Source organism: Streptomyces sp. NPDC050448 (assembly GCF_040655295.1).
In the GTDB taxonomy this organism is placed as follows: Bacteria; Actinomycetota; Actinomycetes; order Streptomycetales; family Streptomycetaceae; genus Streptomyces.
In genome coordinates, this window is sequence record NZ_JBFAJR010000045.1 from 1 (window position 1) to 55283 (window position 55283).

Below are 55283 nucleotides of genomic sequence, written 5' to 3' on the forward strand. Positions count from 1 at the left end.
CCGCACCCGGACCTCCCACCTGGCAGCACTTCGCCCCGCCGAGCAACAACTCGACGGGGCGAAGTGACCCGGACCCCGGATTAACCAACGGCATCCCAAGATCGGTTGGGGGCCTTCGTGCTGGTGGGCGTGGACGGTTTCGAACCGCCGACATCTGCTTTGTAAGAGCAGCGCTCTACCCCTGAGCTACACACCCGTGGATGAGTGGACAGCCTACATGGCGGGCACACCCCCCACGCAAACCCGCATCCGTGGGAGAGAATGGACCGGGGCACGGCGGACGCGGCACGGGAGAGGGATTGTGACGACGGCATCCCGGCGGTGGTTCGGCGGGCGGGACGAGAGTCGACGGGCGGATGCGCAGGCGGCGAAGGATGCCGCCGCGGCCGCGTTCTACGAGCTGGATACCGCGCAGCGGGATCTGCGGATCTCCATGGAAACCATCGCGGCCGCCGACGGGTCGCCCGCGGCGCGGCAGGCCGAGGAGGGGTTCGCCGCGCTCGGGCAGCGGATCGACCAGGTCAGCCATGTGTACATCGAGGCCGTCGACGCGCATGACCTCGACCGGGTCGACCTCGAGGGGTCCGTCGCCGCGCGGGCGCGGGAGCAGCTGACGCGGGCGCGGGACGAGCTCGTACGGGTCAAGGGCGAGCTGGACCGGTTCGCGCAGGGGCTGCAGCCGCTGCTGGACAAGGCCGAGATGCAGCTGGCGCGGGTGGCGCCCGCCCGGGAGCGGGCCAGGGCCGCGCTGCTCGCCGCGAGCACGGCGCTGGACGACGTACGCGGCAAGGGCATGCGGGCCGACGAGTTCGCGGCGCGGCTGGCCGCGCTGGGGCCGGAGCTGACCTTGCTGAACCAGGGCGCCGCGCAGCACGGGGTGCAGGAGACCGTCCAGCGCGCGGACCGGATCCTGCGTGATGCGGAGGCGATACGGGCCGAGGTCGTGCGGCTCCCGGAGCGGGCTGCGGAGATCGACCGGCGGCTGGTGAGCCTGCGGACCCGCGCGCAGGCGCTGCGCAATCGGGCGGACCGGGTGGATCCGGTGCTCAGTGAGCTGCGCCGGCGGTTCAGTGCCGCGTGCTGGCAGGACCTGCAGCAGGTGCCCGACCAGGCCGTACGGGACGTGGCGCGGGCCGAGGAGCAGCTGAGGGAGGCCGCGCGGGCGCGGGATGAGCAGCGCTGGTCGGAGGTGGGGGCGCTGGTCGAGTCGGTCCGGGGTGCGCTGGATGCCACCGACGAGGCGGTGTCGGCCGCGCAGGACCGGCTGTCGCGGCTGGAGGCGGTGGCGCGGGATCCGCAGGCGGAGGTGCAGCGGACCCGGTTCGCGATCCGGGATGCGCAGCGGCTGGCGATGGAGGGCCGCAGTGTGCCCGATCCGCGGCATGCGGGGCCGCTGGACGAGTCGGTGGCGCGGGTGGAGCGGGCGCTCGCCGGGTTGGAGGGGCGGCATCCCGACTACTGGCATTTCCTTCAGGAGATGGAGCAGGTGCGTGCCGCCGCGGGGCGGGTCGTCTCCGATATCCGCGGGCGGCGCGGGGGCGGCTGAGGCCCGAGCTTGTCCCGGGAGGGGCATGGGCGGATGCTGGGAGGTGCACGGAACGGAGCATTGGAGGGCGGTATGTCTGCCCAGACTTCCCACAAGCGTCGCGCGTCGCAGGTAGCCCCTGTCACCGCACCGCATGCCGCCTACGGGTGCCACGAGCCCCATGAGCACTACGCGCCGTACGTGTCCCATGGGCAGCCGATTGAGCTTCCGGCACCGCACGTCCCCTTCCTGGTGCGGCGCGTCGCGCATCCCGTCAATGCCCGGCTCGACGAGCATCTGCCCTCCGATCACAAGCTCAGCCAGGTGTACCGGGTGGGCGCGGGCCTGACGGGGCTGCTGCTGGTCGTCTTCGGGATCCTCGGGCTCATCGACCGGATCGGTTTCTTCGACACCGGCGGCGCCAGGGTGCTCACGCTGAACACCAACGGCACGTTGAGCGTCCTGTCGATCTGTATCGGGCTGCTGCTCTTCGTCGGGATGCTGATCGGCGGGAACTTCGCCTCCACCCTCAACATCGTGCTGGGGCTGGCCTTCATCGCCAGCGGGTTCGTGAATCTGGCCCTGTTGGACACCAGCCTGAACTTCCTGGCCTTCGAGATCCAGAACGTGCTGTTCAGCTTCATCGTCGGCGTGATGCTGATGTGGTTCGGGATGTACGGGCGGGTGGGCAGCGCCCTGCCGCACGACAATCCGTACTGGCGTGCCCGCCATCCCGAGCAGGCCGCCCGCGAGGACCGGGCACGGGCGAGCGCGAACGCCGGGCGAGGGCGGTAACGGGCGCCGCCGCTCTGTAGCCTTGGGCCATGCCTCGTTACGAATTCCGCTGCCGGACCTGCGACGACACCTTTGAGGTCAGCCGGCCCATGGCCGAGTCGTCCGCTCCCGCCGACTGCCCGGCCGGGCACGCCGACACCGTCAAGCTGCTGTCCGCCGTGGCCGTGGGCGGGACCAGCAGTGCCCCCGCGCCTTCCGGCGGGGGCTGCTGCGGCGGAGGCGGTTGCTGCTAGCCCTGCCGGTGCCGGCCCTGCCCGTGTCGGCCCTGCCCTGCCCGTGCCGTCGGCGCCGGTGAAGGTGCTGGCGCCGGTGCTACCGGCGCTTGCGCGACAGGGTGAGGCCGTCCGAGATCGCCAGCAGGACCGACTCCATGCGGGGGTCGCCCGCGACGTGGTCGTTGTAGGCGCGGACGCCCGCCGCCGCGCCCGTGGCGGACTCGTCCAGGACCGTGCCGTGGAACAGCGTGTTGTCCGTGACGATCAGCCCGCCCGGGCGCAGCCGCGGAACGAGCTCCTCCCAGTACGCGATCTGGCTTTCCTTGTCCGCGTCCACGTACGCCATGTCGATGTGCGGTTCCTGCGGCATGGCGCGCAGGGTGTCCAGCGCCGGGGCGATCCGCAGGTCGATCCGGTCGGCGACGCCCGCCGCCTCCCAGGCCCGGCGGCCGTACGCCGTCCACTCCTCCGAGACGTCGCACGCGATCAGCACGCCGTCCGCCGGCAGCGCCTGCGCCATCGACAGGGTCGAGAAGCCGGTGAAGGTGCCGATCTCCACGATGTGGCGGGCGCCCGTCAGCCGGACCAGGAAGGCCAGCAGCGGGCCCTGCTCCTCCGCCGACTGCATGCCGGCCACGTCCGGGAACTTCTCGTACGTCGTCGCCACCAGCTCCCGCTGGATCGTGTCCAGCGGGGGATTGTGGTCGAGCATGTAGCGGTACAGCTCATCGGTGATCTTGGTGCTGTTTCCCTTGGTCATGCGCCCAGTGTGCCGACTTCACCCGCCGCCCGGGCGAATGCCCGCACGATTTCCTCGCCGGCCAGGACGCCCGCCGTGGCCAGGGGCGTGACCGTCGGCGCGGTCCAGCCCGCGTCGGCCAGTTCGCCGTGGCCCGGGCGCCAGGCCGCGTCCGCCGCCAGCAGCAGGTCCGCGTCCAGCAGGGAGTCGCCGGCGGCGAGGGTCGTGGACGCGCCCGTACGGCGGGCCACCTCGCGCATGGCCGCGCTCTTCGTCAGCGGGCGCGGCACGGCGTAGATCTTGCGGCCCTGGAGGGAGACCGTCCAGCCGCGGCCCTCGGCCCATTCCGTCAGCGCCTTGATCCACTCCTGCGGGACCAGGGCGCGTTCGACGACCAGGTACGCGAACAGGTCCTCCGCGACCCGCGCCTTGCGCAGCCACGCCGGGTCCGCCGTCGCCAGCAGGTGCCCGTGCACCTCCTCCAGCGGGGCGCACTCCTCGGCCAGCCGCGCCGCCACCTGACGCCGCCAGTCCCGGTCCGGGACGCCGTCCACCAGCAGCTGCCCCCCGTTGGCGCAGATCGCGTACGGCGCCGGGCGCCCGGGGAAGCGGATGCGCTGGTACTGCTTGCGGGTGCGGGTCGTGGTCGGGACGAAGACCACCGCGGGATCGGCGGTCAGCTCGGCCAGCAGCGCCGCCGCCTTCTCCGTCATGAACGACAGCGGCTTGCTCTCGTGCACCTCGACGCACAGCAGCCGCGGGACCTCCGGGTCGGGCATGGTCAGGCCGAGCGCGGCCGTCGAGTAGATGAGCGTGCGGTCGAGATCACTGGCTACCAGGACAGTCACTTGGAGGCCACAGCCTTTCCGTCGGCGCCCGTGGCGCCGCGCGTGAAGCGGGGGTGGATGAGTCCTACACACGTATAGGGCAGCCCGTCGACCTCTTCCACCGGCACGCCCCGCTGCTCGGCGAGCAGGCGGACGTGGTCCAGGTCGGCCCCGGCGCCGCGCTGGGCCAGGATCTTCCACGGCACGCGCCTCAGCAGTACCCGCGTGGTCTCGCCGACGCCGGGCTTGACCAGGTTCACGTCGTGGATGCCGTACTCCTCGCTGATCCGCTCCACGGCCGCCCAGCCCTCCCAGGTGGGCGTGCGGTCGGCGGCGAGGAGCTCCTTGACCTCGGCGTCGACGGCCTCGGCCACCTCGTCGAAGCGGGCGGCGACGGTGTCGACGAAGCCGGTGGAGACATCGGCTCCGGCGAGCTCGCGGTAGAACTTCGCGCCGTGGAAGTCGGCGGGCCCGACCAGGTCGGACCTGAGCACCGTACGCGATATCAGTCCGGAAACAGTGGAATTGAGACAGGCGGAGGGGATCAGGAAGTCCTCGCGGGTGCCGTACGTGGGGACGCAGGAGCCGGGGTCGGCGAGGACCACGATCTCCGGGTTGAAGCCCGGGAACTCCACGAGCGCGGCCGCCAGCTCGCGCGTGATGGCGCCCTTGCCGGTCCAGCCGTCCACGAAGACCACGTCGGCGGGGTCGTGGTGAGCGGCCAGCCAGCGCAGCGCGTTGGGGTCGATGCCGCGGCCGCGCACGATGGAGACGGCGTAGTGCGGCAGGTCCAGGCCGTGCCGCGCCTGGGCCCAGCGGCGCATCAGGACGCCTACGGGGGTGCCGGCGCGGGCCAGCGAGACGAGGACCGGGGTGGGGGACCGCTCGGCGAGGACCGTCTCGGTGACCGTGCCGACGGCCCGGGCCATGCGGGCGGCGGACGCGGCCAGCGCGCTGCGGTACAGCTCCTGGTACTGGGGGGACGGCTGGTACTCGACGGGCAGCGACTCGGCGTAGTGGGCGCCGCCCGCCTGGATGGCCTCCTCGCGCTCCTCGGTCGGGGCCTCGAGCGCCACGTCGGAGAGGTCCTGGAGCAGCCAGCCGACGTCCTCGGCGGCGTAGGAGGAGAAGGCGGGTCCGCGCAGGGGCTCGGGCAGGATCGGCTCGGGCCTGATCGGCTCCCGCCGGTCGCAGGGAACGTCGGGGGTGTACGAGGGGACCACCGCGAGCAGGACCCGGCCGGCGTGCGGGGCCAGGCGCGCGAGGAGCCCGTCGGGGGCGTGCAGCGCCCCGGTGTCCCCGTGGGTGTCGACGACGGCGACGACGGTGTCGAAGCCGGCGCCCGCGACGTTGTAGGCGTACCGGTCGCCGGGCCCGTCGGCGGTGGGGGTGCCCCCAGAGGTGGCTGGGGGAGTGTCGTGGGCGGGGAAGACGAGCCGGGTGCGGATGGCGTAGCCCGGGTCGTCGACGGCGAGCACGGGCGAGCGGGTGGTGGTGGAGAACCGGACCCCGGCCGCGGCCCCGGACTCCTCGAGGGCCCGCGCGAGGCGCAGCGGCGCGTACATCAGCTCCTCGTTGCCGAGTACGAGGACCCTCCCGGGCTCGGCGCCGAGCGCGTCGGCGAGCTGCCGGGCCAGCGCGGGCAGGGCCGCCTCGAGCCGGGTGCGGTGCTCGGGGGTGAACCCGTGCCGGCCGCCGTCGGGGACCCCGGCGGGCCAGTCCAGCACCACCCGCCCGACCGCGGCCGGAACGGCGGAAGCGGCCGGAGCGGTAACAGGGACGGCGGGACCCGAAGCCGGGCCGGCCGGAGCCGAAGCGGCCCGAGCCGGAGCCGAAGGGTCCAAAGCCGGGACGGCCGGAGCCGAAGCGGCACGGGCCGGAACGGCGGAAGCCGTGCCCGGGCCCTGCCGCTCGTACTCCTCGACCAGGGCCTGTCCCTTGGCCAGGACCCCCTCGGGGAGGTGCACCGTGCCGGAGGCCAGGGCGATCAGGTCGACGCGCGCGCCGAGCTCGGCGGCGAACGCGGTGAGCCGGTCGCGGTCGGCCGGGGAGCGCATGTCGACGAGGGCGACGACCACGTAGTGCGCGCGGGGGTGGCGGGCGTGCAGGTCCCGGATGGTGTTCAGGACCGTGTTGCCGGTGGAGAACTCGTCGTCGACGAGGACCAGCGGGCCGCTGCCGGCCAGCAGTTTCGGGTCCTCCGGCAGCAGCAGGTGCGAGGTGGCGTGCGAGTGGGCCTCCTCGAACCCGCCGGCGGGCTCCACGCCCGGCACGGGGCGGCGGGTGGAGTGCAGGTAGGGGGCCGCGCCGAGGCCGTCGGCCACGCAGTGGCCGAGGCCGGTCGCGGTCTCGGCGTACCCGAGGACCACCGCGGAGCCGGCATCGTCGCCCAGCAGGGTGCGGACCCGCTCGCCGAGCCCGTGTCCGGCGGCGTAGACGGCCTCCGGGGACTGCGGGACGTGCTTGCCGAGCACCTGCGAGACCAGCAGGTGGGCCCGCTTCGGGTTGCGCCGCAGCGCCAGCCCGAGCAGCTCGTCCAGCCGTGGCGATCCCGGGTCGCCGGCCTCCTCCAGGCGTACGCCCAGCCGGTCTGCGACCCACGTTCCCGACCACACCGCGTCGATCGTCCTGTCCCTCTCCGTGTTCACGTGCGGACTCACACCTGGAGCCCGGCGGTGAGCAGGTCGACGAAGCCGACCTGCTCCTTGGCCACACCGAAGACCTCGGCGCGCAGCATGGTGCGCTCGGCCCAGGCCCGGTGGGGCTTCACTTCGTTCATCTTGTTCGTGTAGGCGGAGCGCATGACTCCGCCGCCGCCCCGCTCGGGGCGCAGGATGTCCTGGGCGTCGCTGAACTCCTCGTGGGAGACCACCGACAGCGCGTGGACGGGGGTGACGTGGGCGGGGTGGATGCAGGTCTTGCCGAGGAGTCCGTTGGCCCGGTCGAGTTCGATCTCGCGCAGCAGCCCGTCGAGGTCGTGCTCGATGAGGGTGGTGCGCAGTTCCTCGGCGCCTTCCTGGAGGAAGGGGCTGCGGCGCAGCTGGGGCTTGAAGAGGCGCTGCTGGCTGCGGAAGTACTCCCACACCGGTCCGGTCACCGTGAAGCCGGTGCCGTCGGCGCGGCTGAGCACGTTCACCACGTCGGCGATCACTCCGGCGACGATCTGGACGTCGTAGGCGGTCATGTCCGGGGTGCGGCGCAGTCCGTAGACCGAGCAGAAGTCGGTGACGCCGAGGCGCAGGGCCAGGACGCGGTCGCGGTACCGGCCCACGGTGCGGGAGATGCCGGCGAGGGCCTCGACGCGGGTTTCGAGGTGGAGGAGGTCGGGGGTCTCCAGGACGGGCATCGCGTACAGCGGGTGCTGTCCGCTTTCCGCCTCCGCCTGGGCCACGGCGTCGAGGAAGGCGGTCCCGCGGCTCTCCGTGAACTTGGGGAGTACGAATCCGGCCAGTCTTCGTACGGAGCCGCCGAGGCGGTGCACGAGGTCGGGTATCTGCTCGGGGGTGCGGACCCGGATGAAGAGGAGCGGGAGCTCGCCGCCGTCGGCGTCGAGGGCGGCGAACTGCCGGACGAGGTTGTCCTCGGCGTCCGCGACTTCGGCGTCGCTGATGGAATCCTCCAGGCAGAGGACCATGGAGACGACTCCGCGGTCGGCCTGTTTGTGGACGTCACCGGCGAGGCTGGGGCGGGTGGCCGGGCTGTAGAGGGTGGCTCCGAGGGCGGCGGCGAGGATGCGGGCGGGCGAGGCAGCGGTGAACTCGGCCGGCTCCTGGTGGAAGAGGTCCTTACGGACGGTGGGCGATATATGCCCAAAGTGACGCATGTGCTTCCCCCGTACTGCCTCGGCGGCCCAACTGGCGTGGCCGGTAATAGTACGTACGAATGTGAGTCAAAAGTTCCTCAAGCACATGAAGTTCAGGTAACCCTCTTGCACCATGCCCAGGTCTTTCGTCCGCGACAAGGCCCTGCGGGGGGCCGCGTTGTTGCGCGCCGCCCCGGGAGGGCAGGATGACGGGCATGACGCACGCGATGCAGAAGGGCTCGAACATCCCGGTGACCGCCGTGGCGGTCCGGGTGGTGCTGCGCTGGACCGGCGGCCCCGAGGTGCCGGACGTCGACGCCTCGGCACTGCTCGTGGGCCCGGACGGGCGGGTGCGCTCGGACGAGGACTTCGTGTTCTACAACCAGCCCCGGCACCCCTCGGGGTCCGTCTGGCGGCTCGGCAAGAAGCAGGTCGGCGACGGGATCACCGATGCCGTGCAGGCTGACCTGCGGGCGGTGCCCCCGGTGGTGGACCGGATCCTGGTGGTGGCCTCCGCGGAGGACGTGCCCTTCCAGCGGGTCCAGGACCTGCGGATCCTGCTGTACGACGCCACGGCGACCGGCGGCTCCGAGCCGCTGGCCTACTTCGACGTGCGGCCCGAGACCGGCGCCGAGACGGCCCTGATCTGCGGGGAGCTGTACCGCCGCGGCGACGGGTGGAAGTTCCGCGCGCTGGGCGAGGGCTACTCGAACGGGCTGGTGGGGCTGGCGACCGACCACGGGATCTCCGTGGACGAGAACGCCGCCGAGGGCTCGTCCGGGGCCGCCCCCGCCGCCGGGCCGACCGCCGAGCAGACGGCCGCGATGCGCCCGCCGGTTCCGCCGACCCCGCAGGCACCGCTGACGCAGGCCCCGCCGGCCGCGCAGCCGGCGTACGGGTACCCGCAGCCGGTGTCCCCGGTGCCGGTGCCGGGTCAGGGCGGCGACCCGACGTTCCGGCTGCCGGTGCAGGGCCCGCAGTTCATCCGCCGCTGACGCCGGGGCGGGGCCGCCCGGGCTGCCGGAGCCGCCCCGGCGCCCGGCTGCCCGCGACGCCCCCGACGCTTCGGCCGCCGCTGCGCCTTGCCTGACCGGGCCCCCGCCGAGGGCCCGGTCAGGCCTTGGTGCTCTTGTAGCCCCGCCCCCACTGCAGGCCCCACCCGTACAGCCGGTCCAGCTCGGCCTGGAACCCGTACACGAACTTCACCTCGCGCCGCACGATCAGCTCGCCCTTGACGTGCTCCAGGGTGAGCACCGCGCAGGAGCGGGCCTGTGGGTGCCGCTCCTCCAGCGGGATCTCGATCCGCGGTCCGGTGATCGGGTAGAGGGTGATCATGGCGTGTGTCCGGTCGAACGCCGGGGTCTGGTCGTAGATGTAGACGAACACCAGCAGCCGCTTGATCTCGTCGGCATGGTCGAGGTTGACGAAGACCGTCTCCCCGGAGGGCGCCCCGAACCGGTCGTCGCCGCTGAGCTTCACGTACGGCGGGCTGTTGATGTCGCCGTGGAGGTTGCCCAGCGGCTGGACGACGCCCCGGGTGCCGTCGGCCAGCTCGTAGAGACAGCCCAGGTCGAGGTCGACGTTGACCATGCCCTGGGTGTGCGCCTGCACCATGTCGGGCTTGAACAGCTTGAACGGGTGGCGCAGGAGCCGGCCGCCCTCGCCGCCGCGGCCGCCGATGTCCGAGCTGCGCATGCGCCAGGACAGGTTGACCCGGAGGTTCCCGTGGACCGCCCCCTGTTTGGTGAGCGACACCGTCGGATGTCGCTTCGTCAGCTCGATCGCGTTCGACGAGGCGCTGCCCGAGTCGAACTGCAGGGCCCGGCTGCCCCTGATCCCGTCGAAGAATCCCATTCCCCTACCCCCCTTTTCTATGCGGACGGGGCGGCCCGGCAGTCCGCAGACCAGCCCGGCCGCCCCGCAATTGGAGCGTTCCGCATTACCGCCGTGATCATGCCTCGGCGGCGGAACCCTCCAGTTCCATCCGCTTGTTGCGGCGCACCGAGGACCAGAAGGACCAGGCGATGAGCAGCACGCCGACGAGGCCGGTGATGACCTCGTGGATCTCGTACTGGATGGTGACGAGCAGGATCATGGCGAGCGCGCCGATGGCGTAGTGCGCGCCGTGCTCCAGGTAGACGTAGTCGTCGAGGGTGCCCTGGCGGACCAGGTAGACCGTGAGCGACCGGACGTACATGGCACCGATGCCGAGGCCGAGGGCCATCAGCACGATGTCGTTGGTGATGGCGAAGGCGCCGATGACCCCGTCGAAGGAGAAGGAGGCGTCGAGGACTTCGAGGTAGAGGAACATGAAGAAGGCGGCCTTGCCGGCCATGGCGACGGCCGTGACGGGGCTGCCGCCCTTCTTGGCCGCTTCCTCGGCCTCGTGCTCGGCCTCTTCCTCTTCTTCGAGGCGGTTCTCGAAGTAGCCGGAGAGACCGCCGACGATCATGTAAGTGATCAGGCCGGCGATGCCGGAGACCAGGACGGTCTGCGCCTTGTCCACGTGGGCCCCGCCGTGCTGGTGGGCATGGGCGGCGAAGGTCATGGACGTGATGAGCAGGACGATCAGCGCGATGCACGCCGACAGCATGTCGATCTTGCCGAGCTTGGCGAGCGGGCGCTCCAGCCACGCGAGCCACTTGATGTCCCGGTCCTCGAAGATGAAGTCGAGGAAGATCATCAGCAGGAACATGCCGCCGAAGGCCGCGATCGCCGGGTGGGCGTCCGTGACCAGCTGCTGGTACATCTCCTTGTTGTTCAGCGCCAGGTTCACGGCCTCGATGGGACCGATCTTGGCGGTGATCGCGACGATCACGACGGGGAAGACCAGGCGCATGCCGAACACGGCGATGAGCACGCCGACCGTGAGGAAGATCTTCTGCCAGAAGGCGTTCATCTTCTTCAGGATTCCGGCGTTGACCACCGCGTTGTCGAAGGACAGCGAGATCTCAAGGATGGACAGGATCGCCACGATCCCGAATGCGGTCCACCCCCCGTAGAACACCGCTGCGACCAGACCGAGCGCAGTGACTGCGAACGACCAGCCGAAGGTTTTGAGAACCACTGGCACCCCATCGTCTTGTACGGCTTTACGAAACGTTGACCCCGAAGTCTAGAGCGATGCCCCGGAGCCCCGACGCGTACCCCTGCCCCACTGCGCGGAACTTCCATTCGCCGCCGTACCGGTAGACCTCGCCGAAGATCATCGCGGTCTCGCTGGAGGCGTCCTCGGTGAGGTCGTAGCGGGCCAGCTCCTGGCCGTCCGAGTCGTTCACGACGCGGATGAAGGCGTTGCTGACCTGGCCGAAGCTCTGTCGGCGGGCCTCCGCCTCGTGGATCGAGACCGGAAAGACGATCTTGTCGACCTCGACCGGCACCTTGGTCAGGTCGATGATGATCGATTCGTCGTCGCCCTCACCCTCGCCGGTGAGGTTGTCCCCCGTGTGTTCGACTGAGCCCTCGGGGCTCTTCAGGTTGTTGTAGAAGACGAAGTACGCGTCCCCCAGGACCCGGCCGTCGCGGCACAGCAGCGCGCTGGCGTCGAGGTCGAAATCGGCCCCTGTGGTCGAGCGCGCGTCCCAACCGAGACCGACCAGGACCCGGGTGAGGTTCGGTGCGGCCTTGGAGAGGGAGACGTTGCCCCCCTTGGCGAGTGTGACGCCCATGTTGTGGTCCTCCCCGGACGACGTGGTGATCGCGGCGCGCACGCGTGGCGGGCCGGCGGTGAATCGTTGCAAAGCACGTCCGGCGCCGTACACACAGTGCACGGCGCCGGACGGGTGACAGCTGGCAGGCTCAGACGTTGACGCCGAAGTCCTGGGCGATGCCGCGCAGGCCGGACGCGTAACCCTGGCCGATGGCGCGGAACTTCCACTCGGCGCCGTTGCGGTACAGCTCGCCGAAGACCATGGCGGTCTCGGTCGAGGCGTCCTCGGAGAGGTCGTAGCGGGCGAGCTCGGAGTTGTCGGCCTGGTTCACCACGCGGATGTACGCGTTGCGGACCTGGCCGAAGCTCTGCTGGCGGCTCTCGGCCTCGTAGATCGAGACGGGGAAGACGATCTTGGCGACATCGGCCGGGACACCGGCCAGGTTCACCTTGATCGCCTCGTCGTCGCCCTCGCCCTCACCGGTGGTGTTGTCACCGGTGTGCTCGACCGAGCCGTCCGGGCTCTTCAGGTTGTTGAAGAACACGAAGTTCGAGTCGCTGGCGACCTTGCCCTGGTCGTTGGTCAGGATCGCGCTGGCGTCGAGGTCGAAGTCGACGCCGGTGGTGGTGCGAGCGTCCCAGCCCAGACCGACGATGACCGCCGTCAGATTCGGCGCGGCCTTGGTCAGCGAGACGTTTCCGCCCTTGCTGAGGCTGACTCCCACGGGTCCTCCATTGGGTTCATGTGTGGGGCGGTGCCCCGTCGTGCGGTTTCTACCGGGATCAACGTTTCGATCCTAGTGACGGGTTCCCGCCTGCCGGCGTCTTTCCCGGTGAACTCTTCCCGGAACCCGCCCGAAGTGCATCAGGTACCCGAGGCCCCGACGGGCTCAGAGGCTGTCGAGGGCCTTGATGTACTCGTTCAGGTCGCGCGCGTCGGGCAGGCCGTTGACGACGGTCCAGCGCACGACGCCGTCCTTGTCGATGACGAAGGTGCCGCGGACCGCGCAGCCCTTCTCCTCGTCGAAGACGCCGTACGCGCGGGAGGTCTCGCCGTGCGGCCAGAAGTCCGACAGCAGCGGGTAGTCCAGGTTCTCCTGCTCGCCGAAGACCCGCAGGGTCGGCACGGAGTCGTTGGAGACCGCGAGGAGCTGGACGTCCTCGTTCTGGAACCGCGGCAGCTGGTCGCGCAGCTCGCACAGCTCGCCGGTGCAGACACCCGTGAAGGCGAACGGGTAGAAGAGCAGCACCACGGCCTTCTCCCCCCGGAAGTCGGAGAGCCGCACGGTGGCGCCGTGGTTGTCCTTGAGCTCGAAGTCCGGGGCCTTGCTGCCGACCTCGATCGCCATCTCTCGCATCCCTTCGTTCCTGCATCCCTGCATTGGGCTGTTCGGGTGCCCCAGCCTAGGGGGACCGGGTGCCCGGAACGCACGCACCCCGCCGACCGGGTTGGAATCCGGCCGACGGGGTGCGTGTCCGCTTGGCTGCGGGGCGCGGCTCAGCGCTTGGACTTGGCCACCTTGGGCGTGGCCAGCTTGGTGGCCGTCCACTCCTTGCCGATGGGGAGACCCTTGGCCAGCGAGAGGCCGGCGGTCGTGGCGGCCTCGCTGATGTCGCTGGCCTCGACGAAGCCGGTCTTGCCGGTCTTCGGGGTGACCAGCAGGATCAGGGCGTCGTCCTCGACGAGCTCGGTGGCATCGACCAAGGTGTCCGTCAGATCGCCGTCGTCCTCCCGGAACCACAGCAGCACCGCGTCGGCGACGTCGTCGTAGTCCTCGTCGACGAACTCCTCGACGAACTCCTCGACGACATCACGGAAATCCTGATCGACGTCGTCGTCGTAGCCGATCTCCTGGACCACCTGTTCGGACTGGAAACCCAGCCGGGCGGCCAGGTTCTCCGCGTGGTCCGCGGTCGCGCTCACGGGGTGCCTCCTGCTCATGTTCGGTGAATGTCTCTCGGCGGCGCGCGTACGCGCAGCATTGGGCGTAGTCCACACGGGCGCGGCGGATCGCGCAAGTACCCGGCCGTCGAGACCGTCGAAACGGTGACGATTACGGCCGTCTCGCCGCAACTTTCAGCCTTCCCGCGTGCACCTCTGGTGATTCATCCCACACCATTCCAGCTCATTCGGCATCATCGGCATCATCGGCGACGCTTCCCGGCTTTCCTACCTGTTTGAGGGACGAACGGCCTTACGGACCCGCTGATCGTCTTGGGCGTAAGGTTGCGGTTTGGCCGGACCCGCCGCCGACGGCGCCACGAACCGCCGCGGACTCCAGTGATTACCCAGTGGTACAGGTGACGATTCCGACCGAGCGTAAGACGATGGGAGGCGGCGAAACCCCATGGCACGACTCCCCTGACAGCGAAGGAACAGCGTGGCTTCCGCATCCGATCGCAATCCGATCATCATTGGCGGCCTGCCGAGCCAGGTCCCGGACTTCGATCCGGAGGAGACGCAGGAGTGGCTCGACTCCCTGGACGCCGCCGTCGACGAGCGGGGCCGTGAGCGCGCCCGCTATCTGATGCTGCGGCTGATCGAGCGGGCCCGCGAGAAGCGCGTGGCCGTGCCCGAGATGCGCAGCACGGACTACGTCAACACGATCGCCACCAAGGACGAGCCGTTCTTCCCCGGCAACGAGGAGATCGAGCGCAAGGTCCTGAACGCCACCCGGTGGAACGCGGCCGTCATGGTCTCGCGCGCCCAGCGCCCCGGTATCGGCGTGGGCGGCCACATCGCCACGTTCGCCTCCTCCGCATCCCTCTACGACGTGGGCTTCAACCACTTCTTCCGGGGCAAGGACGAGGGTGACGGCGGCGACCAGATCTTCTTCCAGGGCCACGCCTCCCCCGGCATCTACGCGCGCGCCTACCTCCTGGACCGGCTCTCCGAGCAGCAGCTCGACGCGTTCCGGCAGGAGAAGTCGAAGGCCCCGTACGGCCTGTCCAGCTACCCGCACCCGCGGCTGATGCCGGACTTCTGGGAGTTCCCGACCGTCTCGATGGGCCTCGGCCCGCTCGGCGCGATCTACCAGGCCCGGATGAACCGGTACATGGAGGCGCGCGGGATCGCGGACACCTCGAAGTCACACGTTTGGGCGTATCTCGGCGACGGCGAGATGGACGAGCCGGAGTCGCTCGGCCAGCTGTCGATCGCGGCGCGCGAGGGCCTGGACAACCTGACCTTCGTCGTGAACTGCAACCTGCAGCGGCTCGACGGCCCGGTGCGCGGCAACGGCAAGATCATCCAGGAGCTGGAGTCGCAGTTCCGCGGCGCCGGCTGGAACGTCATCAAGCTGATCTGGGACCGCTCCTGGGACCCGCTGCTGGCGCAGGACCGCGACGGCATCCTGGTCAACAAGATGAACTCGACGCCGGACGGACAGTTCCAGACGTACGCCACCGAGACGGGTGCGTACATCCGCGACCACTTCTTCGGCGACGACCAGCGGCTGCGGGCGATGGTCGAGAACATGAGCGACCAGCAGCTGCTGCACCTGGGCCGCGGCGGCCACGACCACAAGAAGATCTACGCGGCGTACGCGGCGGCCAAGGCCCACAAGGGCCAGCCGACGGTGATCCTGGCGCAGACGGTCAAGGGCTGGACGCTCGGCCCGAACTTCGAGGGCCGCAACGCGACGCACCAGATGAAGAAGCTGACGGTCGACGACCTCAAGCGCTTCCGCGACCGCCTGCACATCCCGATCACGGACGCGCAGCTGGAGGGCGGCGCCCCGCCGTACTACCACCCGGGCCCGGGCTCGCCGGAGATCCAGTACATGCACGACCGCCGCAGCTCGCTGGGCGGCTACGTGCCGACCCGCGTGGTGCGCGCGAAGCCGCTGCAGCTGCCGGACGACAAGGCGTACGCGGCGGCCAAGAAGGGCTCGGGCCAGCAGTCGATCGCCACGACCATGGCGTTCGTGCGCATCCTGAAGGACCTGATGCGGGACAAGGAGATCGGCAGGCGCTTCGTGCTGATCGCCCCGGACGAGTACCGCACGTTCGGCATGGACGCGTTCTTCCCGAGCGCCAAGATCTACAACCCGCTGGGCCAGCAGTACGAGGCGGTCGACCGCGACCTGCTGCTCGCGTACAAGGAGTCCCCGACCGGCCAGATGCTGCACGACGGCATCTCGGAGGCGGGCTGCACGGCCTCGCTGATCGCCGCGGGTTCGGCGTACGCGACGCACGGCGAGCCGCTGATCCCGGTCTACGTCTTCTATTCGATGTTCGGTTTCCAGCGTACGGGTGACCAGTTCTGGCAGATGGCCGACCAGCTGGCGCGCGGTTTCGTCCTCGGTGCGACCGCCGGCCGGACCACCCTGACGGGTGAGGGCCTGCAGCACGCCGACGGTCACTCCCAGCTGCTGGCGTCGACGAACCCGGGCTGTGTGGCGTACGACCCGGCGTACGGGTACGAGATCGCGCACATCGTCCAGGACGGTCTGCGCCGCATGTACGGGCCCGACGCGGAGGACGTCTTCTACTACCTGACCGTCTACAACGAGCCGATCCAGCACCCGGCCGAGCCGGCCGACGTCGACGTGGACGGCATCCTGAAGGGCGTCCACCGGGTGTCCACGGGCTCGGCGGGCTCCATCGGGGCGCAGATCCTGGCCTCGGGCGTGGCGGTGCCGTGGGCGCTGGAGGCCCAGCGGATCCTGGCCGACGAGTGGAACGTCCGGGCGGACGTCTGGTCGGCGACCTCCTGGAACGAGCTGCGCCGCGAGGCCGTCGAGGTGGAGGAGTACAACCTGCTCCACCCGGAGGAGGAGCAGCGCGTCCCGTACGTGACGCGGAAGCTGTCGGGTGCGGAGGGGCCGTTCGTGGCGGTCTCGGACTGGATGCGGGCCGTCCCGGACCAGATCTCGCGGTGGGTGCCCGGTGCGTACACCTCGCTGGGTGCGGACGGCTTCGGTTTCGCGGACACGCGCGGCGCGGCCCGGCGCTTCTTCCACATCGACGCGCAGTCGGTGGTGCTGTCGGTGCTGACCGAGCTGGCCAAGGAGGGCAAGATCGACCGTTCCGCGCTGAAGCAGGCCGTGGACCGGTACCGGCTGCTGGACGTGTCGGCGGCCGACCCGGGCGCGGCCGGCGGCGACGCGTAGCGCACTGCGGCGCGAATGGCCCGGACGGGCGAATGACGGCGGGCCCGGGGCTTCGGCCCCGGACCGCCGTCGAGGCGGGTCCTCGGCAGCACCGGGGGCCCGCTTCGTTTTACCTGTTCCTTACGATGCTGCGTATGAAGCAACCCTCCCGCCAGCTGCGGTGGGAGCGGCGGAGCCAGACCCCGCTGCTCGTGCTCGCCTTGGCCTTCACCGTCGCGTACGCCGTACCGATCGTCGTGCCCGACGCGGATGCGGACGTGCACCGGGCGTGCACGGTCACCGAGTGGGTGGTGTGGGCGGCGTTCGCCACGGATTACCTGATGCGTCTGGCCCTGTCGACGGCCAAGAGGGCGTTCGTCCGGACCCACTGGCTGGACCTGGGCGCGGTGCTGCTGCCGATGCTGCAGCCGCTGCGGCTGCTGCGGCTGGTGTCCACGCTGCTGCTGGTGGGCCGGCGGGCCCGGATGGCTCCGCAGATCCGGCTGACCACGTATGTGGCGGGGGCGGTGGTCGGGCTGCTGATGTTCGGCTCGCTCGCGGTGCTGAGCGTGGAGCGGGACGCCCCCCACGGCAACATCAAGAACCTGGGCGATGCCGTGTGGTGGAGCTTCACCACGATGACGACCGTCGGGTACGGGGACCACTCCCCCACCACCGGGCTCGGCCGGGTGCTCGCGGTGGGGCTGATGCTGTCGGGGATCGCGCTGCTGGGCGTGGTCACCGCCAACATCGCGGCCTGGTTCATCTCCCGCTTCGAGCTCGACGACCAGGTGGAGCGGGCGCAGACCGCCGCGATCGCCGAACTGGCCGCGGAGGTACGGGCGCTGCGCGCCGAGATCGGGCGGCTGGGCGGGGCGGGCGGGGCCGCCGCCCACGCCGCGGCCGGCGTGCCGGGCACCGCAGTCGCCCCGGGCGCGGGGGCCGACGTACTGGCCCAGGTGCCCGAAGCGGCCCCGACGGCGGGTGCCGCTAGCGGTCCCACACCTTGAAGGCCCTGACCAGGTAGGGCGATTCGGGCAGCCAGACCCCGTCGCCCGGGTAGGTCTGGAACTCGCCGGTCTCGGCGCACTCGGCCGACTGGTAGGTGGTCACCGGCCGCCCGGTGCGGTTGACCAGCGACTGGGCGCTGGTCCCGGCGGGCAGTGCCGTACAGCTGTTGATGTCCAGGGTGCTCAGCTCGTGGGCGTGGCGGGTGCCCCTGAACTCCGGCTTCGCCCACAGGCACAGCTGCCCGGTGGCGCAGGCGGGGGCCTTGCCCGGCGGCGGGCCGGCGGCGTGTGCGGCGCTTGCCGTGCTCGGGATGAGCACGGCGAGGGCCAGGACGGTGGCGGCCAGGGCGGTGGTGGACCGTGCGGGTGAACTCGTACGCATGACAGGTCAACTCCTTGTGGACCAGGGCGCCCCGGACCGGTTCCGCAGCGCCTCGAACCCCACGCTGACCTGCGAGGACGGCCGGGCGGAAGGGGCCGCGGGCCGGTCCACCCGGATAGGCGACAGCCCCGCCGGAACCGTCCGGCGGGGCTGTCGTACGGACGCGGTTGACGCCTGCGCGCCGAGCGGGGCGGCTGCACCCGCTCCCGGTTGTCCCCGAACGGGTTGCCGACCGGGGCGGCCGTGGCCGTGCCGGAGACGGCGGGACGGGCGGTGACGGCGGCCGACACGTCACCAGCGGGTTGACGAGACAGCAGCCGTCAGGTCCGCCACCGGTACCCTGACCGCTCACTCGGCGTCAGATTCGGCATGCGGAGCATGCGGAAAGGACACCCCCCGGTGATGACCGACGAACGGCCGGTGCCGGCGCCCGGGCTGCGCGAACGCAAGAAGCGGCGCACCCGGGACGCGCTGCTGCGCGCCGCCCTCCTCCTCTTCGTCGCGCAGGGGTACGAGCACACCACGGTCGACGAGATCACCGACTCCGTGGGCGTCTCCCAGCGCACCTTCTTCCGGTACTTCGCCAGCAAGGAGGAGGCCGCCTTCGCCGTCCAGGACCTGGCCGAGTCGCATTTCGTCGCCGCGCTGCGCTCCCGGCCGCCCGCCGAGGGCCCGCTCGAAGCGCTGCGGGGGGCCGTGCTCGGCGCCTGGGACACCCTCGACGAGGCGCTCTCCGACGTGGTCCCGGTCGACCTGTACATGCGCACCTACCGGCTCATCGAGTCGACCCCGGCGCTGCTCGCCGTCCACCTGCGCCGCTCCACCGCGCTGGAGGAGCGGATCGCCCGGCTGATCGCCGAGCGCGAGGGTCTGGACGTGGACGCCGACCCGCGGCCCCGGGTGGCCGTCGCCGCGTTCTGCGGGGTGACGAGGGTCACGGGGCGCCTGTGGGGGCAGGGAGAGGACGCCGGCGTGGCCTCGATCCGGCGGATGACCGAGGCCTGCCTTGACCAGATCGGCCCGGCGCTGGCCGCGGACTGGCGCTGAACCTCCGTACGAGGTGCCGCCGTCGGCCGTGAACCCGGTCACCCTGGGCCCCGTGCCCGGATCCGGTCTCATACGCTGGTCCCAGTGAACCTGCCCGGCCTCGCCCACTCCACCTCCGGCGCCGACCCGCGCCCCGCCGCCCTGCGCACCCTGCTCGCGCTCGCGGTGGTCTTCATCATGCTGGCGACCACCGGCTGGACCGCCGTGCACCGGCCCGACGCCGGGACCTCGCTGCGGGCCGCCGCCCTCGCCTCCTGGTCCACGGCCCGGATCGACGGCCGGCCGGTGCCGCCCGCCGACGCCCCCGTACGGACGGTGGCCCGGTTCTTCGCCGACCTCGACGGCTCCCAGCGGGCCCGGCTCGCCGAGGGCTACCCCCTGGCCGTCGGCAACCTCGACGGGGTGCCGGCTCCGCTGCGCTACCGGGCCAATCTGCGCGCCCTGGAGCAGGCCGAGCGCGTGGAAGAGGCCCGCAGCCGGGACGTCAGCCTGACGCCGGCCGACCGCACCACGGCCGGCCGGCGCATGCACCGCTTCGCCTCCCTGGCCGAGCCGGGCCGCCAGATCCTCACCTTCGACCCCACCGGCGGCGGCCGCGTCGCCGAGGTGTTCGGCGACCTCGACCAGGCCGACCGGATCTCGGTGGTCGTCCCCGGCGTCGACACCGACGTCCTCACCTTCGAGCGCACGCAGCGCCGCCTCATCGCCCCCGTCGGCATGGCGCAGTCGCTGTACGAGGCCCAGCGCACGGCGGCTCCTGGCAGCCGGACCGCGGTCATCGCCTGGGCCGGCTACACCGCGCCCACCGGGGTCGGCATGGACGCGGCGACCGGCCGCATGGCGGTGGACGGCGCCGTACGGCTGGAGGCCCTGACCGCTGCACTGCCCGGGGACGCGAGCGTGGCGCTGTTCTGCCACAGCTACGGCTCGGTCGTGTGCGGGGTCGCCGCGCACGCGCTGCCGAAGCGGGTGACGGACGTGGTGGTGGCGGGCAGCCCGGGGATGCGCGTGGGCTCGGCGGCCGAACTGCACGCGTCGGCGCGGGTGTGGGCGACGCGGGACGCCGGTGACTGGATCGCGGACGTACCTCACCTGGAGGTCGGCGGGGTCGGCCACGGGGCGGATCCGGTGTCGCCGGCCTTCGGGTCGCGGCTGCTGTCCTCGGCCGGGGCGAAGCTCCATACCGGCTATTTCGAGCCAGGTACCGGATCCCTGGACAACTTCGCCAAAATCGGAACCGGTGAGTTCGGTTCCGTTGTGTGTGCGACCGGCGACGATGCGTGCCGGCGTGGAATTTCCGGGACAGACGGGGACTGACACGCGTAGAGCCTCGGAAAACGGGCTCTGCACCGAGGGGGACGCACAGGGGTGCGTCCCTTTACCATGTGCCGCATGGGTGACGTACTGGCCGGAAACCATGCCGTCTGGGAGTTCGACTCGGACTCGGTGCTCATCCGCTTCGCACGGGGGATGCGGACGCCACGACTCTGGCATGCCCTCGGGGCGCGGCGGATCCCCTTCGAGGCGTTGTCGGGGGTGACCGTGAGCACGACCGGGTCCGGGGGGAAACGGGACGCGGTGGTTCTGCATGCCGTGCCGCGGGCGGGCGCGGATCCGCTGATGGAGGCCGCCGCCGGGCAGTTGCGGGAGTCCTGCGACCCGTACCGGCTGGTGCTGCCGGGGGACCGGGCCGCGCAGGCGGCCGGGTTCGCGGACGCCGTACGGGCCCGGCTGGGCCCCGAGGCGGCCGACCCGGCCGGGCGCTTCCTGGTCGGGGTGCCGGAGCCGCCGATGCAGCTGAAGGCGTACGACGCGCGGCTGGGCTTCGACGGCTCGGCCGTCACCTTCCACTGGTCGCGTACGGGCGCCACGAGCACCAAGTGGAAGGCGGGCGACCAGCGTTACCCGCTGTCCGCGCTGACCGGCGTCGAGTGGAGCTCGCCGGAGGGGCCGGGCGGCCACCTGCGGCTGCTCCGGCGGGACGCCACCGGCGACCCGCGGCCCGACCACGACCTGGCGGCCGCGGTGTTCGGCGTCGGGTACGGGGCGGTGCACGAGTCGCTGCCGTTCGCGGCGGCCGTCCTCGCCGCCCTGCGCGGCCGCACCCCGGTGGCCTCGGTCCCGGCGGCCCGCACGGACGAACGCCTGCACCACCTGGGCGAGCTGTACAGCGCGGGCCTGCTGACGGACGCGGAGTACGCGGCCCTGCGCGACCGCTTCGCCGCCGACGCCTGACTCCGGGCCGTCTCTTGCGGATCGTGCCGGGCCCGCGGCGCCCGGCACCGCGGGCCCGACCGGCAAGACCCGAAAGAAGACGACCTAGTCCTCGCGGGCCGCCGAGGTGGAGCTCATGTCCGGGTAGCGGTCGCCCAGGACCTGGGCGGCGATCGGCTCCAGCAGGGCCAGCTCCGTCGGCGTCAGGGTGATCCGGGTCGCCGCGGTGTTCTCCGCGAGGCGGCTCGGCTTGCGGGTGCCCGGGATCGGGACCACCGTCAGCCCGTGCACCTGCGCCTGCTGGTGCACCCAGGCCAGCGCGATCTGCGCCGGGGTCGCCCCGTGGGCCTGCGCGATCTGCCGCACCGGCGCCAGCAGCGCCGCGTTGGCCTTGGCGTTGTCGCCGGTGAACCGGGGCTGGAAGGCGCGGAAGTCGCCCTGCGAAAGCTCCCCCGCGTCCGCGAACGCGCCGGTCAGGAAGCCGCGCCCGAGCGGGGAGTACGGCACGAAGGCCACGCCCAGCTCCGCCGCCGCGCCCACCGCGCTGTGCTCCACGTCCCGGCTGAACAGCGACCACTCCGACTGGAGCGCCGCGATCGGGTGCACCGCGTACGCCTCGCGCAGCTCGGCGCCGGTGACCTCGCTGAGCCCCAGGTGGCGCACCTTCCCCTCCTGCACCAGCTCGGCCATCGCGCCCACCGACTCGGCGAACGGTACGGCCGGGTCGCGCCGGTGCATGTAGTAGAGGTCGATCACATCGGTCCCCAGCCGCCGCAGGCTGCCCTCCACGGCCTGGCGGATATACGCGCGGTCGTTGCGGATGCCCCGGTACTGCGGGTCGTCGGTGCGCTCGATGGCGAACTTGGTGGCGAGGGTGATCTCGTTCCGGTGCGCGGCCACGAACGGCGCGATGAACTCCTCGTTCCGGCCGCGCCCGTAGACGTCCGCGGTGTCGAAGAGGGTGACCCCGGCGGTCAGGGCGGCGTCCAGGGTCGCGCGGGCCGGCGCCTCGTCGGTGTCCCCGTAGAACTCGCTCATGCCCATGCAGCCGAGGCCCTGGACGCCGACCCGGGGGCCTCCCTTGCCGAGTTCGACCTGCTCGATGGTGGTGTTCTGCGTCATTGCTGTGTCGCCTTCCCCGCGGTCGTGCCCATGGCATACATATCGATCTTGAAGTCCAGTACGGCGAGTGCGTCGGTCAGCTCCGTGATCCGCGCGCGCACCTCGCGCCGTGTCTGCTCCAGCAGTTCGCGGCGCCGGTCGACGGTGTGCTCGCCCTCGCGCACGAGTTCGGCGTAGCGGACCATGTCGGCCACCGACATCCCGGTGGCGCGCAGCTTGCCCACGAAGGCCAGCCAGTGGAGGTCCTTGTCGCTGAACCGACGCTGTCCCGAGTGGGAGCGGTCCACGTGCGGCATCAGACCGATCCGCTCGTACCAGCGCAGGGTGTGCTGGGTCAGACCGGTCCGGGCCTCGACCTCGCTGATCGTGTACCGCGTCTGCGTCAGGCTCATGGCGACCACGCTAAAACCTTGGAGTGCACTCCAAGCAAGTAGGCTCGGCCGCATGGAGAGCGTGGAAGTCCTGCAGAGCCTGCGGATCATCGAGAACTGGCCGGTACCGACCGCCGCGGCGGCCGTCGTACGCGCCGACGGGAGCCTGGCCGGCTCCCACGGGCCCGTCGGCCACCGCTTCCCGCTGGCGTCGGTGACCAAGCCGCTCGCCGCGTACGCCGCGCTCGTCGCGTACGAGGAGGGGGCGATCGAGCTGGACGAGCCGGCCGGGCCCGAGGGTTCGACGGTCCGTCACCTGCTCGCGCACACCAGCGGGCTGGCCTTCGACGAGCACCGCGCGATGGCGGCGCCCGGTACGCGGCGGCTGTACTCGAACGCCGGTTTCGAGGTGCTGGGCGACCACATCACCAAGGCCACCGGCATCCCTTTCGCGGAGTACCTGCACCAGGCGGTGTTCGAGCCGCTCGGCATGGCGTCGACCACGCTGGAGGGCTCGCCCGCCAAGGACGGCGTGTCGACCGTCTCCGACCTCGTCCGCTTCGCCGCGGAGCTCCAGGCGCCCCGGCTGCTCGACGTGCGTACGGTCGCGGAGGCCACCTCGGTGGTCCACCCGGGCCTCAAGGGCGTGCTCCCGGGGTACGGGATCCAGTCCCCCAACGACTGGGGGCTCGGCCTGGAGATCCGCGACGGCAAGGCCCCGCACTGGACGGGCGCCTCGTCCTCGCCGCGCACGTTCGGCCACTTCGGGCAGGCCGGCACCTTCCTGTGGGTGGACCCGGACGCGCGCGCCGCGTGTGTGGCGCTGGCCGACCGCGCGTTCGGCCCGTGGGCCGTGGAAGCCTGGCCTCCGTTCACCGACGCGGTCCTCGCCGAGCTCGCCGGCCGCTGACCGCCGCTCGGCCGCGGCAGCCGGTCGGCCACGGCAGCCGAGCGGCCACGGCAGCCGAGCGGCTAGGGGGTGTCCGGCGGATCAGGGCCGGACACCCCCTAGGGCAGCTCCCAGATCAGCAGCTCCCCCGGGGACCCGGCGACGATCTCCAGGTCCGTTTCGCCGGTGATCCGCGCCGCGTCCCCGGGTCCGAGCTCCTCCCCGTCCAGGCGCAGGTCCCCGCGTACCACGTGCAGGTAGACCCGCTCCGCCGCCGGTACGGCGACCCGCTCCCCCGCGCCGGGCCTGCGTACGTGCAGGACGGCGCCGGCCGCGGGGACCTCGTACGGGGCGGCGTCGGCGATCCCGCGGACGAGCGTGTACGAGGGCTCCCCGCCCGAGGCAAGGGGCGCGAGCCACATCTGCACGAAGCGCAGCGGCACCGCGGCGTCGTTGCGCTCGATGTGCCGGGCGCCGGATCCGGCGCCGAGGTGCTGCACGTCGCCGGGCCCGACCAGGGTGCTCTCGCCGGTACTGCCCTTGTGGGTGAGCTCGCCCTCGACGACCCACGTCACGATCTCGGTGTGGCTGTGCGGGTGCTCGTCGAAGCCGGCGCCCGGGGCGAGGGTCTCCTCGTTGCAGGCCAGGACCGGGCCGAAGCGCAGGTTGTCCGGGTCGTAGAACCGGCCGAAGGAGAAGGCGTGCAGCGTGGTGATCCCGGCGCCCGGATCTCCGCCCCCGTACCGGTCGGCCCCGCGGCGTACGTCAATCATGGGGGTCACCGTAGCCCCCGGCGGGAGGCCGTCGTGGGACCGGACTCCGCGCCGCCGTCCCGATAAGGCAGTCTTGTCCCGTGCCCCAACCCGAACGTGAGCATTCCCCCGCGCATCCCGCTCCCGCCCATCCGCACGCCGCGACGCTGCGCCGGCTGGAGAAGTCCTCCGGCAGGCTCGCCGCCAACGCGATCGCCCGCATGGACGAGACCCTGCCGTGGTACCGGGCGATGCCCCCGGAGAACCGGTCCTGGATCGGCCTGGTCGCGCAGGCCGGTATCGCCGCGTTCACGGAGTGGTTCCGGCACCCGGAGACCCCGCAGGCGATCTCGACGGACGTCTTCGGGACGGCTCCGCGCGAGCTGACCCGGGCGATCACCCTGCGCCAGACGGTGGAGATGGTCCGCACGACGATCGAGGTCATGGAGGCCGCGATCGAGGAGGTCGCGGCCCCGGGCGACGAGTCGATCCTGCGCGAGGCGCTGCTGGTGTACGCCCGGGAGATCGCGTTCGCGACGGCCCAGGTGTACGCGCAGGCCGCCGAGGCGCGGGGGGCGTGGGACGCCCGGCTGGAGTCCCTCGTCGTGAACGCGGTGCTGTCCGGCGAGGCCGACGAGGGCGCGCTGTCGCGGGCCGCGGCGCTGGGCTGGAACTCGCCGGAGCACGTGTGCGTGGTGCTCGGCACCGCGCCGGAGGGCGACAGCGAGCTGACGGTCGAGGCGATCCGGCGCGCGGCCCGGCACCACAAGCTGCAGGTCCTGACGGGCGTGCTCGGTGACCGCCTGGTCGTGATCGCGGGCGGCAGCGACAATCCGATCCAGGTGGCGAAGTCGCTGATCGGGCCGTTCGCGGCGGGGGCGGTGGTGGCCGGTCCGGTGGTTCCGGATCTGCTGAACGCCACCAAGTCCGCGCAGGCCGCGGCGGCCGGGCTGAAGGCGTGTACGGCCTGGCAGGACGCCCCGCGGCCGGTGTTGGCGGACGATCTCCTGCCCGAGCGCGCGATCGCCTCGGATCCCTCCGCGAGGGAGCAGTTGGTGGAGGAGATCTACAGACCGCTGGAAGAGGCGGGGTCGGCGCTGCTGGAGACGCTGAGCGTGTATCTGGAGCAGGCGAGCAGCCTGGAAGGGGCGGCGCGGATGTTGTTCGTGCACCCGAACACGGTGCGCTACCGGCTCCGACGTGTGACCGACGTCACCGGCTGGTCACCGTCCGATGTCCGCTCGGCGTTCACGCTGCGGATCGCCTTGATCCTCGGGCGTCTGGCCGACGGCGATCAGCAGTCCTAGACTTTTGTCGGACATCAACAATTAGCCCGACGGTTCTTCGTCCCTGTCCCCACGGGCGGCGGGGACCATCCACAAGAGAGAGTGTGAGGGTGCTCGTACTCGTCGCTCCCGGCCAAGGCGCACAGACGCCCGGCTTCCTGACTCCCTGGCTCGAACTTCCCGGCGCCGCTGACCGCGTCGCCGTGTGGTCGGACGCCATCGGGCTCGACCTTGCCCACTACGGCACGAAGGCCGACGCGGACGAGATCCGCGACACGGCGGTGGCCCAGCCGCTGCTGGTGGCCGCCGGTCTGCTGTCCGCCTCCGCCCTGGGTTCACGTACGGCCTTCGGTGCCGTCGCGGGCCACAGCGTCGGCGAGATCACCGCCGCCGCGTACGCCGGTGTGCTGTCCGACGCGGACGCGCTGTCGTTCGTACGGACCCGCGGTCTGGCCATGGCCGAGGCCGCCGCCGTCACCGAGACGGGCATGGCCGCGGTGCTCGGTGGCGATCAGGACGTGGTCGTCGCGCACCTGGAGAAGCTGGGGCTGACCCCGGCCAACATCAACGGTGCCGGCCAGATCGCGGCCGCGGGCACGGTCGAGCAGATCGAGGCCCTGGTGGCCGACAAGCCCGAGGGCTCCATGAAGGTCGTCGCCCTCAAGGTCGCGGGCGCCTTCCACACGCACCACATGGCTCCTGCGGTCGCCACGCTGGAGAAGGCCGCGCAGGCCCTCACTCCGGCCGACCCCGAGCTGACGTACGTCTCGAACAAGGACGGCCTCGTCGTCGCCACGGGCGCCGACGTCGTCGCCCGCCTGGTCGGCCAGGTCGCCAACCCGGTCCGCTGGGACCTGTGCATGGAGACGTTCCGCGAGTTGGGCGTCACCGGGATCATCGAGCTCAGCCCGGGTGGCACTCTGACGGGTCTGGCCAAGCGTGCGCTCAAGGGCGTGCCGAACGTGGCCCTGAAGACCCCGGACGATCTCGACAAGGCCGCGGCGCTCATTGCCGAGCACGCGGCCTGAGAGAAGGAGCCCACACAGCATGTCGAAGATCAAGCCTGCCAAGGGTTCCCCGTACGCCCGCATCCTCGGCGTCGGCGGCTACCGCCCGACCCGCGTGGTCTCCAACGAGGTCATCCTCGAGACGATCGACTCGTCGGACGAGTGGATCCGCTCCCGCTCCGGTATCGCGACCCGGCACTGGGCCTCGCCCCAGGAGACCGTCGCCGCGATGTCGGTGGAGGCCTCCGGCAAGGCGCTGGCCGATGCGGGCATTTCGCCGGAGCAGATCGGTGCCGTGATCGTCTCGACGGTCTCGCACTTCAAGCAGACCCCGGCTGTCGCGACCGAGATCGCACACCGGGTCGGAGCGGTCAAGCCCGCCGCGTTCGACATCTCCGCGGGCTGCGCCGGCTTCGGCTACGGCCTGACGCTCGCCAAGGGCCTGGTGGTGGAAGGTTCCGCCCAGTACGTCCTCGTCATCGGCGTGGAGCGGCTGTCGGACCTGACCGACCTGGAGGACCGCGCGACGGCCTTCCTGTTCGGCGACGGCGCCGGCGCCGTGATCGTCGGCCCCTCGGACGAGCCGGCCATAGGCCCCACGGTGTGGGGTTCGGAGGGCGACAAGTCCGAGACGATCAAGCAGACCGTGCCGTGGGACGAGTACCTCGGCAAGGACGGCGGCGAGAAGTTCCCGGCCATCACGCAGGAGGGTCAGGCGGTCTTCCGCTGGGCCGTCTTCGAGATGGCCAAGGTGGCCCAGCAGGCGCTCGACGCGGCCGGGATCACCGCGGAGGACCTGGACGTCTTCATCCCGCACCAGGCAAACATGCGGATCATCGACTCGATGGTGAAGACTCTGAAGCTGCCGGAGCACGTCACGGTCGCCCGTGACGTGGAGACCACCGGCAACACGTCGGCCGCCTCGATCCCGCTCGCAATGGAGCGGCTCCTGGCGACCGGAGCGGCGAAGAGCGGCGACACCGCGCTCGTCATCGGCTTCGGGGCGGGACTCGTCTACGCCGCGACGGTCGTTACCCTCCCCTAGGGCCCGGGATCCACATCCCGCCCTGTTTCACCCCAGTTAGCTATAGAAGGAGCGCCACATGGCCGCCACGCAGGAAGAGATCGTCGAGGGTCTCGCGGAAATCGTGAACGAGATCGCCGGTATCCCGGTCGAGGACGTGAAGATCGAGAAGTCCTTCACCGACGACCTGGACGTCGACTCGCTCTCCATGGTCGAGGTCGTCGTCGCCGCCGAAGAGCGCTTCGAGGTCAAGATCCCGGACGAGGACGTCAAGAACCTCAAGACGGTCGGCGACGCCGCCGACTACATCCTGAAGCACCAGGCCTGAGCCTGACGAGCGTTTGTCGCCACCCGGCGGTGGCGCCGTGACAATTCAGCACCCCCTGAGACGTGGAGAAAGAATTCCTGTGAGCCCGACCAATCGCACCGTGGTCGTCACCGGTATCGGCGCAACCACTCCGCTGGGTGGCGACAGCGCTTCGACCTGGGAAGGTCTGCTCGCCGGTCGTTCCGGCGTCAAGCCCCTCGAGGGCGAGCGCTTCGCCGAACTCCCGGTCCGTATCGCCGCACCCGTAGCCGTGGACCCGAGTGAGGTCCTGCCGCGCCCGCTGGCCCGCAAGCTGGACCGCTCGGCCCAGTTCGCCGTCATCGCCGCCCGCGAGGCCTGGGCCGACGCCGGCTACACCGCCCCGGCGGGCGAGGACGCGGCCATCGCGCCCGAGCGCCTGGGCACCGTGATCGCCTCCGGTATCGGCGGCGTCACCACCCTGCTCGACCAGTACGACGTACTGAAGGAAAAGGGTGTGCGCCGGGTCTCCCCGCACACCGTCCCCATGCTCATGCCGAACGGCCCTTCGGCCAACGTCGGCCTGGAGGTCAACGCCCAGGCGGGCGTGCACACTCCGGTCAGCGCGTGCGCCTCGGGCGCCGAGGCCATCGGCTACGCCGTCGAGATGATCCGTACCGGCCGCGCCGACGTGGTCGTCGCCGGCGGCACCGAGGCGGCGATCCACCCGCTGCCGATCGCCGCGTTCGCCAACATGATGGCGATGTCCAAGAACAACGAGAACCCCCAGCAGGCCTCCCGCCCGTACGACAAGGCCCGCGACGGCTTCGTCCTCGGCGAGGGCGCGGGCGTCGTCATCCTGGAGTCCGCCGAGCACGCCGCCGCGCGCGGCGCCCGGGTGTACTGCGAGGTGCTGGGCCAGGGCCTGTCCGCGGACAGCCACCACATCGCGCAGCCGGAGCCGACCGGCCGCGGTGTCGCGGCCGCGGTGCAGAACCTGCTGGACAACACGGGTCTCGACCCGGCCGAGCTGGTCCACCTGAACGCGCACGCCACGTCGACCCCGCAGGGTGACACGGCCGAGCTGAAGGCCCTGCGCAAGGTCCTGGGCGACGACCTCGACCACATCGCGATCTCCGCGACCAAGTCGATGACCGGTCACCTGCTGGGCGGCGCCGGCGGTATCGAGACCGTCGCGACCGTGCTCGCGCTGTACCACCGGATCGCCCCGGCGACCATCAACGTCGACGAGCTCGACGAGGACATCGACGCGGACATCGTCGTCGGCGAGCCGCGCAAGCTGCCGGCCGACGGCCCGATCTCCGCGATCAACAACTCGTTCGGCTTCGGCGGCCACAACGTCACCCTGGCGTTCCGTACCGTCTGACCGGCACCCGCATGCGGAAGGCCCACCCGGTGAATCCGGGTGGGCCTTCCGCATGCATGCGCGCTCAGACCACTTGGTGGAGCCAGCGGACCGGGGCGCCCTCGCCCGCGTAGCGGAAGGGCTCCAGCTCGTCGTCCCAGGGCTTGCCGAGCAGTTTCGCGATCTCCGCCTCCAGGTCGGTCTCGCCCCGCGCGGACCGGGCGAGGGCGGCGCGCAGCCGGTCCTCGGGGATCAGGATGTCGCCGTGCATGCCGGTGACGGCGTGGAAGATACCGAGCTCCGGGGTGGAGCTGTAGCGCTCGCCCTCGGCGGTCGGGCAGGGTTCCGCGGTCACCTCGAAGCGCAGCAGGTGCCAGCCGCGCAGCGCGGAGGCGAGCTTCGACGCGGTGCCGGCCTCGGCCTGCCAGGAGAACTCGGCTCTCCAGGTGCCGGGGGAGGCGGGCTGCCTGATCCAGTCGAGGTTCACCCGCACCCCGAGCACGCCCGCAACAGCCCACTCCACGTGCGGGCAGAGCGCGCGCGGTGCGGAATGCACGTACAGAACTCCACGTGTCGTCACCGGGACCTCCAGTGTGGGACGAGGTCGGGAATAAACTCCAGAAAACGGACAGTATGTGACGTGATGTAATCTAACGGAAATTATTTGACATTGCGCTACGGGACCTGCGGCCGAAACGCCACGGGAAAAAGCTACCGTGCGCCAGGGGTCATGGTGTGACGTACGGTCGGTCCGAGGCCGCCAAACCCAGAGCATTCACTCAGCAGGACGCCCCGGAGGACGTGGGGCGACGAGGAGGGGAACCACCCGATGCGCACCACCGCCATGCGCCGCCGCGCGCGTCGGACTCTCGGGGGCGCGGCGGCGGCGATGGCCGTCCTGGCCGGGGCGCTGAGCGGGTGTCAGTCGGACGGGTCGGCCACGGAGGGTGAGCGGGGCGCGCAGGCCGGGCCGCGCTGGAACACCGCGCCCGCGTCGATCGCCGCCGTCGGCGACTCCATCACGCGGGGTTTCGACGCCTGTTCGGTGCTGGCGGACTGCCCGGAGGTCTCCTGGGCCACCGGAAACGACCCCGCCGTCCACTCCCTCGCCACCCGGCTGCTCGGGGAGGCCGAAGCGCCCGCGCGCAGCTGGAACTACGCGGTGACGGGCTCGCGGATGGCGGACCTGGCGGGGCAGCTGGCTTCGGCCGCGGAGCACAAGCCCGACCTGGTCACGGTGATGGTGGGCTCGAACGACGCCTGCCGCCCGTCGGCTTCGTCGATGACGCCGGTGGCGGATTTCCGGGCCGGGTTCGAGAAGGCCCTCGCCGGTCTGCGGGCGGCTTCCCCGGCCTCCCAGGTGTACGTCTCCAGCGTGCCGGACCTGCAGCGGCTGTGGGAGCAGGGCAAGGACAGCCCGATGGTGCGGCAGATCTGGAAGCTGGGGATCTGTCAGTCGATGCTGGCGGATCCGCTGTCGGCGGCGGCCGGGGCGACGGCCCGGCGCGAGCAGGTGCGGGCGCGGGTCGTCGAGTACAACGAGGTGCTCCGCGAGGTCTGCGCGAAAGACGCGCTGTGCCGCTACGACGGCGGTGCGGTGTTCCAGTACCCCTTCGCCGCAGACCAGTTGAGCCACTGGGACTGGTTCCACCCGGGCAAGGACGGACAGGCGCGGCTCGCGGAGCTGGCGCACCGCCAGGTGACGGCGGCCGAGCCGCCGCGCTGACGGACCGGCCGGGGACCGGAGGCTTGGGGGGTACCTCCCAGCGGTAGCTGGAAGAGTGTCAGGGCCCGCCCCCGGTCCGGTTCACGGGTGGTTTCCGGCCACTCGGCGCGGCGCCCCAGACCTCCAGGGTCGCCGTGAGCCGGGTGTCGCCGTGGGCGTGGCTCGCGCGGACCTCGTACGCGCCGCCGATCCGCCGCCAGCGGCGGGCCGGCTAGGTGGTGGGAAGCCGCCCGCCCGGCTCCGCGTGCCCGAGGAGTACGTCGGCCAGCGCGGCCCCGCCCTCCTGCCCGGGGAACCAGGTCAGGAGTACGGCCGCCACCTTGTCCCGCCACGGCAGCTCCACCGGGGAGCCGGCGTTGACGACGACCACGGTGCTGGGGTTGGCGGCGGCGACGGCGCGCACGAGGTCGTCCTGGCGGCCCGGCAGTGCGAGGTCCCGCCGGTCGAAGCCCTCGGACTCCACGCGCTCGGTGGTGGCGACGACCACGACGGCGGTGTCGGCGGCGCGGGCGGCGGCTCCGGTCAGGGCGACGGTGCGGCTGGGGGCGGCGTCCAGCGGCAGGGCGGAGGCGGCCGGCGCGGCGGGCGAGCGCGGGGTCCCAGGAGGCGGCGAGCGCCGTCGGGGAGGTGACGCTGCTGCGGGGGCCGGAAGCGGGGTGAGAACGGCTCAAGGGCTCCCTCAGGGCCGGCCCAGCAGCGGGTCGTGGACGGCGCAGGGCGGGCGCCGGGCCGGGACGGGGACCCGGTAGTAGACCCGGTCGCGCAGGCGTCCCGTCCAGGGCTCCCGCTCCGAGCGCCGCTTGACCAGGAGGTGGCGGCTGCTGCCCGCCTTCAGGTGGGTGCGGTACGCGCCGAGCAGCGGGTCCGCGGGGCCGAGGAAATCCCGGATCTGGTCCTCCACCAGGCAGAACGGGCAGTCCGCTCCGGGCGGCACGTGGAACTGCCGGCCCTCCGGGTGGGCGGCGTCGGCGAAGGCGGTGAGGACGAGCGAGCCGCCGAACACCACGCACACGCCCATGACCTGGGGGCCGGTGGCGTTCGCGGCCTGCCGGACCAGACCCCGGAAGGCGTCGGTGTCGACCCGCTGGATCCGGGCCGCCAGGGTCCGCATCGCCGCGTGCAGGCTGTGGACCGCGGCCGCCAGGGACACGAGGGCGACCGCAACCACGGCCCAGGGCGGCCCGGTGGCCGCGAGCAGCCACAGCACGCCCGCGTTCAGGAGGGCCATGAGGAGCACCACCACCCGCAGCCCGACGCCGCTCGTGCGGACCACGCCGTACGACACGACCAGGAAGGCGCCGGCGAGGACCGGGTGGATCCAGTCGGGCATCAGCCGATCCTCCGTCAACTGCGGTGAACACGCGGTCCGTTACAGCATCACTCCGCCGCGCTCCCCCGTCGACCCCCCGCGTCGGCCCGCACGTCGGCCCCCGCGGCCGGATCCGCGGCCGGGCTGGCATGCTGGGGTCGTGAAGATCGCCGCAGCCCAGCTCACCTGCATCCCGGCCGGGATACCCGCCAACACGGAGCGGAGCGTCGCGCTCGCCGCCGAGGCCCGGGAGCAGGGCGCCGAGCTCGTGGTGTTCCCCGAGTTCACGCTCACCGGCTACGAGCTGGAGGCCATGGACGCCGACCCCGGCCTGTGGATGGCGGATGCCGACGACCCCCGCCTGGATCCGCTGCGGTCCGCCGGCATCGCCGTCGCGGTCAATGTCGCGCTGCGCACCACCGGCCCGCTGCCCGCCATCGCGACCCTGGTCTACGGGCCGGACGGCCGGCACGTGACGACGTACGCCAAGCAGCACCTGTACGGGCACGAGCAGGGCGTCTTCGCGGCCGGCGAGAGCCAGGGCCGCTTCGAACTCGGCGGGATCCGCTTCTCCCTCGGCGTCTGCTACGACAACCACTTCCCGCAGCTCACCGGCCGCGCGGCGGCGGACGGCTGCCGGGTCCACCTGGCGAGCTCCCTGTACGGGACGGGCGACGGGATCCGGGAGCGGGCCACCGTGTACCCCGGGATCGCCCGGGAGCACGGGCTGTACGTCGTCCTCGGCAACCACGTCGGTCCGGCGGGCCCGTGGACCGGCTGCGGCGGTGCCGCGCTCTGGGCTCCGGGCGGCGCACTGCTGGCCGAGGCGGACGACCGTACGCCCTCCGTGGTGACGGCCGAGGTCGGCGCCTGACGGCCCGACGGCCCGGCAGCCCGACGGCCGACCGTCACCCGGGGGTCGATCGGGGTCAGCCGATCGCCGGCACCTTCGAGTGCCGACCGGAGCGCACGCCGCCGTCCCGCTCCGCCGGATCGTCCCCCGGAACGGGCTCGCGGTCCCGCATCAGCGCCGGCAGCACCAGGGCGAACGCCGCCGCCGTGTAGACGCCGGTCCACAGCACCCAGCCGCCGGGCGGGACCCAGTGGGCCGAGAACGGCACCCAGGGGCCGCTGGTTCCGACCGCGAAGCGCCGTAGCGCCCAGAAGAACGCCGCCGCGTTCGCCAGCGCGAGCCCGGCCGCGCCGAAGCCGACCAGCCTGCGCCACGGGAAACCCTGCTCGGGCGCCCGGCTCGCGCAGATCAGCACCGCCATCAGCGGCAGGCCCACGGCGAACGGCAGCAGGTAGCGGCCCTGCCAGACCATGCCGAGCTGCTCCGCCTGGGAGGCCTGCGCGGCCACCGGCACCACCACGATCGCCACCAGCATGCCGATCAGCGCCACCGCCTCGCGCCCCCGGCCGTACGCCAGGCCCAGCGCCGTGACCACCGCGATCACCCCCAGCCAGACCAGCCAGGTGAAGGCCGGCGCCGGAGTGTCCAGCCAGCCGAAGTAGCCGAGCATCTGGTGCACGTACGTCTCGGTGTTGCCGAAGGTCTGCCGGGCGGCCTCCTTGGCGGTGAGCGTCTTGGGCGTGTTGATCACCGAGTGGTCGGGGTGCTGCCCGGCCCACAGCAGCGCGCCGGCCGTGGCCGCGCCGAGCAGCGCCGTCCAGACCCACAGGGCCTTGCGGCGCAGCACCGAACGCAGTACGCCGCGGTGCGCGAGCAGCAGGCCGAAGAAGACCGCCCCGGCGAACCAGATCAGTCCGAGCGGGCGGATGTTGATCAGCACCAGCCCGCCGATGCCGACCCGGGCCAGCCGCCGGTTCAGCAACCGCGGATCGGGCGACATCAGGATCGACAGCAGGGCGGTCCACACGAGGATGCCGGCGGCGATCTCACCACCGCTGGGGTTGACCATGCCGGCCATGTACAGGGCCATCGGCGTGGCCGCGGTGAACACGCCGAGCACCGCCAGCGAGCGCCGGCGCCGCCACTCGGCGGCCGTGACGACGGCACTGGCCAGCAGCGCCGAGCAGAGCGCGGCCGACATCAGCCGCATCAGGTACAGCCCGTGCGGGCCCTTGACCAGCAGGCTCGGCCAGCCGGTCGCCAGGTAGTAGGCCGGGTGGTAGCGGCCGGCCGCGGTGGTGACCTGGACGGTCTCCTCGGAGTGCCCGATCCTGGGGGCGCAGGAGGCGGGCTTGTCCTCGTGCCACGCGTAGCACTCGTGCTGCGTGGGGAGCTGCTTGTACCACTCGGGGAGCTGCACCCCGGTCTCGGCGAACTTGCCCTCGATGCCCGCCACCCTGTGCGGAACCATCACCTCGGGGCCGCCGATCTGGCCCCGGGCGACAGCGGCCGCGCGGATGAAGTGGGCGTGCTCGTCGGGGGAGCCGCCGAGCGGGCTGGCTGCGGACCAGGAGGCCGCGAGCGTGAAGAACAGCGCGAAGGCGATGGCCCAGAGCCGCTTGGGGGTCCGGGCCGACCAGTCGGCCAGGCGCGTCGGTGCGGAGATCATCGCTTCCTTCTGATCATCGGACGTAGCTCAGCCAACTCTGGTCGCCGTCCTTGGAGCACTCGTGCTTGGGCGCGAACTTCGGGCACTTTCCGTCCTGCTGCCGGATGGTGTGCGACACCCAGGGCAGGATCCGGTAGGTGCCGTCCTGGGCCGGCATGTACCGGTCGGCCATCGAGGAGGAGACCGTGCCGAGGAGCAGCAGGAGGGCGCAGAGGGTTCCGATCACCGCGCCCTCGCGGCCGGGGAAGCCCGGCGCCGTGCGCCGCTCGGCCAGCTTCAGCGAGACCATGTGCGCCACCAGTGCGCACAGGATCAGACCGCAGTACAGCAGCTGGTTGTCGGTGCGCGTGTACAGCTGGACCGTCTGCGTCTCGTACATGTGCGAGGCGATGTACATCCGCATCACCCATGCGCTGATGAACATCGCGGCGATGGTGACGACCAGCGGCTTGCGCAGCCCCAGCCAGATCGCGGCGCCCAGGCAGACGAAGGTCACCAGGGCGAACAGCCCGACCCCGCCGAACTCCCCGGGCGGCGGCCAGTCGCCCACCTTGCCGGGCATGTCCGTGCGCCACATCAGGTAGTAGGCCGGGTCGGTGAAGTTGTCGAAGCGGAAGTTGTAGTCCTTGGTGGTCTGCCCCTCTTTCAGCATGACCATCAGGTAGCGCCCGGCCACCACGAGGAAGGCCGCCAGGGCGGTGCCCATGAAGGCCGCGCCCTTGAGCCGGCCGGTGCGCCACGGGAAGTACAGCAGGGCGGCGAACAGCACGCCGGCCGCACTCCACAGGAACCAGCCCGAGTACGTGAGGAACAGCACGCCCAGCAGTACGCCGAACCCGGCGCCCTTGAGGAGCAGCGGCCGCCAGCCCTCCGTGCCGCTGCGCCGCAGTGACACGACCATCGCCACCAGGACCGGGACCAGCAGCACCAGCACCGTCTGGCTGTACGGCTTGTACGAGTCGATCAGCGCGAAGGCGGGCACGACGCCGAAGGCGAGCGCCCGGACCGGGCTCAGCAGCATCCGCCAGGCGAGGTAGACCAGCGGCCCGAAGGCGGCGGCACCGAGGATCTGCAGGTCCTTGAAGGCGTACGCGGTGTTGCCGCCGTGGAACCACTCGGCGTAGTAGCCGAGGGTGTACAGCGGCATCGGCGGATAGACCGGCGAGCCCGAGGGCTGCCCGTTCGCGACGGCGTGGGCCCATTCGACGATCCGGCCGCTGTCGCCGTTGAGGCCGAACATCGGCCACGGCGTGCCCAGCAGGGCGACGACCGCGCCCGCCGCGACGAAACCGCTGGCCAGGCCCGCGACCGCCGCGGCGGCTATCCGGGTGGCCAGATCGAAGTGGCGGCCGCCGCGCAGCCGCATCGCCAGCACCACGGCGGCGACGAACAGCAGCCCGATCAGCGCGAACCGCAGCTGGATCGCGGCCAGGCCGCTGACCTGCGCGATCCGGTTGAGCGGATTGAGCTTGAGACCACGTGCCAGGAGCGGGAGGACCAGCGCCGCGGCGAACGCCACGGCGGCTTCCAGCAACAGGAGCCCGCCGCGGGAGCGCAGTGCGCGCCGCGGGGCCGGACCCGAGGACTCCGAGCTGCTGAGGGCGTGTGCGGCCGGTCCGCTCGGGGGACCCGGGCGCACGGCCGCCGACCCCTCGGTACTGACTGTCACTGACGGTGTCCCTACTGCTGGTCGGTACTCGGCGCGACGGCCGGTCGTCGTTCTCGGCAAGCCACTGCCCGGATCCGGGCCCGCAGGTCCGATGCTCCGGACGAGGGCGGCGGACTCAAGGACGGTGTGGGACAGCCTCGGCTCTTGCCGCCACGCATACTATCGGGCCGCCTATAACGGGCGGGGTGTCAGTTGAGGGCCCCGAATCCGGCGAGCACGAAGAGCAGCACCCAGCCGCCCAACGACAGCCAGCCGAGCACCAGGCCGATCGTCGCGGGCGCGGCGCCCTCGTCGCCGCGCGCGCGGATCTGCGCCTTGGCGATGTGGCCGGTGATCACGGCGCCGAGGCCCGCGGCGCCGAGCGTCGGCAGGCTGAGCACGCCCAGCGCGAGCGCGGCGATCGCCATCCCGTTGACCGGGCGGGCCGGCACGGGCATCGGCAACGGCATCGGCATCGGCCCGTAGGCGGGCGGCAGGGCCGCCGCCGCGGCGCCGAACGGGGCCACCATCGGCCCGGCCGGCAGGTCCGCGACCAGCTGCGCGAGCTGGCCGTACGTCTGTGCCTTGTACGCGGCGTCGAAGCGCTGCCCGTACTCCTCGCGGGAGAGCCGGCCCTCCGCGTAGGCGGCCTTGAGCACGTCCACCGTCCGGTCGCGGTCGGTGTGCGAGGCGCGCATCGCGGACTGCGAGGTGTGTACGGGCTGCCACGGCTGCCCGTACGACTGCTGCTGCGGGTGGACCGGGTACGACTGCCCCCACGGCTGTTCGGCCATCCGGCCACCTCCGAAGCCCCTGCGCGCGGTGCGCGTCTCTCCAGGATGGAGGACGAACGGGCAACCGCGATAGTTGCCGGTCCCGCGGCCCGACGCCTGTGGCGAGCCCGACGCGCTGTGACGAAGGCGACGTGTGTGATGAGGTGGCGGGCATGACCGACTTCGAGACGATCACGGTTCCGGCTCACCTCTGCGGATATCCCGGGGTGGCCTTCGGCGGCTATGTGGCCGGGGTGCTGGCCACGCGGGCGGCCGCGAAGACCGTACGGGTGGACTTCCGCCGGCCGGTGCCCACGGACGCCCCGGTCCGGCTCGCCCCGACCGCCGACGGCGGCGTCGAGCTGCTGGACGGCGAGCTCCTGCTGGCGGTGGCGACCCCTGCCGAGCCGGCCGTGGAGGCCGCCGAGCCGCCGTCCTGGGAGCAGGCGCAGGCGGCGGCCGACGCGTACCGGGCGGCTCCTCCGGACGGAATGGTCGACTGCTTCGGCTGCGGTCTGCACCGCACGCCCGCCACCGGACTGCGCCTGCACTGCGGTCGGGTGTCCGCCGCCGGGCTCGTCGCCGCCGCCTGGACCCCCGGTCCCGAACTCGGCGACGCGGACGGACTGCTGCCGCCCGAGCTGGTGTGGGGCGCGCTGGACTGCCCGGGCAACGCGGCAGGCCGGCTGCTCGACGACCGGCGGGCCGGTGCGGTCACGGCTGCCCTGACCGCGCGGCTGCTGCGGCCCGTGCGGGTCGGCGCGGGCCTGGTCTCGTACGCCTGGCTGCTCGGCACCGAGGGCCGCAAGTACCGCGTGGGCACGGCCCTGGCCACCGCCGACGGCGATCTGTGCGCGGTCGGCGAGGCCCTGTGGGTGGAACCCGCGCCCAGGCCTAGCTAGCCGTACCGTCCGCGGAGCCGGTTCGGGGAGAAGGTGCCGGGTTCCCCATGCGCCCAGGGCCTCCGGGGCCGCGTTGAGCTCCCGGCCCGGCGGGGTCAGCGCGTACGCCACGCGCGGCGGCCCTCGTCGCGGACCTCGCGGTGGACCGTGCCGTCCCTCTCCGGCGCACGCAGCCGGGCCGCGGGCACCTTCTCCGAGACGCGCCGGCGGATCGGGCGGCGGTCTACGCGTAGTACGCGGGCGGCGGCGGTCCGAAACCCCCGGCGGCACCCCCGGCCGGAGCCCGCGTGCCCGCGTCGGTGGCGGTGTCCTTCTCCGTGTCGGTCCCGGCCGCCGGAGCCTCGTCCTCGCCGGTCAGGTCCCGGACCATCAGCGTCGCCCCGGCCACCGCACCCGGCATCAGGAACACCGCCACCAGCGGCACCAGGAACGCCAGCACCAGCGGGACGCCGAAGCCGAGCACCAGCATCCGCCGTGTCCGCAGCAGGGCGAGCCGGTCGGTGAGCTCCACCTCGCGCCGCTGCAGCGCGACGGCGGTCAGCTCCTCGGCGAGGAAGAACCCGGACACGCAGAACCCGATCGCCGGGATGACGGTCTGCCCGATCACCGGGATGAACCCGAGCGCGAAGAGCAGGATCCCGTACAGCAGCACCCGGACGAGCACCTTCACGCTGTCCCGGGCCGAGATCCACAGCTCCCGCCAGAGCGGGAGCCCGGACTCCGGGGCGTGGCCGCCCTCGCTGCGGTCGACCTGCTCCGAGAGGGACTCGTAGAACGGCTGGCCGATCAGCAGGGTCACGGCGGTGAAGGTGATCACCGCGACGAAGAGCCCGAGGCAGAAGACCAGGGCGGTGAGGAAGCCCCGGAACAGCCCGAGCCACGGCGCGGACCAGCCGTCGGCGAAGGGGGTGGCCCAGGCCGTCAGGTCGTCGGCGCCGTAGCCGAGCCCGACCAGTGCGCCGGCGTACAGCACCAGCGCGACCAGTCCCGGCAGCAGGCCGAAGCCCAGCCAGCGGCCGTGCCGCAGCACCCATCTCTGTCCGGCCAGCAGGTAGCCGAATCCCCCCGCAAGATCACGCATGGGGGCAAGTTTAGGGCGGACGGCACACGGCGAAGGCCGCACCCAGGGGTCGGGGTGCGGCCTTCGCGCGGAGCGCGTGCCGGATCAGACGGCGAGCTCGACCGTGATGTTGCCGCGGGTCGCCTTGGAGTACGGGCAGACCTGGTGGGCCTTCTCGATCAGGTCCTTGGCGGTGGCGGCGTCCACGTTCGGGATCACGGCGGAGATCTTGACGATGATGCCGAAGCCGTCGTCGTTCTTGCCGATGCCGACCTCGGCGGTGACGGTGGAGCCGGAGATGTCGGCGTTCTCGTTGCGGGCGACGACACCGAGGGCGCCCTGGAAGCAGGCGCTGTAACCGGCGGCGAAGAGCTGCTCCGGGTTGGTTCCGGCGCCGCTGCCGCCCAGCTCCTTCGGCGGGTTCACGACGACGTCGAGCCGGCCGTCGTTGGTGGCCACGCGGCCGTCACGGCCGTTCTCGGCGGTGGCGACAGCGGTGTAGACGACGTCGGACTGCTGGATGGACATGAGAAGAGATCCTCCTGGTAATCGCCGTGACTCGCGCCCACGATCACGACGGTGTGCAGTGAGCCTAGCCGGTGAAAGAAACGATCATCTTTCCGGTGTTGTCGCCGCGCAGCATTCCGAGGAAGGCCTCGGTCGCGTTCTCCACGCCCTCGACCACGGTCTCGTCGGCCACGAGCTCACCGGAACGCAGCCAGCCGGCGACGTCCTGGACGAACTGCGGCTGGAGCCCGGCGTGGTCGCCGACCAGCACGCCCTGCAGGCGCAGCCGCTTGCCGATGACCAGGGCCAGGTTGCGCGGGCCGGGGGTCGGCTCGGTGGCGTTGTACTGGGCGATCGCCCCGCACAGGGTGGCCCGGCCGTGCACGTTCAGGGAGGAGATGGCGGCCTCGAGGTGGTCTCCGCCGACGTTGTCGAAGTAGACGTCGATGCCCTCGGGGGCGGCTTCCTTCAGCTGCTCGGCGACGGGGCCGTTCTTGTAGTTGAAGGCGGCGTCGAAGCCGTACTTCTCCGTGAGGAGCGTCACCTTCTCGTCCGAGCCGGCCGAGCCGATCACTCGAGAGGCGCCCTTGATCTTCGCGAACTGGCCGACGAGGCTGCCGACCGCGCCCGCCGCGCCGGAGACGAAGACGGAGTCGCCCTCCTTGAAGGAGGCCACCTCGAAGAGGCCGGCGTAGGCGGTCAGGCCCGGCATGCCGAGCACGCCGAGGTAGGCGGAGAGCGGTGCGAGCGAGGCGTCGACCTTGGTGGCGTGCTTGGCGTCCAGGTCGGCGCACTCGCGCCAGCCCAGGCCGTGCAGCACGTGGTCGCCGACCTCGAAGCCCTCGGCGGCGGAGGCCACGATCTCGCCGACCGCGCCGCCGTCCATCGGCTTGTCCAGCTGGAAGGGCGGGATGTACGACTTCACGTCGTTCATCCGGCCGCGCATGTAGGGGTCCACGGACATGTGCAGGTTGCGCACCAGGATCCGGCCGGGGGCCGGGGCCGCGACCTCGACCTCGCGCAGGGCGAAGTCCTCGGCTACGGGCCAGCCCTGCGGGCGGCGGACGAGGTGCCACTCGCGGCTGACGGCAGGGATCTCAGACATGGGCGCTCCCGAATCGAGGAATCGACGAATACTTCAGTAACTGAAACAACCATGCGCCTGGATATTTCATGTTGTCAAGTAAATGGGTACGCTGGATCCATGCCCAGTCGTCGCGTAGATCCCCTGACCCTTGAGGTTGTCGAGCTCATCGGCACCGTCGTGGCCCGCTACCACGAGGAGTACGAGCACGCGGCAGCCAGCCACCAGCTCACCGGCGCCCAGGCCCGGGTGCTGAACCTGCTGTCCCTGGAGCCGATGCCGATGCGCCGGATCGCGCAGCAGCTGAAGTGCGAGCCCTCGAACATCACGGGCATCGTGGACCGGCTGGAGTCGCGCGGCCTGGTCGAGCGCAGGCCGGACCCGGCCGACCGCCGGGTCAAGCTGGCCGCCCCGACGGAGGAGGGCCTGCAGACCGCGGACCGGCTGCGCGAGTCGCTGGACTTCGCGCGCGAACCGCTGGCCGGGCTGTCCACGGCCGAGCGGGCGGTCCTGCGGGACCTGCTCAAGCGGATGCTGGGCTGAGCCGCAGGCGGCTCAGCAGAAGAAGATGAACCAGCAGCCGCCCTTGGTCGGCGTGGGGCTCGGGCTCGGCGCCGGAGACGGCGGCTGCGCCGTCCCGGAAGCGCTCGGGGAGGCCTTCCCCGACTGACCGGGCTTTACGGACGGCCCCTTCCCGGTGGCACCCTTCGTCGGCCCCGTCTTCCCCGGTGCGGAGGCCGACGACGACGGACCCGGCTGCGACGGCACCTCGGCGGACGCCCCGGGCTGGGCCGGCTGCGTTCCGCCCGCGGCGGCCTTCGCGGTCACCGAGGCCTTCACCGGCTTCAGCGCCGAAGGCGCGGCGGGAACCCCGTCGCCGCTCGGCAGCGGAGCCGGGTCCTGCGGGCCGTTCCCGTCGGTGAGCACCACCTCGGCGGCCCGGTCGGTCTTCTGCCCCTCCGTGACCATCCGGGCGAGCGCGACCGTGCCCCCGACCGCGACTGCCAGGCCCAGCCCGACCGTCAGCATGGTCCGGCGGCGCCGGCGGTGCGTGGCGCGGCGCCGCGCACCGGACCGGCCCCGGTGCGCTCCGGACAGCACGACGATCGAGTCCGCGAACGGGTCGGCGGGCTCCGGCGGCGCGGAGCCGTACGGGGCGGCGGGCACGGCAGGGCCACCGGGCGCGACGGGCGGCAGGTACTCGACCGGGGTTCCGCACCCGGCGCACGCCAGAGCGCCGTTGAGGTGCCTCCGGCATGCGTGGCAGTAGTCCATGACGTCCGCACGCTACGTGGTTCCGCGCAACATCCGTATCGCGGGTTCGTAAAGGTCCTGTGTGGAATCGTGGCTTCCATGACTCCGTCAGCACCCTCGGGACCGTTCGGTCCGGCCGCCTTCCAACTGGTGCTGCTGCGCCGGATGGCGGACTTCCAGCCGGACCTCGCCGAGGAGGCGCGGCAGCGGCTGGGCGCCTCGCTCGCCGAGCAGCGGGAGGCGAACAAGCGCTGGCAGGCGATGGTTCGCTCGCCCCGCTCGCGCGGGGCGCTGGCCCGCTACCGCTCGGTGCTGGGCCCGCCGCAGTCCACGGCCGCCCGCACCATCGGCGACCTGGAGTGCGAGGCCCTGCTGTGGCCGGTGCCGCTCTGGCCGGACCTGCGCTTCGAGGTACTGGCCGCGCCGGACGGGGCGGTGTGGAACGAGTGGCTGGTACGGGCCCCGGGCGCGCGGGGGCCCGTACTGGAGGCTGCGGAGGACCTGCGGCCCTGGTCGGCCACGGTGGACGAGGTGGCGCGGGCCTTCGCCCCGGTGCGTCCCATGGAGGGCACCGCGCCGACCCGGTGGCGCCTCGCGTTCACCGCGCAGGGGCGGCCGTGCGTGGCGGAGTTCACGTACGGCCTGCTCCAGCGGGTGTCGGTCGACGGGGTCGAGGTCCAGAGCCGGGCCTAGGTCCAGGTCCAGGCTGGGTCCCGGCCCAGGCCCAACTTCACGTACCAGCGGCCGACGAGCGAGCCGAAGGAGTGCGCCACGATGTCGACCCTGGCGGCCGCGGTCTGCCGGCGGACCTGGTCGACGTACGCGCCGAGCCGCCCGGCCAGCACCTCGTTGACGGACTGGTGCGTGTCGTAGCCCCAGGAGAAGAGGTCCGAGTCGGCGTACCCGGCGGCGCGCAGGTCCTCGCGCAGGCCGCCCCAGACGCCCGGATCGGCGTTGTAGCCGTGGACGAAGACCACTGGGTTGTGCGGCTGCACACCGGCGGCGGCCTGCGCCGGGAAGGGCGCGAGGAGTGCCGGGCAGAGCGCCAGGAGCGCGAGCAGTCTCTGGCGGGGCGTCAGCAGGGGGTCCCCCTTACCTTGTTACGCGCGAGTAAAGCGGAAGGTGCGCGCATCGCGCTGCCTGTCGGTACAGAAATCCACCCCCGTGCAGCACCTCTCGCCCCCGGCGCCACACCCGGCCGGAGCAGCACAACGGGCGATATGGCCCATTCGCCCGAGAAGATATGAAGTGCAACCGGCAGCCGCCGGTCTTCTTGCGTCAGCGCTCTCTCGGGAGGATCTGCCGTGACCGTCAGTCTTGAGCAGTTGCGCCGCTGCCACGTCGCCGTCGACCTGGGAGCCGCCAGGACCCGGGTGTACGTCAAGGGCGCCGGCCTGGTCGTCGACGAGCCCAGCGTCGCCGCCGTGAACACCCGCACCGGTGCACTCATCGCGGTCGGGACCTTCGCCGAACGGATGACGGGCCGTACGCCCGACTACATCCGGGTCGTGCGCCCCGTCTCCGGCGGCACCGTCGTCGACATCGAGATGGCCCAGCGGATGCTGCGCCACCTGCTCGGCGAGAAGCTGCGGCGCGCCCTGCGCCGCAAGCCCCGGCTGCGGGCCGCCGCCTGCACCCCGCACGACGCCGACCCGCTCGCCCAGCGGGCCGCCGTGGAGACGATGGTCGGGCTCGGGGCCCGGCGCGTCGAACTCGTCGACACCCTGATCGCGGCGGCCGTCGGCTGCGGCCTGCCCGTGGAGCAGCCGATCGCGACGATGATCATGGTGTGCGGGGCGGCCGCCACCCAGATCGCCGTCCTCTCCCTCGGCTCGATCGTCACCGCCCAGCGGATCCCGGTCGGGGGCGAGGCCATCGACCACGCCGTCGTCCAGCACCTGCGCCACGCGCACGAACTGATGCTGCCCAGCCAGGCCGTCCGGCCGCTCCAGGTGGCCCTGCACGGCAACGGCATCACCGCCGACGGCCCCACCTCCACCCTCATCCACGGCCGCGACGTGGCCACCGGGCTGGCCCGCTCCGTCCACGTGGACACCGCCGCCGTGCGGGACGCCATCCACACCCCGCTGACCGCCGTGCTCGACGGCATCGGCAAGGTGCTGCGGGACTGCCCGCCGGACCTGGTCGCCGACCTGACGGACCGGGGGATCATGATGGTGGGAGGCAGCGCCCTGCTGCCGGGCCTGGACCAGATGCTGCGCGACGCCACCGGCATGCCCGTCGCCATCGCGGAACGGCCGGACGTGTGCGCCGTGCTCGGTCTCGGCATGATGCTCGAAGGGAAGATCGCCCCGATGGTCCTCAACCCTCTGACCGAATGACGGACACGGCGCCCGGGCCGGCCGGTCCCGGGCGACGGGCCAGTCTGCCCGTACTCCTGGAGGCGGTGCTCGGCGTCGGCTCCCAACTGGAGCTGCAGGCCACCCTCCAGCACATCGTGGACTCGGCGACCGAGCTGTGCGCGGCCCGGTACGGAGCGCTCGGGGTCGTCGACCCCGAGCGCCTCCGGCTGACCGGGCTGTACACGACGGGACTGAGCGAGGCGGAGCGCGCCTCGATCCCCCGCCTGCCCGACGGGCGTTCGGGCCTGATCGGCGCGCTGATCACCGGTCCGCGCCCGCTGAAGCCGGAGGACCTGTCGAAGGATCCGCGCTCGGCGGGGTTCCCGCCGGGCCATCCCCCCATGCGCAGCTTCCTCGGTGTCCCCATCCGGGTCCACACGGAGGTCTTCGGCAACCTCTACCTCACCGAGAAGCGGTGCGGCGGGCCGTTCACGGACGAGGACCTCGCACTGGTGCGGGTCCTGGCCTCCCAGGCGGGGATAGCGATCGGCAACGCGCGGCTGTACGAGACGGCGCGCCGCCGGGAGGGCTGGATCGAGGGCGCCGCCGCAGTCACCACGACCCTGCTGGCGGGCCGGCCGGCCGCGGACGCGCTGATGTGCGTGGCCGAACGGGCCCGGCTGCTCGCGGACGCGGCGGCCGGCGTGGTCCTCCAGCCGACCCCGGAGGGCGGCATGGAGATCGTGGCCGCCTCCACGCACGGGGACCCGGGGGACCTGGTCGGCACGGCCATCGCGCCGGGTTCGGCGGTCCTGGAACAGCTCCTCGGCGGCGAACCGGTCTTCATCGAGGGCTGCGCCACGGACCCCCGGATGACGACGCATGTGCGGGAACGTTTCGGCCCGAGCATGATGCTCCCCCTCCAGAGCGGCGGCCAGCTGATCGGCGCCCTCGCGCTGCCGCGCGCCCGGGGCGGGCGCCCGTACGACGCCGTGGACCGGCTGCTGGCCTCGCAGTTCGCCTCCCAGGCCGCGCTGGCCCTCGTACTGGCGGATGCGCAGCGCGACCGGGAGCAGCTGGCCGTCTACGAGGACCGCGACCGGATTGCGCGGGACCTGCACGATCTGGTGGTCCAGCGGCTGTTCGCGACGGAGATGATGCTGGAGAGCACGAAGAAGCGGTCGGCGTCCGCGCCGTCCGGGGACACGGTGGGCGACGAACTCGGCCGGGCTGTGGACGAACTCGACTCCACCATCCAGGAGGTCCGCACCGCCATCTTCGCGCTCCAGCAACCGCCGACCGACGCCCCGACGGCCTTCCGGGGCCGGGTCCTGCGGGAGACGGGCGGGGCGGCGGCCCTGCTGGGCTTCCAGCCCTCGGTGCAGTTCACGGGCGCGGTGGACACCCTGCTCCCGGAGCCGGTGGCGGGCGCCCTCCTCGCCGCCCTGCGCGGCGCCCTGGCCGCGGCCCACCGGCGCTCGGAGGTCGGTTCGATCGAGGTCGAGGTGGACGCGACCCCGACCCGGGTCGGCCTGACGGTCACGGACGACGGCCGTACGGAGGCGGGGACACGGGGGACGACGCTGAGGTGGGAGTCGGCGCTCTAGAACCCTGCGTGCCGGTGGGCGGCCCGGAGCGCGATCCGGGTACTGGACTGGGCCACCCCGGCCTCCCGCTTGAGCCGGCGCAGCAGCGCGTCGAGCGCGGCGGGATCGGCGGCCCGGGCCCGCACGAGGTAGTCGTACTCCCCCGTCACGTGCACCACTTCGGTGATCCCGGGAAGGGTGGCGACCCGCTGCTCGAACTCCTCGTTGGTCGTGTCCTGCCGCAGGACGAGGTCGATGAAGACCACGAGCCCGCCCCGGGTGTCGGCGGCCGGATCCACGATGACGGTGAACCCGCGGATCACCCCGTCCCGCCGCATCCGGCGCACCCGGTCGGCGGTGGCGTTGGCACTGAGCCCGACGCGGACGCCGAGATCGCGGTAGGAGATCCGCGCATCCTGCTGGAGGATGCCGAGGATTTCCCTGTCGAGGCGGTCCATACCGCGATTCTCGCAGCCGGGGCCGGAACAGGGCCCACGACCCGGGCCCCCGCACCCCACCCTCCCCTCCATGAGCGAACTTCTCTCCCCCGCCCTGTCGGGCGCGGTCGCGGGCCTGGGCGTGGCGATGCCGATGGGTGCGATGAGCGTGCTGCTGCTCCAGGAGGCGATGCGGCGCCGCCGCACGGCGATGGCCGCGGCGGCGGGCATCGCCACGGTCGACCTCGGCTACGCGGCCCTGGCCGCCGCGCTGGGCCCGTGGGTGGCCTCCCACGTCTCCCCGGTCGAGGCCTGGATCCGCCTGGCCTCGGCGGCGATCCTCCTGTGCATCGCCGCCCACGGCCTCCACTTCACCCCCTCGGGCCCGAGACACAGCCCCAACCTTTCAGCCCCGCCGGCGCTTGAGGCGCGGGGCCTGGGGCGAAGCGCCCCCGATCCCTCAGCCCCACCGCCGCTTGAAGCACGGAGCCTGGGGCAGGGCCCCGACCCTTCAGCCCCACCGGCGTTCGAGCCGCGGGGCCTGGAGCGGAGCCCCGACCCCTCAGCCCCACCGGCGTTCGAGCCGCGGGGCCTGGAGCGGAGCCCCGATCCCTCAGCCCCACCGGCGCTTGAGGCGCGGGGCCTGGAGCGGAGCCCCGGTTTCGGGAAGGGGCGGGGTGGGGAACTGCCGCCCGCAGGGCCCGAACTCACAGACCAGCCCGAGTCTCGCCCCGCAGCGGACCCCCTGGCGGGGCCCGGGGCCGAGCCCGGGGTGGGCACCGGGGCCGAGCCGTGGACTGGGGCCGGAGCCGGGGCTCGGGCCAGGGCCCGGGCCGGAGCCGGGGCCGGGGCCGGGGCGGTCAGGGTGTACGGGCGGTACGTCGGCCTGACCGCCGTGAACCCCACCACCGCCCTCTACTTCGCCGCCCTCACCACCGCCCAGGCCTCCGCCCTCACCACCCCCGCCACCGCCGCCGCCTTCCTCACCGGAGTCGCCACCGCCTCCCTCCTCTGGCAGCAGACCCTCGTCGCCGTCGGCGCCTTCGCCGGCCGCACGATCTCCCCCACCGCCCGCGCCTGGACCTTCCGCCTCGGCTACGGCCTCGTCGCGGCCTACGCCCTGAAGATCGCCTTCCCCCTGCCCCGCCTGACATGACGCCCTAGGGTGATCCCGTGACGACGACCCGCCTCTCGGCCCGCGCGGCCATCGCCTCCGTGACCGACCCCGGCAGCTTCGCCGAACTTCCCGCGTCCCACCGGGAGTCGGCCCCCGACGGCCCCCTCACCTGGGTCGGCTACGACGACTCCCGCTCCCGCGCCGCGACGCGGACCGGCGAACAGGAGTCCGTCGTCACCGGAACCGCCCTCGTCGGCGGCAGCCAAGCCGCCGTGATCTCCTTCGAGTTCGGCTTCCTCGGGGGCTCCCTCGGCGAACGCACCGGAGACCGGCTCGAAGCCGCGTACACGTACGCTCGCGAACACCGCCTCCCCCTCGTGTCCCTGATCGCCACCGGCGGCTCCCGGATGCAGGAGGGCATGCTCGCGCTGACCCAACTCCAGCGCGTGGCCCGCCAGTCCGTCCTGACCCGGGCCGCCGGGCTCCCGCAGATCGCCGTCCTCCGCGATCCCACCACCGGCGGCGGCTGGGCCACGCTCGGCGCCGGGGCGGACGTCGTGCTCGCGCTCCCGGGTGCGCAGGTCGGCTTCGCGGGCTCCCGGGTCCGGCCGGCGGACGCGGACCCGGCGGCGTACACCGCCGAGGGCCAGTACGCCGCCGGGCAGGTCGACGCGGTGGTCCCGGCCGCCGAGCTGCCCGCGACCCTGGCCGACTGGCTCCGCGTCCTGGCCGCGCCCCGCTCCGCCGAGCCGGTCGAGCCGCCGGCGGCGCTCTCGGACGTACCGCCCCCGGCCACCGGCTGGGACGCCGTGCAGCAGGCCCGCCACCCGGACCGGCCGCGCGCCGAGGCGTACCTGGACGCGTACTTCGCGCTCCGCCTCCCCCTCTCCGGGGACCGGGCGGGGGGCACGGACCCCGGGATGCTGTGCGGATTCGGGCTGCGGGAGGGGCGGGCCGTCGCGTACGCCGCCCAGTGCGGCACCGCGACCCGCCCGGCGGGCTACCGTACGGCCGCCCGCGTGATCCGCCTCGCGGACCGCCTCGGCATCCCCGTACTCACCCTGGTGGACACCCCCGGCGCGGCCAACGACGCCGCGGCGGAGGGCGCGGGCGCCGGAGCGGCCATCGCGGACACCTTCGCGGCGGTCGCGGCGGCCGGGGTCCCGGTGACCACCCTCCTGATCGGCGAGGGGGGCTCGGGCGGAGCCCTTGCGCTGGCCGCGCCGGGGAACACCTGGGTCACGCCGGACAGCTACTTCTCGGTGATCGCCCCCGAACTGGCCGCGGCCATCCTGAAGCGCCCCCCGTCCGAGGCTCCGTCCACGGCGGACCAACTCCGCATCCGCCCCCAGGACCTCGTCGCCCTCGGCGTCTCGCGCGGCGTGGTCGGCCCCGCCTGAATCCGCCTGCCCGCTCCCACCCCGCCCCCGCCCCGGCAGCGGCGGCCCCAGCACCGCCGCTGCGGCACCCGCACGTCCACCGCATACAGCCGCGTCACCTGCTGCGGCAGCTCGTTGTCATCGCTGACCAGCGGCAACCGCACCCGGCCCGCGGCGCGCCCGGTCACCGCCAGCCCCTCCACGTTGTCCACCAGCGGATGGTTCTGCGGCAGCTTGGACGGCGCCCCCGAGCGTCGGGCAGGGTTCGCGGTGGCGCGGCCCTCCGGGACCGGCGGAACGCCTCCGGCACCGGCAGCGTGCCCAGCACCTCCCCCGCCCGGCCGTACCGCCGGACGGCGGGCGCGAACTGGTCGGTGACCGGGTACGAGCCGTCCCGGTCGACGACGATCCCCTCGGAGTCGAGGACCTTGCCCCCGCCGTCGGCCGGCGGCCGCCAGGCCGTGGCCCCGGCCGTCGGGGTGTCCCCGCGCTCCACGTCCGGCGTGCACAGCGCCGACCGGTCGGAGATGCCGGCGACCGTCCCGTCCCGGGCGAGGGCGAGCCCGGAGATCCCGCCCACCAGCCGTCCGTCGACCGTGGTCTTGTCGAGGGCATCGCAGTAGCCGGCGACCGACAGGTACGGCGAGCAGGCGTGGGACCGGTCCTCCGCAGCCGCTCCGGCCGGCGGGGCGACCGCCCCGGAGACTCCCGTTCACGCCCGCCCTGATCGGGCGAACCGTGCCGGGCTGATCCCCACGTACCGCCCGAAGTGCCGTGTCAGATGCGCCTGGTCGTAGAACCCGGCCGCCGTGGCCGCCGCGGCCGGCCGCATCCCGGCCAGCAACAGCCGCCGCGCCCGGGCCACCCGCCGTCCGGTCAGATACGCGTGCGGCGGCAGCCCGTACGCCTTCCGGAAGCTGCGGATCAGGTGCGTGGGATGGACGTGCCCCAGCGCCGCCGCTGCCTCCTCCAGGGCGATCCCCTCGACGACCCGCGCATCGAGCAGCTCGCGCAGCCGTACGGCGAGTCCCGCGCCGGGCTCGTCGCCGGGGGCGGTCTCCCGTCCGGCCAGCCGCATGCGCAGCCTCTCTCGTACGAAGGCCAGCCGCGACTCCGCCTCGAAGGACTCGGCCCGCGAGCGCACCGAGCCCAGCGCGAGGTGCAGTCCGTGGACGCGCTCCCGCAGCGCGCGGTCGAACAGCAGCGGCGAGTCGACGGCGGCGCCGGTCAGGTGCTCCGGGAGGACGGAGGTGTCGAGGTAGAGCACCCGCTTGCGGAAGCCGGCCTCGGTGACGGTCCGCCCGTCGTGCACGACCCCGGGCGGCAGCAGGACCACGGTGTCCGAGACCCCGACGCCGTGCCGCTCCCGGTCCAGCGCGAAGTCGACGCGGCCGCCGTCCAGGATCATCAGCGCCCAGGTGTCGTGTACATGCGCCGGGTACGCGTGGTCGGTGAAACGGGCGTGGAAGACCTCGGCGATGCCGGCAACCGACGGCTGCCAGGCGGAGACGGTGCTGCGCGGATGGTTCGCGGCCATGCCAGGAACGTACAAGACGGCCCCACCCCGCTGCGGCAGCCTTTCCCCATGACAACGCACCCGACGCATCCCGCCCGCCCGGTGAACATCGCGCAGAAGCTGTCCGCGTTCGACGAGCAGTGGGCCCCGCGCCGCATCGCCCGGATCAACGACTACGAGGTCAAGGCCGCCAAGCTCCAGGGCGAGTTCGTCTGGCACACCCACGAGGACACCGACGAGCTGTTCCTCGTCGTCAGCGGGACCCTCACGATCCGCCTCCGCGAGGGGGACGTGGTCCTCGGCCCCGGCGAGCTGTACGTCGTCCCGCGCGGGGTCGAGCACTGCCCGGCGGCGGACGAGGAGGTCTCGATCCTGCTGTTCGAGCCGGCCGGCACGGTCAACACGGGCGATGCGGGCGGCGAGCGCACCCGGGAACCGGTCGACGCCTGAGCGGTCCCGGGACGCCACGCCTGAGCGCTCCCGGGGCGCCACGCGCCACGCCCGGGCCGCCACGCGTCACGCCCGGGCCGCATCGGGTCGTCCTCACGCCTGCGGCGACCTCGCGTCGTACCGGGCGAACCCGTGCCAGCGCGCCGCGAGCAGGGCCAGCACCAGGACGCACCCGAGCCCGCCGCCCGTGACGGCCACGGTCGGGGAGGTGAGGTCGGCGACGGTCCCGGCGAGGAAGTCCCCGAGCCGGGGCCCGCCCGCGACGACCACGATGAAGACGCCCTGGAGGCGGCCGCGCATCTCGTCCGGGGTCGCGGCCTGCATCATCGTGGAGCGGAACACCATGGAGATGGTGTCGGCGCAGCCGGCCAGGGCCAGGAAGAAAAGCCCGAGCCACAGGTTCCGGGTGAGTCCGAAGACGGCGATGGCCAGCCCCCAGGCGGCCACGGAGATCAGGATCGCCAGCCCGTGCCGGCGGATCCGGCCCTGCCAGCCGGAGAAGAGCCCGCCGAGCAGCGCCCCGACGGCGGGCGCGGCCACCAGCAGGCCGACGGTCTTGGCGTCGCCGCCGTACCAGAGCACGGCGATGGCCGGGAACAGCGCCTTCGGCTGGGCCAGCACCATGGCGGCCATGTCGGAGAAGAAGGTCATCCGGATGTTCGGCCGGGTGCCGAGGAAGCGGAGCCCGTCCAGTACGGAGGCCCGTCCCCGCTTGCCGCTCTCCCGCTCGGGGAGCATCGCCGGCAGCCGCCACACCGCGTAGAGCGCGGCGCAGAACGTGACGGCGTCGATCAGGTACGCGGCCTGATAGCCCCACCAGCCGACGGCGAGCCCGCCGAGCACCGGGCCGATCATCGTCCCGGAGGTCATCGTGACCGAGTTCAGCGCGTTGGCGGCGGGCAGCTGCTCGGCCGGCAGCAGCCGCGGGATCATGGCCGACCGGGCGGGCCCGTTGAGGGCGCCGCAGACCGCCTGGAGCGCGACGACCGAGTACAGCAGCCAGAGCCGGTGGTAGTCGAGCAGCGCGGCGCCGGCCAGCGCGATCGACAGGGCCGTCAGGCCGAGGGAGCTGTACAGGCCGAGCTTGCGCCGATCCACGGTGTCGGCGATGGCCCCGCCGTAGAGCCCGAAGACGACGAGCGGGACGAGGGAGAAGAGTCCGACGAGCCCGACGGAGAAGCTGGACCGGGTGATGTCGTAGACCTGGAGCGAGATCGCGAGGGCGGTCATCGCCTGGCCCATCCAGGAGATGGTGCCGCCGACCCACAGCCGCCGGTAGTCCGGCGACGTGCGCAGCGGGGTCAGGTCGGCGAATATCCGCGTCGGGCGTCGGGTGGGTGTACTCGTACCGGTCACAGCGGATGATAACCGGCGGCCGGTCGGCGGCCCGGGGCCGATTCGGCCGGTTCACGCACCCGCACCAGTCGCCCCACCCGGATCCGCGGTCTCAGACAGAGCCGGTCCTTGCCGGTAACTCGCCACAGTCACCGGACATTTGACTGAATCGACGTGCGCTCCCCTCCTCGTGTTCAGCTCATGATGAAAGACTCGTATGTCCAGGGAGGCGTAGTGATCGAACCTGGCAACAGCACCACGAGCACCGGCAGCGAGGACAACGGAGTCCACGCCACCCCTCTCACGGCCCAGCTGACCGTCGGTGTCGAGGAGGAGTTCCTCCTCGTCGACGCCCGCACCTTCCGGGTGGTCCCGGCCGCCCCGCTCGTCCTGGCCACCGCCGCGGGCCTGCCCCACGAGGTACACCCCGAGGGCACCCGCTACCAGGTGGAGATCTCCACCCCGGTCGCCGATTCGGCGCCCGTGCTGCGCGAGGAGCTCGCCACCCTGCGGCGCACCCTCGCCCGGGCGGCCCGCGCCCACGGCTGCCGGCTGCTGGCCGCGCCCTCGCCGGTCGTGGCCGTGCAGGGGCCGCTGCACCTGACCGACGACGAGCCGCGCCAGCGCGAGCAGCACCGCCGTTTCGGCGCGCTCACCGACACCCTGGTCAGCTGCGGCCGCCACATCCACATCGGCACCCTCGACGTGGACACGGCGGTGGCAGTGTCGAACCGGGTCAGACCGTGGCTGCCCACGCTGATCGCGCTGGCCGCCAACTCGCCCTTCTGGGGCGGCCGTGACACGGGTCACGCCAGCTGGCGGGCGATGGCCTGGTCGGGCTGGCCCTCGGCGGGCCTGCCCCCGCACTTCACGTCCACGGCCCACTTCCGGCGCTCGGTGCAGACCCTGCTCGGTTCCGGGGCGGCCCTGGACACGAAGATGGTCTATTGGGACCTCCGCCCGTCCGGGCACTGGCCGACGCTCGAGATCCGGGCGCCCGACATGTCCCCGGACATCGACACGGCGATCCTCCAGGCCGAGCTGGTCCGCGCCCTGGTGGCCACCATCCTGCGGGACATCGCGGAGCAGCGACCCGAACCGGCGCTGCGGGACGACGTACTGCGCCTCGCGCGCTGGCGGGCGGCCCACGACGGACTGGAGGGCTTCGGCCTCGACCCGTACACGGGGGCGGAACTCCCGGCGGCGGACCTGGCGGAGGCCCTGCTGGACCTGGCCGCCCCGGAACTTGCGGCGGCGGGCGAGCTCGACCACGCGGCCAAAACCCTGGGAGGCCTCTTGCGCGACGGCTCGGGCGCCCACCGCCAACGCGCGGCCTACGCCCGGCGCCAGGACCTGAACGACGTACTGCACCACTTGGCGGACGAAACGGAGAACTTCTAGCCCCGAAACGCCAAAGCCGCAGGCGAGAAGGCTCCTTCGCCTGCGGCCCGCAGCGGTTTCGGACGGGACTCGCAACGCCGACCGCCGGATGGGCGGCGATTCGCTCCCGTCAGCCGATGACCACGCGGAAGCTGCTCCCGTTGCGCGGGCCGAGCCGTGCGGTCACTCGGAGTTCAGGCATCGAACCGTCCACCGTGAACTCCTCGCGCCCCACGCCCAACCGGGCCGTCCGCTGTCCGCGATAGCGGAAGTACACCGCCAGACGATGCGCCCCCGCCTCAATGGGGACTTCCGTCGTTCCCCACGCCGCTTCCCGCTCGATGCCGTCGATCTCCACCAGTGGCCTGGTGAACACGCGATGGAATGGCAGCGCGATCAGCGAAGGCCGGATGCGCACCAGCATTTTCGTCATCAGTGAATCCTTCGATCGATCAGGAGGTGACGGTGCTTACCACCGCTCCGCCGTTGCCCGCAAGGCCTGCGAGGGACAGGTGCAGGACGCTCCGGTCCCCGAGGTCACGCGCCCTCGGCTCGTCACGGCCTTCCTTGCCCACCTCGAGGCCACGGGCCTGGAGTGACGTCTGCCCACGCGGCAGGCCCGGAAGGCATTGCAGGAGCACGTCCAGGGACGTGATCGGCGGGCTGAACACTGCGCCGATCAAGCGGCGGATCTCCGGGATGATGAGGTCGACCGGCTCACTGCTTCGGGCGGGCCGATTCGGGTCCGCGGGTCGGGTTGACCTCACGTCGTCGACGGCCGCCGCCAGGATCGCGAGAGCGAGCACGGCCAGGGGGATGTGTCGGTGCCAGGCGGTCCAGGTGCGGACCTGGTAGTGGTCCAGGCCAGAACCTCGACCAGAGTTCCCGCCTCCGATTTCTGCACGGCGAGGCGATGGCCATGTCTTCTGATCTGATGAGGAGTGCGCAGTGCCCGCGTCCGGCTCAGGTGCGGATGTCCCGCTGCTGCACATCCTTGAGGACACTCGCCACGGCTGCGAAGTCGTTGTCCACGTGGAGCACAGTGTGGCCGTGGTGGACCGCGGTCGCGCACACCAACAGGTCGATCGGCCCGGCGGCACGGTGCTGGCCGCGCTGGGTGAGCCTGTACTGGGCAGTGTCCACCCAGCGCCACGCGTTCTTCGGCACCGCGGACAGTGGACACAACGCATCCAACTCCTCGGCCAGCTCATCCCTGTGGGGCGGGCTGGTGGCCGAGTACAGGAACTCGGTCCTCGTGGGCTCGCAGACACGGAACACCCCCGCGGCGATATGCACCTCCCAAGGCTGCAGCGCCCCCGGAGTACGAAACAGATGCCACAGCGCAGAGGTGTCGAGCAGGTAGGAGATCACTCGAAGGCCGCCCGCCGCGCCTGCTTCGCAGCGTCGTATGCGGCAGCGGCCTGCTCAAACTCGCCCCGCGCCCCGCGGGCAGCCAGCCTCTCCGCGGCCTCCAGCCGCCGCACCCGGTTCACGTAGTCCTTCAAGGCCGCGTTGACCGTCTCCTTCTTCGTCGTGACGCCCATCAACCGCATGGCCTCAGCGAGCGCCTCGTCATCGAGATCAATCTGGGTCA

General features: G+C 72.3%; 58 protein-coding genes, 1 tRNA gene and 1 pseudogene (1 of these 60 running past the window's edge). 26 read left to right on the plus strand and 34 right to left on the minus strand.

What is annotated here, in order from left to right:
- Positions 1-121: 121 nt before the first annotated feature.
- Positions 122-196 (minus strand) — tRNA-Val (locus AB0I68_RS34240).
- Positions 197-301: 105 nt separating this feature from the next.
- Here AB0I68_RS34240 and AB0I68_RS34245 point away from each other — a divergent pair.
- From AB0I68_RS34245 to AB0I68_RS34255, 3 genes are all read left to right on the plus strand, one after another.
- Positions 302-1546: a hypothetical protein gene (locus AB0I68_RS34245; protein ID WP_363181298.1), complete on the plus strand. Its 1245-nt coding sequence runs from the start codon at positions 302-304 to the stop codon at positions 1544-1546.
- A 72-nt stretch (positions 1547-1618) separates the two neighbouring features.
- Positions 1619-2320 (plus strand): DUF4383 domain-containing protein, encoded by a 702-nt coding sequence (locus tag AB0I68_RS34250; RefSeq protein ID WP_363181299.1) that lies wholly within the window; start codon positions 1619-1621, stop codon positions 2318-2320.
- A 29-nt stretch (positions 2321-2349) separates the two neighbouring features.
- The gene (locus AB0I68_RS34255; RefSeq protein WP_266629577.1) at positions 2350-2553 is read left to right on the plus strand and encodes a zinc ribbon domain-containing protein; all 204 of its coding nucleotides are present in this window, start codon (positions 2350-2352) and stop codon (positions 2551-2553) included.
- 79 nt (positions 2554-2632) lie between these two features.
- On the opposite strand, the gene AB0I68_RS34260 is transcribed toward AB0I68_RS34255, so the two are convergent.
- The 4 genes from AB0I68_RS34260 to AB0I68_RS34275 are packed head-to-tail and all read right to left on the minus strand — an operon-like array spanning position 2633 to position 7924.
- The gene (locus AB0I68_RS34260; protein ID WP_363181300.1) at positions 2633-3295 is read right to left on the minus strand and encodes an O-methyltransferase; all 663 of its coding nucleotides are present in this window, start codon (positions 3293-3295) and stop codon (positions 2633-2635) included.
- Complete coding sequence (locus AB0I68_RS34265) at positions 3292-4122, minus strand: HAD family hydrolase (protein WP_363181301.1); 831 nt, start codon at positions 4120-4122, stop codon at positions 3292-3294. The genes AB0I68_RS34260 and AB0I68_RS34265 overlap by 4 nt, the downstream gene beginning before the upstream one ends.
- Complete coding sequence (locus AB0I68_RS34270; protein WP_363181302.1) at positions 4119-6749, minus strand: phosphoribosyltransferase; 2631 nt, start codon at positions 6747-6749, stop codon at positions 4119-4121. The genes AB0I68_RS34265 and AB0I68_RS34270 overlap by 4 nt, the downstream gene beginning before the upstream one ends.
- 8 nt (positions 6750-6757) lie before the next feature.
- A complete protein-coding gene (locus AB0I68_RS34275) occupies positions 6758-7924 on the minus strand; it encodes an HpcH/HpaI aldolase/citrate lyase family protein (RefSeq protein ID WP_363181303.1) in 1167 nt (388 codons plus the stop codon).
- A gap of 194 nt (positions 7925-8118) precedes the next feature.
- Here AB0I68_RS34275 and AB0I68_RS34280 point away from each other — a divergent pair, with 194 nt between their 5' ends.
- Positions 8119-8898: a TerD family protein gene (locus AB0I68_RS34280; RefSeq protein WP_363181304.1), complete on the plus strand. Its 780-nt coding sequence runs from the start codon at positions 8119-8121 to the stop codon at positions 8896-8898.
- A gap of 118 nt (positions 8899-9016) precedes the next feature.
- Here the strand turns inward: AB0I68_RS34280 and AB0I68_RS34285 are convergent, their stop codons facing one another.
- The 6 genes from AB0I68_RS34285 to AB0I68_RS34310 all read right to left on the minus strand — a co-directional run bounded on the left by AB0I68_RS34285 (position 9017) and on the right by AB0I68_RS34310 (position 13476).
- Positions 9017-9757, minus strand: a complete 741-nt coding sequence (locus AB0I68_RS34285; RefSeq protein ID WP_363181305.1) for a Tellurium resistance — start codon at positions 9755-9757, stop codon at positions 9017-9019.
- Positions 9758-9854: 97 nt separating this feature from the next.
- Entirely contained in the window at positions 9855-10970 is a 1116-nt protein-coding gene (locus AB0I68_RS34290; protein WP_363181306.1) for a DUF475 domain-containing protein, read from the minus strand.
- Positions 10971-10995: 25 nt separating this feature from the next.
- On the minus strand, positions 10996-11571 hold the full coding sequence (locus AB0I68_RS34295; protein ID WP_030160469.1) for a TerD family protein: 576 nt from the start codon (positions 11569-11571) through the stop codon (positions 10996-10998).
- Between the two features lie 130 nt (positions 11572-11701).
- Positions 11702-12277, minus strand: a complete 576-nt coding sequence (locus tag AB0I68_RS34300; protein WP_266667357.1) for a TerD family protein — start codon at positions 12275-12277, stop codon at positions 11702-11704.
- 165 nt (positions 12278-12442) lie between these two features.
- The gene (locus AB0I68_RS34305; RefSeq protein WP_363181348.1) at positions 12443-12901 is read right to left on the minus strand and encodes a peroxiredoxin; all 459 of its coding nucleotides are present in this window, start codon (positions 12899-12901) and stop codon (positions 12443-12445) included.
- Positions 12902-13050: 149 nt separating this feature from the next.
- Positions 13051-13476 (minus strand): DUF3052 family protein, encoded by a 426-nt coding sequence (locus AB0I68_RS34310; protein WP_363181307.1) that lies wholly within the window; start codon positions 13474-13476, stop codon positions 13051-13053.
- Between the two features lie 457 nt (positions 13477-13933).
- On the opposite strand from AB0I68_RS34310, the gene aceE reads away from it, so the two are divergent.
- Positions 13934-16666, plus strand: coding sequence for a pyruvate dehydrogenase (acetyl-transferring), homodimeric type (aceE, locus tag AB0I68_RS34315; protein ID WP_363181308.1), 2733 nt, complete (start codon positions 13934-13936; stop codon positions 16664-16666).
- Positions 16667-16800: 134 nt separating this feature from the next.
- Positions 16801-17655 carry a potassium channel family protein gene (locus AB0I68_RS34320; RefSeq protein ID WP_363181309.1) on the plus strand — a complete coding sequence of 285 codons (855 nt, stop codon included), beginning with the start codon at positions 16801-16803 and terminating at the stop codon, positions 17653-17655.
- On the opposite strand, the gene AB0I68_RS34325 is transcribed toward AB0I68_RS34320, so the two are convergent.
- Positions 17636-18037, minus strand: a complete 402-nt coding sequence (locus AB0I68_RS34325; RefSeq protein ID WP_363181310.1) for a peptidase inhibitor family I36 protein — start codon at positions 18035-18037, stop codon at positions 17636-17638. The genes AB0I68_RS34320 and AB0I68_RS34325 overlap by 20 nt on opposite strands.
- Before the next feature lie 402 nt (positions 18038-18439).
- Between AB0I68_RS34325 and AB0I68_RS34330 the strand changes: the two genes are divergently transcribed.
- The 3 genes from AB0I68_RS34330 (at position 18440) to AB0I68_RS34340 (ending at position 21319) form a co-directional block, all read left to right on the plus strand.
- Positions 18440-19084, plus strand: a complete 645-nt coding sequence (locus tag AB0I68_RS34330) for a TetR family transcriptional regulator (protein WP_363181311.1) — start codon at positions 18440-18442, stop codon at positions 19082-19084.
- Positions 19085-19261: 177 nt separating this feature from the next.
- A complete protein-coding gene (locus tag AB0I68_RS34335; protein ID WP_363181349.1) occupies positions 19262-20401 on the plus strand; it encodes an alpha/beta hydrolase in 1140 nt (379 codons plus the stop codon).
- Positions 20402-20476: 75 nt separating this feature from the next.
- Positions 20477-21319, plus strand: coding sequence for a DUF4429 domain-containing protein (locus tag AB0I68_RS34340; RefSeq protein WP_363181312.1), 843 nt, complete (start codon positions 20477-20479; stop codon positions 21317-21319).
- A gap of 84 nt (positions 21320-21403) precedes the next feature.
- Here the strand turns inward: AB0I68_RS34340 and AB0I68_RS34345 are convergent, their stop codons facing one another.
- Together AB0I68_RS34345 and AB0I68_RS34350 are read right to left on the minus strand one after the other, a co-directional pair.
- Complete coding sequence (locus AB0I68_RS34345; protein ID WP_363181313.1) at positions 21404-22420, minus strand: aldo/keto reductase; 1017 nt, start codon at positions 22418-22420, stop codon at positions 21404-21406.
- On the minus strand, positions 22417-22812 hold the full coding sequence (locus AB0I68_RS34350) for a MerR family transcriptional regulator (protein ID WP_363181314.1): 396 nt from the start codon (positions 22810-22812) through the stop codon (positions 22417-22419). Before AB0I68_RS34350 ends, AB0I68_RS34345 begins: the two co-directional genes overlap by 4 nt.
- A gap of 70 nt (positions 22813-22882) precedes the next feature.
- On the opposite strand from AB0I68_RS34350, the gene AB0I68_RS34355 reads away from it, so the two are divergent.
- Positions 22883-23701 (plus strand): serine hydrolase domain-containing protein, encoded by an 819-nt coding sequence (locus tag AB0I68_RS34355; protein WP_363181350.1) that lies wholly within the window; start codon positions 22883-22885, stop codon positions 23699-23701.
- 98 nt (positions 23702-23799) lie between these two features.
- Here AB0I68_RS34355 and AB0I68_RS34360 read toward each other — a convergent pair whose 3' ends face one another.
- Positions 23800-24453, minus strand: a complete 654-nt coding sequence (locus AB0I68_RS34360; protein WP_363181315.1) for a pirin family protein — start codon at positions 24451-24453, stop codon at positions 23800-23802.
- A gap of 80 nt (positions 24454-24533) precedes the next feature.
- On the opposite strand from AB0I68_RS34360, the gene AB0I68_RS34365 reads away from it, so the two are divergent.
- The 5 genes from AB0I68_RS34365 to fabF all read left to right on the plus strand — a co-directional run bounded on the left by AB0I68_RS34365 (position 24534) and on the right by fabF (position 29422).
- Positions 24534-25739 carry a helix-turn-helix domain-containing protein gene (locus tag AB0I68_RS34365; protein WP_363181316.1) on the plus strand — a complete coding sequence of 402 codons (1206 nt, stop codon included), beginning with the start codon at positions 24534-24536 and terminating at the stop codon, positions 25737-25739.
- An 89-nt stretch (positions 25740-25828) separates the two neighbouring features.
- The gene (locus AB0I68_RS34370) at positions 25829-26746 is read left to right on the plus strand and encodes an ACP S-malonyltransferase (protein WP_363181317.1); all 918 of its coding nucleotides are present in this window, start codon (positions 25829-25831) and stop codon (positions 26744-26746) included.
- A 19-nt stretch (positions 26747-26765) separates the two neighbouring features.
- A complete protein-coding gene (locus AB0I68_RS34375; RefSeq protein ID WP_363181318.1) occupies positions 26766-27770 on the plus strand; it encodes a ketoacyl-ACP synthase III in 1005 nt (334 codons plus the stop codon).
- A 58-nt stretch (positions 27771-27828) separates the two neighbouring features.
- The gene (locus AB0I68_RS34380; RefSeq protein WP_363181319.1) at positions 27829-28077 is read left to right on the plus strand and encodes an acyl carrier protein; all 249 of its coding nucleotides are present in this window, start codon (positions 27829-27831) and stop codon (positions 28075-28077) included.
- A gap of 79 nt (positions 28078-28156) precedes the next feature.
- Positions 28157-29422, plus strand: coding sequence for a beta-ketoacyl-ACP synthase II (gene fabF, locus AB0I68_RS34385; RefSeq protein ID WP_363181320.1), 1266 nt, complete (start codon positions 28157-28159; stop codon positions 29420-29422).
- Between the two features lie 64 nt (positions 29423-29486).
- On the opposite strand, the gene AB0I68_RS34390 is transcribed toward fabF, so the two are convergent.
- A complete protein-coding gene (locus AB0I68_RS34390; protein ID WP_030160508.1) occupies positions 29487-29981 on the minus strand; it encodes a DUF3145 domain-containing protein in 495 nt (164 codons plus the stop codon).
- 249 nt (positions 29982-30230) lie between these two features.
- On the opposite strand from AB0I68_RS34390, the gene AB0I68_RS34395 reads away from it, so the two are divergent.
- Positions 30231-31127 carry an SGNH/GDSL hydrolase family protein gene (locus AB0I68_RS34395; RefSeq protein ID WP_363181321.1) on the plus strand — a complete coding sequence of 299 codons (897 nt, stop codon included), beginning with the start codon at positions 30231-30233 and terminating at the stop codon, positions 31125-31127.
- A gap of 214 nt (positions 31128-31341) precedes the next feature.
- On the opposite strand, the pseudogene AB0I68_RS34400 reads toward AB0I68_RS34395, so the two are convergent.
- Positions 31342-31644: pseudogene (locus tag AB0I68_RS34400) on the minus strand (glycoside hydrolase family 3 C-terminal domain-containing protein); the annotation flags it as partial.
- 162 nt (positions 31645-31806) lie between these two features.
- Positions 31807-32457, minus strand: coding sequence for a hypothetical protein (locus tag AB0I68_RS34405; protein ID WP_363181322.1), 651 nt, complete (start codon positions 32455-32457; stop codon positions 31807-31809).
- Between the two features lie 139 nt (positions 32458-32596).
- Here AB0I68_RS34405 and AB0I68_RS34410 point away from each other — a divergent pair, with 139 nt between their 5' ends.
- On the plus strand, positions 32597-33310 hold the full coding sequence (locus AB0I68_RS34410; RefSeq protein ID WP_363181323.1) for a carbon-nitrogen hydrolase family protein: 714 nt from the start codon (positions 32597-32599) through the stop codon (positions 33308-33310).
- A gap of 55 nt (positions 33311-33365) precedes the next feature.
- On the opposite strand, the gene AB0I68_RS34415 is transcribed toward AB0I68_RS34410, so the two are convergent.
- From AB0I68_RS34415 to AB0I68_RS34425, 3 genes are all read right to left on the minus strand, one after another.
- A complete protein-coding gene (locus AB0I68_RS34415; protein ID WP_363181324.1) occupies positions 33366-34958 on the minus strand; it encodes a DUF2142 domain-containing protein in 1593 nt (530 codons plus the stop codon).
- A 13-nt stretch (positions 34959-34971) separates the two neighbouring features.
- Complete coding sequence (locus AB0I68_RS34420; protein WP_363181326.1) at positions 34972-36627, minus strand: hypothetical protein; 1656 nt, start codon at positions 36625-36627, stop codon at positions 34972-34974.
- 188 nt (positions 36628-36815) lie between these two features.
- Complete coding sequence (locus tag AB0I68_RS34425; protein WP_363181327.1) at positions 36816-37400, minus strand: DUF1707 and DUF4190 domain-containing protein; 585 nt, start codon at positions 37398-37400, stop codon at positions 36816-36818.
- Positions 37401-37552: 152 nt separating this feature from the next.
- Between AB0I68_RS34425 and AB0I68_RS34430 the strand changes: the two genes are divergently transcribed.
- Positions 37553-38281, plus strand: coding sequence for a hotdog fold domain-containing protein (locus AB0I68_RS34430; protein WP_363181328.1), 729 nt, complete (start codon positions 37553-37555; stop codon positions 38279-38281).
- Between the two features lie 223 nt (positions 38282-38504).
- Here AB0I68_RS34430 and AB0I68_RS34435 read toward each other — a convergent pair whose 3' ends face one another.
- The 3 genes from AB0I68_RS34435 to AB0I68_RS34445 form a co-directional block, all read right to left on the minus strand.
- Positions 38505-39362 (minus strand): EI24 domain-containing protein, encoded by an 858-nt coding sequence (locus AB0I68_RS34435; protein ID WP_363181329.1) that lies wholly within the window; start codon positions 39360-39362, stop codon positions 38505-38507.
- An 84-nt stretch (positions 39363-39446) separates the two neighbouring features.
- Positions 39447-39869, minus strand: coding sequence for an organic hydroperoxide resistance protein (locus AB0I68_RS34440; RefSeq protein WP_363181330.1), 423 nt, complete (start codon positions 39867-39869; stop codon positions 39447-39449).
- Between the two features lie 64 nt (positions 39870-39933).
- Positions 39934-40953, minus strand: coding sequence for an NADP-dependent oxidoreductase (locus AB0I68_RS34445; RefSeq protein ID WP_363181331.1), 1020 nt, complete (start codon positions 40951-40953; stop codon positions 39934-39936).
- A 99-nt stretch (positions 40954-41052) separates the two neighbouring features.
- Here AB0I68_RS34445 and AB0I68_RS34450 point away from each other — a divergent pair, with 99 nt between their 5' ends.
- A complete protein-coding gene (locus AB0I68_RS34450) occupies positions 41053-41475 on the plus strand; it encodes a MarR family transcriptional regulator (protein WP_363181332.1) in 423 nt (140 codons plus the stop codon).
- A 12-nt stretch (positions 41476-41487) separates the two neighbouring features.
- Here AB0I68_RS34450 and AB0I68_RS34455 read toward each other — a convergent pair whose 3' ends face one another.
- On the minus strand, positions 41488-42207 hold the full coding sequence (locus AB0I68_RS34455) for a hypothetical protein (protein ID WP_363181333.1): 720 nt from the start codon (positions 42205-42207) through the stop codon (positions 41488-41490).
- 78 nt (positions 42208-42285) lie between these two features.
- On the opposite strand from AB0I68_RS34455, the gene AB0I68_RS34460 reads away from it, so the two are divergent.
- Positions 42286-42879, plus strand: a complete 594-nt coding sequence (locus AB0I68_RS34460) for a hypothetical protein (protein ID WP_363181334.1) — start codon at positions 42286-42288, stop codon at positions 42877-42879.
- Here the strand turns inward: AB0I68_RS34460 and AB0I68_RS34465 are convergent.
- On the minus strand, positions 42876-43181 hold the full coding sequence (locus tag AB0I68_RS34465) for a hypothetical protein (protein WP_363181335.1): 306 nt from the start codon (positions 43179-43181) through the stop codon (positions 42876-42878). The genes AB0I68_RS34460 and AB0I68_RS34465 overlap by 4 nt on opposite strands.
- 309 nt (positions 43182-43490) lie before the next feature.
- On the opposite strand from AB0I68_RS34465, the gene AB0I68_RS34470 reads away from it, so the two are divergent.
- Both AB0I68_RS34470 and AB0I68_RS34475 read left to right on the plus strand, forming a co-directional pair.
- Complete coding sequence (locus tag AB0I68_RS34470) at positions 43491-44528, plus strand: rod shape-determining protein (protein ID WP_363181336.1); 1038 nt, start codon at positions 43491-43493, stop codon at positions 44526-44528.
- Positions 44525-46096 carry a GAF domain-containing protein gene (locus tag AB0I68_RS34475; RefSeq protein WP_363181337.1) on the plus strand — a complete coding sequence of 524 codons (1572 nt, stop codon included), beginning with the start codon at positions 44525-44527 and terminating at the stop codon, positions 46094-46096. Before AB0I68_RS34470 ends, AB0I68_RS34475 begins: the two co-directional genes overlap by 4 nt.
- On the opposite strand, the gene AB0I68_RS34480 is transcribed toward AB0I68_RS34475, so the two are convergent.
- Positions 46093-46533 (minus strand): Lrp/AsnC family transcriptional regulator, encoded by a 441-nt coding sequence (locus AB0I68_RS34480; RefSeq protein WP_363181338.1) that lies wholly within the window; start codon positions 46531-46533, stop codon positions 46093-46095. The genes AB0I68_RS34475 and AB0I68_RS34480 overlap by 4 nt on opposite strands.
- Positions 46534-46603: 70 nt before the next feature.
- Between AB0I68_RS34480 and AB0I68_RS34485 the strand changes: the two genes are divergently transcribed.
- Positions 46604-47668 carry a hypothetical protein gene (locus AB0I68_RS34485; RefSeq protein ID WP_363181339.1) on the plus strand — a complete coding sequence of 355 codons (1065 nt, stop codon included), beginning with the start codon at positions 46604-46606 and terminating at the stop codon, positions 47666-47668.
- A 17-nt stretch (positions 47669-47685) separates the two neighbouring features.
- Positions 47686-49029, plus strand: a complete 1344-nt coding sequence (locus AB0I68_RS34490; protein ID WP_363181340.1) for a carboxyl transferase domain-containing protein — start codon at positions 47686-47688, stop codon at positions 49027-49029.
- Between the two features lie 163 nt (positions 49030-49192).
- On the opposite strand, the gene AB0I68_RS34495 is transcribed toward AB0I68_RS34490, so the two are convergent.
- Positions 49193-49588: an esterase-like activity of phytase family protein gene (locus tag AB0I68_RS34495; protein ID WP_363181341.1), complete on the minus strand. Its 396-nt coding sequence runs from the start codon at positions 49586-49588 to the stop codon at positions 49193-49195.
- A gap of 132 nt (positions 49589-49720) precedes the next feature.
- A complete protein-coding gene (locus tag AB0I68_RS34500) occupies positions 49721-50545 on the minus strand; it encodes a helix-turn-helix domain-containing protein (protein ID WP_363181342.1) in 825 nt (274 codons plus the stop codon).
- A gap of 48 nt (positions 50546-50593) precedes the next feature.
- Between AB0I68_RS34500 and AB0I68_RS34505 the strand changes: the two genes are divergently transcribed.
- Complete coding sequence (locus AB0I68_RS34505; RefSeq protein WP_363181343.1) at positions 50594-50974, plus strand: cupin domain-containing protein; 381 nt, start codon at positions 50594-50596, stop codon at positions 50972-50974.
- 93 nt (positions 50975-51067) lie between these two features.
- On the opposite strand, the gene AB0I68_RS34510 is transcribed toward AB0I68_RS34505, so the two are convergent.
- Positions 51068-52330, minus strand: coding sequence for an MFS transporter (locus AB0I68_RS34510; protein WP_363181344.1), 1263 nt, complete (start codon positions 52328-52330; stop codon positions 51068-51070).
- Positions 52331-52543: 213 nt separating this feature from the next.
- Here AB0I68_RS34510 and AB0I68_RS34515 point away from each other — a divergent pair, with 213 nt between their 5' ends.
- Entirely contained in the window at positions 52544-53710 is a 1167-nt protein-coding gene (locus AB0I68_RS34515; protein ID WP_363181345.1) for a glutamate--cysteine ligase, read from the plus strand.
- Between the two features lie 109 nt (positions 53711-53819).
- On the opposite strand, the gene AB0I68_RS34520 is transcribed toward AB0I68_RS34515, so the two are convergent.
- The 4 genes from AB0I68_RS34520 to AB0I68_RS34535 form a co-directional block, all read right to left on the minus strand.
- Positions 53820-54122, minus strand: coding sequence for a hypothetical protein (locus AB0I68_RS34520; protein WP_363181346.1), 303 nt, complete (start codon positions 54120-54122; stop codon positions 53820-53822).
- Positions 54123-54141: 19 nt separating this feature from the next.
- Positions 54142-54495 carry a hypothetical protein gene (locus tag AB0I68_RS34525; protein WP_363181352.1) on the minus strand — a complete coding sequence of 118 codons (354 nt, stop codon included), beginning with the start codon at positions 54493-54495 and terminating at the stop codon, positions 54142-54144.
- A gap of 157 nt (positions 54496-54652) precedes the next feature.
- Positions 54653-55060, minus strand: coding sequence for a PIN domain nuclease (locus AB0I68_RS34530; RefSeq protein ID WP_363181347.1), 408 nt, complete (start codon positions 55058-55060; stop codon positions 54653-54655).
- On the minus strand, positions 55057-55283 hold the 3' portion of the coding sequence (locus tag AB0I68_RS34535; RefSeq protein ID WP_363181351.1) for a type II toxin-antitoxin system VapB family antitoxin. 7 nt of this gene lie beyond the right edge of the window; 227 of the gene's 234 nt are visible here — the last part of the coding sequence; the start codon falls outside the window, past its right edge — the gene reads right to left on this strand; the stop codon is at positions 55057-55059. The genes AB0I68_RS34530 and AB0I68_RS34535 overlap by 4 nt, the downstream gene beginning before the upstream one ends.

Bases quoted from the DNA above. Each gene is read 5' to 3' on its own strand.
- AB0I68_RS34335 (WP_363181349.1), top strand. From the start codon at position 19,262: ATGCTGGCGACCACCGGCTGGACCGCCGTGCACCGGCCCGACGCCGGG.
- AB0I68_RS34440 (WP_363181330.1), bottom strand. From the start codon at position 39,869: ATGTCCATCCAGCAGTCCGACGTCGTCTACACCGCTGTCGCCACCGCC.
- AB0I68_RS34450 (WP_363181332.1), top strand. From the start codon at position 41,053: ATGCCCAGTCGTCGCGTAGATCCCCTGACCCTTGAGGTTGTCGAGCTC.
- AB0I68_RS34455 (WP_363181333.1), bottom strand. From the start codon at position 42,207: ATGGACTACTGCCACGCATGCCGGAGGCACCTCAACGGCGCTCTGGCG.
- AB0I68_RS34330 (WP_363181311.1), top strand. From the start codon at position 18,440: ATGACCGACGAACGGCCGGTGCCGGCGCCCGGGCTGCGCGAACGCAAG.
- AB0I68_RS34460 (WP_363181334.1), top strand. From the start codon at position 42,286: ATGACTCCGTCAGCACCCTCGGGACCGTTCGGTCCGGCCGCCTTCCAA.
- AB0I68_RS34415 (WP_363181324.1), bottom strand. From the start codon at position 34,958: ATGATCTCCGCACCGACGCGCCTGGCCGACTGGTCGGCCCGGACCCCC.
- AB0I68_RS34475 (WP_363181337.1), top strand. From the start codon at position 44,525: ATGACGGACACGGCGCCCGGGCCGGCCGGTCCCGGGCGACGGGCCAGT.
- AB0I68_RS34345 (WP_363181313.1), bottom strand. From the start codon at position 22,420: ATGACGCAGAACACCACCATCGAGCAGGTCGAACTCGGCAAGGGAGGC.
- AB0I68_RS34500 (WP_363181342.1), bottom strand. From the start codon at position 50,545: ATGGCCGCGAACCATCCGCGCAGCACCGTCTCCGCCTGGCAGCCGTCG.
- AB0I68_RS34350 (WP_363181314.1), bottom strand. From the start codon at position 22,812: ATGAGCCTGACGCAGACGCGGTACACGATCAGCGAGGTCGAGGCCCGG.
- AB0I68_RS34405 (WP_363181322.1), bottom strand. From the start codon at position 32,457: ATGCCCGACTGGATCCACCCGGTCCTCGCCGGCGCCTTCCTGGTCGTG.
- AB0I68_RS34485 (WP_363181339.1), top strand. From the start codon at position 46,604: ATGAGCGAACTTCTCTCCCCCGCCCTGTCGGGCGCGGTCGCGGGCCTG.
- AB0I68_RS34445 (WP_363181331.1), bottom strand. From the start codon at position 40,953: ATGTCTGAGATCCCTGCCGTCAGCCGCGAGTGGCACCTCGTCCGCCGC.
- AB0I68_RS34360 (WP_363181315.1), bottom strand. From the start codon at position 24,453: ATGATTGACGTACGCCGCGGGGCCGACCGGTACGGGGGCGGAGATCCG.
- AB0I68_RS34375 (WP_363181318.1), top strand. From the start codon at position 26,766: ATGTCGAAGATCAAGCCTGCCAAGGGTTCCCCGTACGCCCGCATCCTC.
- AB0I68_RS34305 (WP_363181348.1), bottom strand. From the start codon at position 12,901: ATGGCGATCGAGGTCGGCAGCAAGGCCCCGGACTTCGAGCTCAAGGAC.
- AB0I68_RS34480 (WP_363181338.1), bottom strand. From the start codon at position 46,533: ATGGACCGCCTCGACAGGGAAATCCTCGGCATCCTCCAGCAGGATGCG.
- AB0I68_RS34340 (WP_363181312.1), top strand. From the start codon at position 20,477: ATGGGTGACGTACTGGCCGGAAACCATGCCGTCTGGGAGTTCGACTCG.
- AB0I68_RS34275 (WP_363181303.1), bottom strand. From the start codon at position 7,924: ATGCGTCACTTTGGGCATATATCGCCCACCGTCCGTAAGGACCTCTTC.
- AB0I68_RS34280 (WP_363181304.1), top strand. From the start codon at position 8,119: ATGACGCACGCGATGCAGAAGGGCTCGAACATCCCGGTGACCGCCGTG.
- AB0I68_RS34505 (WP_363181343.1), top strand. From the start codon at position 50,594: ATGACAACGCACCCGACGCATCCCGCCCGCCCGGTGAACATCGCGCAG.
- AB0I68_RS34430 (WP_363181328.1), top strand. From the start codon at position 37,553: ATGACCGACTTCGAGACGATCACGGTTCCGGCTCACCTCTGCGGATAT.
- AB0I68_RS34295 (WP_030160469.1), bottom strand. From the start codon at position 11,571: ATGGGCGTCACACTCGCCAAGGGGGGCAACGTCTCCCTCTCCAAGGCC.
- AB0I68_RS34255 (WP_266629577.1), top strand. From the start codon at position 2,350: ATGCCTCGTTACGAATTCCGCTGCCGGACCTGCGACGACACCTTTGAG.
- AB0I68_RS34425 (WP_363181327.1), bottom strand. From the start codon at position 37,400: ATGGCCGAACAGCCGTGGGGGCAGTCGTACCCGGTCCACCCGCAGCAG.
- AB0I68_RS34520 (WP_363181346.1), bottom strand. From the start codon at position 54,122: ATGACGAAAATGCTGGTGCGCATCCGGCCTTCGCTGATCGCGCTGCCA.
- AB0I68_RS34380 (WP_363181319.1), top strand. From the start codon at position 27,829: ATGGCCGCCACGCAGGAAGAGATCGTCGAGGGTCTCGCGGAAATCGTG.
- AB0I68_RS34395 (WP_363181321.1), top strand. From the start codon at position 30,231: ATGCGCACCACCGCCATGCGCCGCCGCGCGCGTCGGACTCTCGGGGGC.
- AB0I68_RS34260 (WP_363181300.1), bottom strand. From the start codon at position 3,295: ATGACCAAGGGAAACAGCACCAAGATCACCGATGAGCTGTACCGCTAC.
- AB0I68_RS34285 (WP_363181305.1), bottom strand. From the start codon at position 9,757: ATGGGATTCTTCGACGGGATCAGGGGCAGCCGGGCCCTGCAGTTCGAC.
- AB0I68_RS34320 (WP_363181309.1), top strand. From the start codon at position 16,801: ATGAAGCAACCCTCCCGCCAGCTGCGGTGGGAGCGGCGGAGCCAGACC.
- AB0I68_RS34250 (WP_363181299.1), top strand. From the start codon at position 1,619: ATGTCTGCCCAGACTTCCCACAAGCGTCGCGCGTCGCAGGTAGCCCCT.
- AB0I68_RS34435 (WP_363181329.1), bottom strand. From the start codon at position 39,362: ATGCGTGATCTTGCGGGGGGATTCGGCTACCTGCTGGCCGGACAGAGA.
- AB0I68_RS34325 (WP_363181310.1), bottom strand. From the start codon at position 18,037: ATGCGTACGAGTTCACCCGCACGGTCCACCACCGCCCTGGCCGCCACC.